Genomic DNA, 48,575 nt, shown 5'->3' with positions numbered 1-48,575 from the left:
TACCACGCCAAACACCTTGTATACCTAGCTTTTGCATCAATCGAGCAACTGTACAACGTGCAATAACATAACCCTCACGTTTCAATTTTTGCCAAACTTTACGTACACCATATCGACCTGAACTTTCTTTCCAAATACGTTTGATTTGCTCTGCATGATGTAAATCATGCAGAGCACGTTTCGCTCGATGTTCTGGGTTATCAACGAGATCTAAAGCCCGATAATAGGTCGAAGCTGCAATCGGTAAAATTCTACAAATCGCTTCAACACCATATCGATCTTTATTGTTATGGATAAAATCCACCATTATTTGTGTGGGCGGTCGAGCTCCGCCTGGGCGAAAAAAGCGGCTGCTTTGCGTAGAATCTCATTGGCACGTTTTAATTCTTTAATTTCACGTTCCATTTGCTTCATTTTTTCTTGGTCAGATATCTGTTGTACTTTAATAGGATTTTGCTGATCTAAATGCTTTTGATGCCAGGCACGAAGTGTTTCAGGAGTACAACCAATCTTAGGCGCAATTGCTGTGATTGCAGCCCAAGTAGAAGGATAATCTTTTTCAGATTCAATCAATAATTGAACCGCTCTTTCTCTGATTTCAGGGGTATATTTTAATTTTGTCATCGGGATAGTCTCTCAGAATATTGACTCTCCGACAAACCCGGTACGGTTCAATTAACTCATCCTAGTGCTCTGCACAGATTGGAAAAATTCATTTAAGACTTTGTTTTATATTTTATTTCCAATTATACCTGTGCTTGCACAAAAGACACATTCTTTTATACTTCAGCTCAATTTGACAGCAACAATAAATACTACATCGTTATACCGATAATACTTTTAATCACACCGTTTTTACTTGGGGAAATTTCGATGGAAATACACAGCAACTTATATTACAAGCACGCAGATGCTCAAATCATGTCAAAATTAGACCGATTATTTCAAGAACATCGCGGCGATGCGAGTCAATTTACGGCTTTAGTCTGTGACATCAATCCAGAACATGGCGCTGAACTGGCCGAAGATATTTTAAATACCGTCGATAATATCGAGTTTGACTTAGGTCCTGAATCACTATACTCCCTCGCGGGTTATTCCATCGCACACTTTGTCCATGGTTCATCAGGTGATGAGTTCATGGAAGCGATTTTATTCTTCCTGAAAGCCTTGCTTCCAGACATCCATGCGCAAGCATGGGGTTGCGGTGATGATGATCCTTGGGAGTTTTGGTTCAAATTTGAAGGTGATGAACTGATTCGTGAAGATGATGAACCTCTAAATGACCCTGAAGAAGATGAAGAAATTAAAGCCAGTATTTATGCATGGTGGCACGCAGATCTGCCTAAAGAAATTAAAGAAGGCTTTTTAAACGAAGAGTCATAACATCCTAAGTAGCATGACTAGAGTACAAGTCTTATCACTTTGAGTCATGCTGCCAGATTCATAGGCGATTTCACTATCAACTTTTGAGCTACCAAATCGGCAGTTCTGTGGTTTGTTTGATATTTTGCAATGGAATTTCTGTTTTAATACTTTGTATATTGGGGATTTTATTTAGACGATGGATTTGAAACTGTCGATAGGCGTCTAAGTCTGCAACCACAATACGTAAAAAGAAATCACAATCCCCTGCCATTAAATGACACTCGACCACTTCAGGAACTTCACGAATCGATTCAACAAATTGGTTCACCGTTTGCGGATCCTGACTCTTTAGCCAAATGCGTGCAAACACGGTCAATCGCAGATTCACTTTAGCAGGATCTACCAAAGCCACATAAGCCCGAATAATCCCGTCTTCTTCTAGTTGTCTTACTCGTCTTAAACACGGTGAGGCAGACAGTCCAATGCGCTGAGCCAACTCATTATTTTGAAGTTTTCCGTCGGTTTGTAGTACTTGCAATATCCGCTTATCTGTTTGATCCATAAATTCCATCCTTAAAGCATAATTTTGCTCAGACTTAACCAATCACAGCATATTATTCCAAACAATCTCTATATTAAGCTAAATAAAGCAAAAAATATCTCATAAAAAACATAAACTTATTCACCTACTGCACCAAAACCTAGCACGCATAGGCGATTTAAAATGTTCTCCCTTAGAAATACGACTCAAGAACTCAATGACTCCACCGATTACGTCGAGTTTAAACGTGGTATTAAAACATCTATCCCCATGCTGCTGGGCATTATTCCTTTTGCTTTGGTCTTAGGGACACAAGCCACTCAAAAAGGCTTTAGCCATTTAGAAGTTCCATTATTTACTGGCCTGAATTTTGCGGGCGGTTCCGAGTTTGCTGTGCTCGAAGTATGGACCAATCCACCAAATTTTGTCGTTTTAATTTTCATTACGTTCCTAGTCAATAGCCGTCACTTACTCATGGGCGCAAGTCTAGTGCCCTATTTACGCCATTTGCCTAATCGACAGGTTTTCCCTGCCCTGTTTTTCATGTGTGATGAAAGTTGGGCAGCAGCCCTTGCCGATGCAGAAAAGAAGAAAAAATTCGGGTTGCAACAGGCCTTTAGCATGTCCTACTACGCAGGTATCTGTTTTGCCCTGTACTTGATGTGGGTCAGTTTTACCAGCTTAGGGGCCATTCTTGGTCCTTTGCTAGGGGATGTTCACCGTTATGGGTTTGATATGGCCTTTGCTGCAGTATTTCTGGTTTTACTACGTGGCATGTGGAAAGGATTCAGTACAGCACGCCCTTGGCTTATCAGTCTAATTAGTGCGGTCATTGCTTATTTATATTTACCGACAGGTTGGTATGTGCCAATTGGTGCGCTCTGTGGCATCGCCTCTGCTTTCTTATTTATTCAGGAGGATGAGCTATGATCCACAGCACAACACTTATCGCGATTTTATTGGTCGCAGCAACCACTTATCTGACGCGTATATTGGGCTATGTTTTGCTGAAGAATAAAACTTTAAGCAACAAACAACGAAAGATTTTGGAAGTTGTTCCAGGCTGCGTGCTGATTTCAGTGATTGCACCTTATTTTGTGAAGGACAATGTCGCAGACCTACTCGCCATTGCCATCACATTGATTGCAGCTTCACGCTTTTCACTTTTACCAACCGTTGTGATTAGTATGCTGAGCGCGGCATTATTACGTACCGTGCTCATCTAAACTGAATTTTTAGCGTTCAGGCTGTACAGCTTTAGCGAGAATATTCACCAATTCAGCGTTTTGTAGCTCAACTTTTTGTAACTTAGACGTGGTCTGCTCGATCACTTCCTGTTGCACATGCATCTTTTTTGCAAGATCTTGCATAATTTCCAAGGTCTTTTTTAAATTTTCTTCAAGTTGATGTACTTTTTCTTGCAGTTGATTCTGCTCTACGCTTGGATCGGTTTTATCTGCCTGATTTTTAAATTGAAACCAAATTAAAAATACGACAGCGACCGCCAACAGCAAAATAAATCCCCAAATTAAGATCAACATAAGCACCACTCTACATTATTTTTCATTTATAGATTCATGATAACCACAAGTCTGTATTCGGTCTATGCCTATCATCTTGTTTTCAGAGTAAAAATGCTTAAAAATAAAGACCTTTAGGTAGTTGACGCACTAAAAGATTCACACAAATCTAATAAGCGGTTTGCATAGCCCCACTCATTGTCATACCACGCAAAGACTTTGGCTTGATGCCCGACCACCATGGTTTGCGTTAAATCAACAATGAGTGAATAGGGTGAATGATTAAAATCCGAAGACACCAAAGGTTCATCCGTCACATCCATAATTTCATGATAATCTGACTTTGCCGCCTGAATCAGTACTTCATTAATTTTATGGTCGGTAATTGGTGTTTGCGAAATAAAAGTCAAATCAATTGCAGCCACGTTAATGGTTGGCACACGAATCGAATAACCATCAATACGATCAGCCATCTTAGGCATCACTTGTTTTAAAGCACCAAGGGCTGACGATGTCGTTGGGATAATGTTTTGACCTGAAGCACGGGCACGCCTTAGGTCACGATGCGCATGATCCAATACAGACTGATCGGCAGTCACTGCATGAATTTCGGTCATGAGCGCAGTATCAATTCCAAAAGCATCATCAATGACTTTAACCAAAGGCACTAAAGCCTGCGTAGTACATGACACACTGGAAATGATTTGGTCACTGACTTTAACCTCATGGTGATTCACCCCATACACAATTGCGGCATCAACTGAGTCAAAAGGTGCCGCGCCAATAATGACCCGCTTTGCACCTGCGCTGATATGCCCTGTTGCTGCTTCACGCGAGCGAAATAAACCTGTGCACTCTAGAACCACGTCTACATGAAGACTTTCCCAAGGTAAATCTTGCGGGTTTGCCTGACACAATACTTCAACTTTGAGCTGCGCTTGATCTTTAGAAAGATGTAAATAAATTCTTTCATTTTCATAACTTAAATCGACTTTTCCCGGAAAGCGCCCATGCGTGGTGTCATATTTAAATAAATGCAATAAGGTTTCTACATCTGCTACATCATTCACCGCGACGATTTCAAACTGAAAGTTCTTTGGATTTTCAAACCAAGCGCGTAGTACATTACGTCCGATTCGACCAAATCCATTTATCGCCACTCGTTGCATGACTTGCCCTTATTTATAAAATGATGAAAGATAAAGCTGGCCTATATTAATGGATTTATACAGATTTGGTTAAGCTTTCTTTTTCTATCATCCATCAGCGAAGATGATGAATATGAACCCTTAAGTCATAAATTGATCTACCTAACCACCTCGGACCAATCAACTCATTTCCACGAAATGATATAAATATCCAACAAAAACAAGCAAAATCTTAGAACTATCGAATACATAGAAATGTCATCAATTCGCCTTAAAGTGATTGGTACAACATCCTTTTTCCGTTATAATTTGGCGTTTTAAAATTTTTAAGCCAGTATCTGAAGTCAGCGTATTTAGAATAAGACTTTCTTCAGCTACTATTAGCCAAATCGAAATTATGGAGTGACTTGGTTGTGAGTACTCGTTTTATGACATCAGCTGAAATTCGCGAAGCTTTTTTAAGCTACTTTGAATCGCAAGGGCATACACGTGTCGCGTCGAGTTCTCTAGTTCCCGCCAACGACCCTACTTTGTTGTTTACCAACGCGGGTATGAACCAATTTAAAGATTGTTTCTTAGGCCTAGAAAAACGTGATTATGTACGTGCAGTGTCTTCACAAAAGTGTGTCCGTGCAGGTGGTAAACACAACGACTTAGACAATGTCGGTTATACCGCACGTCACCACACCTTCTTTGAAATGTTAGGTAACTTCTCATTTGGCGACTACTTCAAACGTGATGCAATCAAATTTGCATGGGATTTTCTCACTGGTGAAGCTTGGTTAGCACTGCCTAAAGACAAACTCTATGCAACGGTTTACCACACTGACGACGAAGCATTTGACATCTGGAACAAAGAAATTGGTTTAGATGCATCTCGTATTATTCGTATTGGCGACAACAAAGGCGGCCAATACGCATCAGATAACTTCTGGGCAATGGGTGATACAGGTCCTTGTGGTCCATGTTCTGAAATTTTCTTTGACCATGGCGACCATATTTGGGGTGGCTTACCAGGCACACCTGAAGAAGATGGCGACCGTTTCATTGAAATTTGGAACAACGTTTTCATGCAGTTTAACCGTACTGCGGATGGCGTATTACACCCTCTTCCGGCGCCTTCTGTTGATACAGGTATGGGCTTAGAGCGTATTTCTGCTGTTTTACAACACGTTAACTCAAACTACGAAATTGACCTGTTCCAACACTTACTCAAAGCAGCCGCTGAAATTATTGGTTTAGATACCGCTGCACTTGAAGCAGAAGCTAGCGAAAAAGGTACACTAATTCAATATCCTGCATCACTTAAAGTGGTTGCGGATCACGCACGTTCATGTTCATTCCTAATTGCTGATGGTGTAAACCCATCAAATGAAGGCCGTGGTTATGTACTTCGCCGTATTATTCGTCGTGCAGTACGTCATGGTAATAAGCTGGGTGCAACAGGTTCATTCTTCCATAAAATGTTGCAACCTTTAATTGAAGTGATGGGTCAAGCTTACCCAGAACTTGAAGCACAAAAGGCACGTATTGAAGCGCAATTACTGAAAGAAGAAGAGCAATTTGCTAAAACCTTAGAGCAAGGTTTGAAATTGCTTGAAGGTGAATTGGCTCAACTGAAAGGTTCAGTGATTCCCGGTGAAGTGGTGTTTAAACTGTATGATACTTACGGTTTCCCAACTGACCTGACTGCTGACATCGCTCGTGAACGTGATTTAACGATTGATGAAGCAGGCTTTGAAGTTGAAATGGCAGCTCAACGTCAACGTGCACGTGATGCAGGTAAATTCGCAATTGACTACAACTCTGTTGTTAAAGTTGAAGGCGAAACTCAGTTTGACGGCTATGACGCAACAGTTGGCGAAGGTCAAATTATCGCGATCTATAAAGATGGCGAACAAGTTGATGAAGTCGTTGAAGGTGACGAAGCCCTCATCGTACTGAACCAAACCCCGTTCTATGCAGAAAGCGGCGGTCAAATTGGTGACACGGGTATTTTCAAAAACGACACGGGTATTTTTGAAGTCCAAGACACCAAGAAATCGGGCGGCGCTTTTGTACACCAAGGTATCGTGACTGTAGGTAGCATTAAGCTTGCTCAAAATGTTGAAGCAACTGTCAAAGCAGATATCCGTGCTGCAACTGCGCGCAACCACTCTGCAACTCACCTTTTGCATGCTGCACTACGTCAAATTCTAGGTGAACACGTACAACAAAAAGGCTCACTGGTTGCGTCAGACATCTTACGTTTTGACTTTGCCAACGATCAGCCCGTTTCATTTGAACAACTTCAAGAAATTGAACGCTTAGTCAATGCTGAAGTGATTGCAAATACAGCAGTAAGTACTGAACTTCTAGACATCGAATCTGCGAAAGCAAAAGGTGCGATGATGTTGTTCGGTGAAAAGTATGGCGAAGAAGTTCGTGTACTTTCAATGGGTTCAATCATTGAAGAGAAAAACTTCTCAATCGAGCTGTGCGGTGGTATTCACGTTAAACGCACAGGCGACATTGGCTTGTTTAAAATCACTTCTGAAGGTGGTGTAGCTGCGGGTGTACGTCGTATTGAAGCGGTAACAGGTACCAAAGCCATTGAAATTACTCAAAAAGCCGACCGTGATATCAATACTATCAATGGTTTATTGAAAGCTCAAAAGGACCAAACTTTAGAAAAAGTTGAAGCCTTAGTCGACACAACATCAAGCTTGCAAAAACAGATTGAGCAACTCAATCAAAAACTTGCCAGCTTCCAAGCTGCTGAACTGCTTAGCCAAGTTCAAACGCTTGCGGGTCGTCAAACGCTGATCACGACTGTTCAAAACATGGATGCGAAATCACTTCGCAACCTACATGACGGTGTGAAATCAAAATTAGAAAATGCAGTCATCGTACTTGCTGGTGTTGAAGGTGACAAAGTTAGCCTGATCGCATCTGTAGCAAAAGACTTTACTGCTTCTATTAAAGCAGGTGACATCATCAAACATCTAGCAACTGAGCTCGGTGGTAAAGGTGGTGGCAAACCTGACTTAGCACAAGGTGGCGCGCCACTAAACGAGAAGTTTGCAACAGTGATGGCAGATTTAACTGCTTGGCTTGAAGCGAAATAAAACTTCACCTTTTGTGTAACTGACCCTGAATGATGCATTCAGGGTCATGGTTTATATGGAACAACTATGGCATTAATCGTTCAAAAATATGGCGGTACCTCTATGGGTACTCCAGAGCGCATTTTAAATGTTGCTCGTCGTGTAAAGCGTTGGCATGACCACGGCCACAAGGTTGTAGTGGTTGTATCAGCAATGAGTGGCGAAACCAATCGTCTACTTGCTTTAGCGAAAGCCATTACCGAAACCCCTGACCCACGAGAATTAGACCAAATGGTTTCTACGGGTGAACAGGTAACGATTTCAATGTTAGCAATGGCGCTCAATTCTATTGGCGTTGAAGCTAAGTCACTTACGGGTCGCCAAGTCGGTATCAAAACAGACAATGCGTTTACCAAAGCACGTATCGAGTCGATTGATACTGACACCATGACTGCGCATTTAGATGCTGGTCGTGTGATCGTGGTTGCTGGTTTCCAAGGCTTTGATGCCGATGGTAACACCACCACGCTTGGCCGTGGCGGTTCAGATACTTCGGGTGTAGCACTTGCTGCGGCATTAAAAGCAGATGAATGCCAAATTTATACAGATGTAGATGGCGTTTATACGACTGACCCACGCGTTGCACCAAAAGCGAAAAAAGTAGACCGTATTTCATTTGAAGAAATGCTGGAAATGGCATCACTTGGTTCAAAAGTTCTACAAATTCGCTCGGTCGAATTTGCAGGAAAATACCAAGTGCCTTTACGCGTATTATCAAGTTTTGATAATGACGATGATGGCGCATTCGACGAAGAATTTAAAAAGAACGTCGGAACACTAATCACCACTGAGGCGGAAGACAACATGGAACAACCAATTATCTCTGGTATCGCATTTAACCGTGACGAAGCTAAACTTACGATTCTAGGTGTTCCTGATGAACCAGGTATTGCATCTAAAATTTTATCGCCAATTGGTAATGCCAACATTGAAGTGGATATGATTATCCAAAATGTTGAAGAAGATGGTACAACTGACTTCACCTTCACGGTAAACCGCGGCGAACTTGCAAAAGCAACAAAAATTCTTCAAGAAACTGCTCAAGCCATTGGTGCGCGCGAAGTTGCTACACGTGACGACATTGTTAAAGTGTCAATCGTAGGTGTTGGTATGCGTTCACACGCAGGTGTTGCAAGTAAAATGTTCACTGCCTTGGCTGATGAAGGCATCAACATTTTGATGATCTCAACTTCAGAAATCAAAATTTCTGTGATTATTGAAGAAAACTACCTAGAACTTGCTGTACGTTCTCTACACACTGCTTTCGGTTTAGACCGTGAACACGGTGAATCAAGCGCACGTGCTTAAGCAATCTTGCGAAAAACTTGTCATTGTCTGACAGTTTTTGCAAAAGACTACAAAAATCAGGAGCCACTATAGTTTTTTCTATAGTGGCTCTGTTATATTAAGCCCGAGGCTTTCTTAAATTTAGATGAATGTTATACCTAATGTCACTAGATATCTAAAAATTCAAGTGTCATGCGGTTGTATTAAACATTTGTTTAAATTTTTTTAAATACAAAAAATTATGTATTTTACTTTAGTACAACTGCAGGTTTAGCGTTTTGCAAGGAGATAAACATGCTGATTTTGACCCGACGCGTCGGTGAAACATTAATGATTGGGGATCAAGTAAGTGTTACTGTACTTGGTGTCAAAGGCAACCAAGTTCGTATTGGTGTCAATGCTCCCAAAGAAGTATCTGTACATCGTGAAGAGATTTATCAACGCATTCAGCATGAACGTGCAATGCATGAACATCTTCAACATCTTGATCAGGATTACCAGCCTGCATTTGAAGATGAAGGTTCACAGCAGAATAATTTCAATCGTTAAGATTGAAACATTCAGATATAAAGCGGCCCGATTGGCCGCTTTAAATTTTTACCCAGTCTATTTTTGCTCAAGTACCTCGATCACTTTCTTTACAGGCCCAAAACTACGACGATGCTCGTCAATGACCCCATGTTCAGCAATCGCCTCAAAATGCGCTTTGGTTGGATAACCTTTGTGTTTGGCAAAACCAAACTGAGGATATTTTCGATCCATCTCAATCATTTGATGGTCACGTGTCACTTTGGCCAAAATACTTGCTGCTGAGATTTCAGCATGTAAAGCATCCCCACCCACAATTGCCTCACAACTCATACTCAAGCCTTGTGGAATTTTATTACCATCAACCAAGACATGTTCGGGCTGTATTGCAAGCTGTTCAACCGCGCGGCGCATCGCAAGCAAAGATGCTTGTAAAATATTGATCTCATCAATTTCAGCAGCACTCGCCTCAGCAATCGCCCATGCCAATGCTTTTTCCTGAATTTCGACAAAAAGTTTTTCACGTTTTTTTTCGGTCAGTTTTTTGGAATCATTTAACCCTTGTATCGGGTTATTCGGGTCTAGAATTACCGCAGCAGCGACCACTGAACCCACTAAAGGGCCGCGCCCTGCCTCATCTGCACCTGCAATTTGCATTTTCTACTCTCATAAAAAATGGCTGATCAACAGCCATTTTAAAAACTTAACAATTTATTCGGCTTAGTTTAGCATTTCAGAGGCGCATGTGGCTGTTGTTTTTGTTGCTGCTAAAGCGCCATAGGTTGCCTTTGCTTTGGGATCAATTGCCGCCAAAGCCAACTGCTCTTTAGACAACACTTTGGGTGAGTTATCACCCACACAGCTACATACTTCACGTTTTTTCTTTTGTTTTTGGTCTTCTGATAACAGCTTACTGCCCATGATCCATGTCGGATTAGTTTCGATTTCATCCATACATTTTGCATGTGAGGCCATTTTAATAGCCGAGATTCCATCATCTGAGCTAGATAAAGGATTCGACACACACGCGGAAAGCATAAGCGAGCCAAACAAACAGAGAATTAACTTATCATTTTTCATACAGATACACCCTTTGTTGTAAAAGAAATCAGGCTTCAATTGTTATTATTCACATCAATATAAAAGATAAACGCCAAAAAGTACAAAAAAACTGCAAAGAAGCCAGGCATGTCCCCGCTTCTTTGATATATCACAACTTAATTCACCGCTTCAGCCACACATGCATTGATGGTTTTGGTTACTGCATTGCTAATAATAGTTGTACGTGCCGCAGGGTCAATGGCCGCTGTTGCCACATCGACAGCGGTAATATTTTGTGGGGCTTTTTCACTTACGCAACCACAAATTTCAGCCTGAATATCGGTTTTTTGATCAGCCGTCATAAATTTGGTTGCTGTTTTCCATGCTGGTAGATTATTCAACTCAGTCGTACATTTTGCATTAATGGCAATTTTAAGCGCTGCTGTACCCAGTTGTTGCGTGGTGGTCGTCGTATTGGTCGTTGCCATATCAGTCGTTGTACAAGCCGAAAGGATCAAAGCCAAAGGAGCAAGCACTGCAATCATTTTTTTCACGGATATATCCATTTATAACAGTTAAAGTGCGCGTATTTTGCCAAATCTTTGCTAGTTACGGAAACACTATTTCCATGCCATTTTAATATCTTTCGCTTATTGCACAGTTTTAGATCAGTCATGCGTCACTGGTCTGTACAGCGTTGCAGAATATCAACGCTATATTGCATCTACTACATTTTTGACCTATCTATAGTTCTATAAAATAGCGCAACATAAAAATGGATGTGAATCTAATGAACTCGGCAAATACCCATTACACGCGTACCGCTCAAATTCTGCATTGGCTCATGGCAATTATCTTTATTGCTGCTTGGCTGATTGGGTTTTATAGCGGAAACTTCCTCAGTTATGATGCTGATGGTAGCTTTAAAGGGGATGTCATTACCTTACATAAGAACATTGCAACCACGATTATCTTTCTGGTGGTGATTCGTATCTTTTGGCGTTATACCCACCCCGCACCCAAACTTCCAGACAGCATGTCACCGTTAATGCAAAAAATGGCCCACCTCGGTCATTTGGCTTTATATTTCATTTTGTTGGCTTTGCCCATTACTGGCTGTTTATTTAGCTGGAGTGCTGGGCATCCTGCACCAGTGTTGTACCTTTTTGAAATTCCTCGTTTAGTACAAGACAATCCTGAATTACTCGCGATTGTGAAACCTTTACATATCTGGATTTCATGGGCAGCAGGATTGCTCTTGGTCGGTCATATTGCCGCAGCTTTGAAACACCACTTTATCGATAAAGATAATGTGTTAAATAGCATGACCAAACAAGCAAAGTAAGACCAAGTTGAATCAGCCTAAAAGCATCAATGTGTTCCTTTTAGGACTTCATCTACCACACATCCTTTCAGCGTATTCAACACACCCTGTTGTACCACTTGTTTTTTGACTTGTTCATCAACCACTGCACGTAACAAGGTTGTCGCAGGAATATCCTTTAGTGCATTTTCACCCACGCAACCACAGATTTGCGTTTGCAGCTGATTCTTTTTATCTTCACCAATCAATGCTGTACTGACTTTCCACAGCCTTGTCGCTTCAAGCTCAATACCGCACTGATACACCACCACTGGCTTTAATAGCTTTTGAGTTAACTCAGTATCCGTTTTGAGCAAATAAACTGCAAAAAGTGCAAAAATAACCACAAGCAATCCAATGATTTTTTTCATATCGACCTCACATAAAAAAGACAGAGCGAACTCTGTCTTTAAAAGGACATCAGATTAAGCAATGGCTGCAATTTCAGCCGCCCATTTTTGCTTGTCTTCTGCCGAAATAAACGACGCTTCAAAAGAGTTTAACGCCAATTGTTTTAGCTCAGCTGCTGTTAAATCTAACGCATCTGTAATAGCAATAAAGTTATCATTCATATAACCACCAAAGTACGATGGATCATCTGAATTTACCGTCACTTGCACACCTTGTTGCAACAAACGGCGGATATTGTGCTGTGCCATATCTTCAACGACACATAACTTTAAGTTACTGAGTGGACAAACTGTCAGTGGCATTTTCTCCGCGATCAAACGCTGCATTAATACAGGATCTTCTTCAGAACGCACACCGTGGTCAATACGATTCACTTTAAGCAAATCTAAAGCTTCCCACACATATTCTGCTGGACCTTCTTCACCCGCATGCGCAACCACTAAAAAGCCTGCTTCACGTGCTTTAGCAAAGACACGTTCAAACTTTGAAGGAGGATGTCCAACTTCGCTTGAGTCCAAGCCTACACCAATGATTTGATCTTTATACGGCAATGCCTGTGCTAAAGTTTCAAGGGCTGCTTCTTCACTTAAATGACGCAAGAAACACATAATCAAATGCGAACTAATGCCAAATTTTGCCTTGGCATCATCACATGCACGTTGCAGACCATTAATCACTGTTTCAAAAGCAATACCGCGGTCTGTATGCGTTTGTGGATCAAAAAACATTTCGGTATGCACTACACGGTCTTCGGCACATTTTTCAAAATACGCCCAAGCCAAGTCGTAGAAATCTTGCTCATGAATCAGTACATTTGCACCTGCATAATAGATGTCTAAAAATGATTGCAAATTGTGAAAATTATAAGCCTGTTTTACTTCTTCAACCGACTTATAAGGAATGTCTATTTGATTACGCTGTGCGATTGCAAACATGAGTTCTGGCTCAAATGTCCCTTCAATATGCACATGCAATTCAGCTTTTGGTAAAGCACGAATGAGCTCCAATTGACTCATATCTTTTCCTCTTTAAAAATAAAAAAGGGCGTAAACTGAGTTTACACCCTTATCACTATTTGATGAATTAGCCACCAAATAACGCGAATTTTAATGCCCAAAGCACAGCTACAATCCACACCATGTACGGTACAGTCGCCGCTTTACCGGTGAACAATTTAACCAATGCATAGCTAATAAAGCCCATCGCAATACCATCTGCAATTGAGTAGGTAAATGGCATAAATACAATGGTTAAGAACGCAGGAACGGCTTCAGTAATATCATCCCAATCAATATGGGTAATCCCCTGAATCATCAACACGCCAACAAATAACAATGCTGGAGCTGTTGCAAAACCAGGTACAGATTGAGCTAAGGGTGCTAAAAACAAACATAAGATAAATAACACACCGACCACAACTGCGGTTAAACCTGTACGGCCACCAGCAGCAACACCCGCAGACGACTCAATATATGGTGTCGTCGAAGATGTACCTAATGCTGCACCTGCAACAATTGCGGTTGAGTCTGCAAATAATGCTTTTTTCAAACGTGGAAGCTTGCCATCTTTCAGTAAGCCTGCACGGTGTGACACGCCAACCAATGTACCTGTTGAGTCAAATAAATCGACCAAGAAAAATACAAAGATGACACCCACTAAGCTTGCCGTAAATAGACCTTCAAAGTCCATTTGCATGAATGTTGGAGCAATTGATGGAATCTCACCAACAACACCTTTGAACTCGCTTAAGCCCATTGCTGTTGAAATTGCAGTTAAAGCCAAGATGCTGATAATGATGGCACCACGCACTTTAAAGTGATGCAGTACAACCACCATCAAGAAGCCAAATAAAGCCAAAAGAACCGTCGGTTGCTTTAAGTCGCCCAATCCAACCAAAGTCGCTGGATTGTCCACAATAACGCCTGCATTTTTTAAAGCAATCAACGCAAGGAATAAACCAATTCCACCGCCAATCGCAAGCTTAAGCGACATTGGGATTGCATTCACAATGGCTTCACGGATCTTAAACATACTGATCGCAATGAACACCAAACCTGATACAAACACTGCAGCTAAAGCAGTCTGCCAAGGCACACCCATACCCATACACACCGAATAGGTAAAGTAAGCGTTTAAGCCCATACCCGGTGCTAATGCAATTGGATAATTTGCAACAATACCCATAACCAAACAGCCAATTGCGGCTGCAAGACAAGTCGCTACAAAGACAGCACCATGATCCATCCCCGTTTCGGATAAAATCATTGGATTCACAATAATGATGTAACACATGGTTAAGAATGTGGTTACACCTGCAAGAAGCTCTGTACGAAAACTGGTTTTATTTTCACTCAGTTTGAACATACGCTCGAGCATATTTTCTGAAGATGGATTAGGAGTCGTCATGACCTAGCCCCTGTAAATAAACTTTTAAAACTGTATAACTGCCAAAAAATTTCGACACTCAGTACGATGAAAATCTGATTAAATTTCTGGAAGTTAAAGCAATGAATATGCCAAATTTCCTCAATTCAGGAAAAGTTTATTTAGCCATGAATGGTTCAAACGCAGGGTCGAACCATATATACCTAAACAAAAAAGCCGCATAAACCGTATGCAGCTTTCAACAAAAACGTCATTTTAGACTCAAAATCTAAAATTCAATATATCTTGGCGCGAATTATAACACACTGATTTTTAATTGTTTTAAATTTATTTTTAATTAAAATTCAACATGATAAGTCATTTACACATGATTTTATTCTATCTTAAGCGTCAAAGTACTTTAATAGAGACCTGCTCGATTATTGCTTCAGCATCACTTTGAAGCGGGCTACTGACTTTTTCAGGCACGACCTTTGCCTTTGAGAGAGGACTCAACTTTTGCACTTTAGGCTCAACACTGTTCATGAGTTGATTCAACTGTTGCTGTTTTTTCGTTTCTGTATCCTGAAAAACAGCAAACCCAAGCAAACAAACAGCAGCTACAAAAATAGGGATTAGAATTTTTTTCATGACATTCACAATATCCACAACTGCACTAGCATGATTACAAATCATAACAAATAATACAAAGTGCAACACATTTATCAGATAAAAAGCATCTTCACACTTTATAGTTTTTTCTGATTTAATTATTTCAATAACATAAGATTAAGTTAAACGAGTGAGAAAAGAATATGATTAAAGTGCTCAATTTTGTAATATTTTATATTTCAAAAAATTACAGTTGATTAACCTTTTATGAACATAATTTGGTTTAGACAAGATCTTCGCATACACGACCATGCTGCACTTTGGCATGCAAGCCAACATGGACCTATGCTAGCTTTAGTAATCCTATCCCCACAACAGTGGCTATTACATCATGACGCGGCTGTAAAAATTGATTTATATGTCAGACAATTGCACGATTTAAAACAAAACCTTGCTAACCTGAATATTCCTTTGCTCATTCTAAATATTCCACTGTGGCAAGATATTCCACTTCAGCTTTCATCTTTGTGTCATACACTGCAAGTACAAAAAATCTTTGCAAATATCGAAATGGGCGTGAATGAGCTTAAGCGGGATGCCGAAGTTCAACAATGCTTAAATCAGCAACACATTGAATTTACGCTCTTCCAAGATCGAACCCTCTTTCCCTTAAACAGTATTCGTAACCAATCTGGTAAGCCCTATCAAGTCTTTGGCGCTTTTAAAAAAACCTGTTATGAGCGCTTAAATATTGGCTTACCGCAGTGTTACCCTCTCCCTTCTGCACAGCAACCTATACAGCTTCCTGCCGATTTAAATACAGCCATTCCACACATTGAATCACTGATTGATGTGAATACGAATGAGTTAAATCAAATTAAAGCCTATTGGCCTGAAACGGAAATATATGCGCTTTCAGTGCTCGATGATTTTATTGATCACAAAGTTAGTGACTATCAAAAAGAGAGAGACTTTCCATTTTTAAATAGCACCAGTCAACTTTCAACTTATTTAAATCTCGGGATCGTATCGATTCGACAGTGTCTCAATGCCCTGTTTCGTGCTCAACACTGCCAATTTATGATTGATAACACAGGTCAGCAGACTTGGTTAGATGAATTACTTTGGCGAGAGTTTTATCAGCATATTTTATTTGATTTTCCGCATGTCTCTAAACACCTGCCATTTAAAACCAACACACAGCGTATTGTTTGGCGAGATTCGCCTGAAGATTTAAACGCGTGGCAACAAGGTCGTACTGGTATTCCAATTGTGGATGCAGGCATGCGACAACTACTTGCGACAGGCTGGATGCATAATCGAGTTCGTATGATTGTCGCAATGTTCTTAACTAAAAACTTGTTGATTGATTGGCGTCTGGGCGAGCAATGGTTTATGCAACATTTGGCTGATGGTGACTTAGCTGCCAATAATGGCGGATGGCAGTGGTGTGCCTCCACGGGCACCGATGCTGTGCCTTATTTCCGAGTCTTTAACCCTGTGAGCCAATCTCAGAAATTTGATAGCAATGGTGACTATATTCGACAGTGGCTACCAGAGCTTGCACATTTAAATGCCAAAAGCATTCATGAGCCTTATGCGAAGCAGCAGAATATGGAATTGGACTATCCCCGACCAATCGTCGATTTAAAATCGAGTCGTATTCGTGCCATTGAAGCATTTAAAGGGCTTTAATCACCCAAAGCTTGGGCTAAGTTCTGCTTAGCCAGACGCTCATAGCGCTTTTGGAAAAATGGCGTCTGGTACAGTAGCTGCTTTTCTAAAAAGTGCTTTAACACTTGCTGACGCTTCTTCACATAAAGTGAGGGCTCAACCCAAGCATATTCTTGCTGAATTTGGCGTTCATATTCAGCAAAACGCATAGGATCGCTGGCTAAAATAGCTAGATCAATATCCAATAGATAAGCCAAATCAGTGTCAGCTGTCGGTGCATGTGCTTTGGTTGCCAAAATCCATGCATAGATCTTTGCAATTTGCTCAGCTCCAAGCACATTTTCAAGCATCCGTTGCATATAATCGGCGCTTTGCTGCTCATTGTCATGTGCTTGCGGGTTATAAATGACATCATGAAACCAAATGGCCAACTCAACAGATATAGTATCGTCTAAGTAGGTTTTGATCTGATGAAAATGCTCTAAACATTCAACAATATGTTGAATGCTATGATAATGCCGCTGTACTTCACTGTAGGCGTCATACAGCGAGGCATGGAACTTTTGAGTAGTATCGTCGTCCAAACTCAATTGCTTTGCGGTGAGCGCCCAATAGTCCTGAAACTGTTTTGTATACTGCACCATTGGAATGACCATGCATTATGCTGCCTGTTCATCTCGTTTAAAGACCAACTCACCTTTTAATGAGCTGTTGGTATCAAAGTAATAACCATCTGTTTGAAATGATTTTAACCCTTCAATTTGATCAATTTGGTTTTCAATCATATAACGCGCCATCAAACCACGTGCTTTTTTGGCATAGAAACTAATGACTTTATATTTGCCATTTTTCTGATCTAAAAACACAGGCTTAATAATTTCTGCTTGAATTTTGCTTTCTTTTACAGATTTATAGTATTCATCCGAAGCAATATTCAGCAAAATTTTAGAACCTGCCTGTTCTAAATCTTGGTTAATTAAATCGGTAATGTGATTGCCCCAAAACTCATACAGATTATGTCCGTGTGGGTTAGCCAGCTTGGTTCCCATCTCTAAACGATACGGCATCATCAAGTCCAGTGGACGTAGCAAACCATATAACCCAGAGAGCATTCTTAAATGTTGCTGTGCATATTCAATGTTCGACTCTGACAAATGATAAGCATCTAAACCAGTATAAACATCGCCCTTAAAAGCAAACATAGCTTGTCGCGCATTGGCAAAGCTGAATTCTGGCTGCCAATCGCGAAAACGATCGACGTTTAAGGTGGCAATTTTTTCACTGACACTCATTAAGCTTGCAATTTCACTTGCCGACAGTTTGCGACTAACTTCGATCAATTCTTGGGAATGTTGCAGCAATCTGGGTTGTGTATACGCATCGGTAGGTAAAGCAGTTTGGTAATCTAAAGTTTTGGCAGGAGAAACAAGGGCAAGCATAGATAACCTGATTAAAAAACAATTAAACAGACTATATCAGTAGACTTATTTTATTGCCAATCTGTGTTTTTAATAAGCATAAACGGTTAAACTAGCCCATTCTCCTGTTATATGTATCGATTCTCTATGTCTGAGCAGATGTTCATTCAAGGTCCAGTTGGGCAAATTGAAGTTTTTGTAGATTATCCACAGGGTGAAGTGAAAGGATTCGCGGTAGTTACTCACCCCCATCCACTCCAAGGTGGTACGCCTCAACACAAGGTTCCTGCATTGCTTGCGCAAATGTTCTTAGAACGTGGTTGCATTGTGTACCGTCCAAGTTTCCGTGGCTCAGGTCAAAGTGTTGGTCTACACGACGAAGGTCATGGCGAAACTGATGATGTTCTTGAAGTGATTAAGCATGCTCGTGCAGCACATACAACTTTACCCTTCTATGCAGGTGGTTTTAGTTTTGGTGCGCATGTCATGGCAAAATGCTATGACGCTTTACAAGAAGAAATTCGACCAAAACAAACCATTTTATGTGGTCTACCAACGGCAACGGTCGCAGGTGTACGCCACTATGTAACGCCACAACTTAAAGGTGACATCTTATTCATCCATGGCGAAGCCGATGAAGTTACCTTACTGTCTGACATGATTACATGGGCTAAACCGCAGCGCCATTTAGTGACTGTACTACCTGGTGCAAACCATTTCTTTACCGGTTACTTAAAACAGTTACGTATTGCGATTACACGTTTCTTGTGGATTTAACGCATCACTCAGTTCAAGAAAGAAATGGCTGTCTAACATTAGCCCCTTTCTTTCTTGAACTTTTTATTTTTAATCTAGATGTATCTCTTTTTCTATTCCAACGCTTAATAAGCCATTTCCAGCAGCTTCATTAGTCGTCCCTTATATCTCTTCTGTTCCCAAAATAATTTTAAGCTTCCTTTTGAGCGCCAAACTCAATCGGCACTATCTCTCTCAAATGTCTGTTTTAAAAATAAGTGAGAGTTGAATCCTGCTAATGGTACTTTATGCAACAATCTACGCTTGAACTTGATATATTCTGCACATCATTATTCAAATAATAAACTATACAATCAACATCTTAGCTCGAGAGAGCTATTCATTTAAATAATTTTTAAAATATTCAGGGATTTTATGAAAACAATTCTCGGGGCAGTTTTAGTCACTATAGCCACCACATCAGCCTGTGCTCAGGACATTATAGGAACTTGGCGTTATATCGATGATAAAACTGGAGAACCCAAAGGTCTGGTGAAAATTGAAAAGCAAGCCAATGGGACTTATGCTGGAACTGCACTGAAAGCAACACCTCGTCCAGGTTATACAGCAAAAGAGTTCTGTACCAACTGCCCTGCACCCTACACCGATAAGCCTATTATTGGCATGCAAGTGATTACAGGTTTAAAAACTGAGAATAATATTAATTATACGCATGGCAAAATCATTGATCCCGTTTCAGGCAAGCTGTATAGCCTAAAAGGCAAAATTAGCCCAAATGGGAAAAAACTATTCTTAAGAGGATATTTAGGCGTTTCTGCTGTGGGACGTAGCCAAACTTGGTTACGTGTGGAATAAGTTTACAGTACGTCCTGTTATAGGCGCGTTGACCCATCAAAATATTAAACGTGTTCTGTCCTAAAAAATGCTGAATTGTGAAAAACCAATTCAGCATTTTTTATCTATTCAATTAGCCTTTCCATTCAAACTCAGTAAAACTTTTATCAGTTTTTAGTGTATTTTCAACTGCTTGTGCAAGTTGGTTCAACAAGCTTCGTTCAACAATTCGGTCTAACCAGTCTTGCTCTTCATCTGGATAAGAGGCAATTTCGCACACCAGATTTCCTTCACCGTCATGACCTTGGCACGTAATAGACAGTGGCAAAGTATGATTATCGACACTCACAGCCACCTGATCACCACTTTGTGGCAAAGTTTCAAAACCAAATTGACCTAACTTTTGAACCAGTAGGTCTTGTACCTGCTTCTGTACCACACCGCTTTCATTTACATCCTGCTGCTGTCCATGCTGTGCTGTAAATTGTAATTTTCTCATTGATCATCCCAAAGGCTTTTTTGTTATATGGGTTTAGCATAATGGCTTAACACAAAACAGCCAAGCAAAAGCTTGGCTGTTCTCACACAAAATATCTAAGCTTTAGTCTTATTCAGTGACTTGAATCGCTAAACCAGCTTGATTGCTTAATTGCGTAAAGGTCGGGAAACTGGTTGCAACCGTTTCAGTACCAATGATTTTAATTTCACCAGAGGTGCGTAAGCCGGCCATTGAGAAACTCATTGCAATACGGTGATCATGATGTGATTCAATTTCGCCACCAGTGAAAATCGCACCCCACTCGCCCGAATGACCTTTACCTTCGATGATGATGCCATCGTCAGTCGGTGTACAATCGATACCCATGGTTTTTAAACCATCTGCCATCACTTGAATACGGTCTGACTCTTTTACTCTCAGTTCAGCAGCACCCGTTAATACGGTTTGCCCTTCTGCACAGGCAGCCGCAATAAATAATGCAGGAAATTCATCAATCGCCAATGGCACTTGATCTTCAGGCATATGAATACCTTTGAGTGTACGTGTACCTTGAATACGAATGTCTGCAATCGGCTCTCCGCCTGCAATACGTTCATTTTCAACGGTAATGTTCGCACCCATTTGCTTCAAAATCTCGATCACACCTGTACGCGTTGGGTTAATGCCCACTGCTTCTAAAGTCACGTCTGAACCTTCAGTAATCGCAGCACCCACCATAAAGAAAGCAGCCGATGAAATATCTGATGGCACTTGAATCTCTGTACCGACTAACTTACCGCCACCTTGCAGTGAAATACGGTTGCCCTCTGTTTTCACATCATAACCAAATGCACGTAGCATACGTTCAGTATGGTCACGCGTAGGTTCTGGTTCTGTGACTGATGTTTCACCTGCTGCCCACAAACCTGCCAATAAAATCCCAGATTTCACCTGCGCAGATGCCATTGGCAAGTCATAGTGAATGCCTTGTAAAGCTTGGTTTCCAGTGATCGAAACAGGAGGTGTACCACGCTCACCTGTGGTTTGAATCTGTGCACCCATTTCACGTAACGGTTTAGCAATACGTTCCATTGGACGCTTCGACAGTGATGCATCACCCGTCATGACAGAGTCAAATTTTTGTGCAGAAAGCATCCCTGAAAGCAGACGCATTGAAGTCCCTGAGTTACCCATGTAAAGCGCACTTGCTGGCGCTTTTAGGCCATTTACGCCCACACCATGAATCGTCACTTCACCATTTTTAGGACCTTCAATGCTCACGCCCATATCACGGAAGGCTTGTAAGGTTGCTAACGCATCTTCACCTTCCAAGAAACCTGTCACATGCGTCGTTCCTTCCGCAATTGCACCAAACATGATTGAACGGTGTGACACAGATTTATCGCCTGGCACGCTAAACTTACCTTGGAAACTTTTTTTACCCGGTAATATGGTGAATTGCTGTGTCGTCACTTTATTGTTCTCCATGAAAGGTTTTTGAGCGAGCATATGATTAAAATGCTGGCGTGCTGCTTGCGCATGTCCAAGCAAGCCCATTAAAGCATGTGAATCTTCATCTTCAATGAGTTTACGAATCGTTGCCAGTTGGTTTTCAAAACCATCTACGGCATTTAAAATGGCTTTTTTATTGGCAAAAAAGATGTCATGCCACATTTGTGGGTCACTTGCCGCAATTCGAGAAAAATCGCGGAATCCCCCCGCAGCATAGCGGAAAATGTCTAAATTATCTTCACGGTTTGCCAGTTGTTCAACTAAGTTAAAAGCCATCAAATGCGGAAGATGACTGGTATGCGCCAAGACTTCATCATGCTTGGCCACATCCATACAAATCACTTCTGCTTTCGCAGCTTGCCACAGTTGGATCAGTTTCTCTACGGCCCAATCAGCACTGGTCGGTAACGGTGTCAAAATCACTTTATGATTTGCAAATAAATCGACCTTACCCGCATGCACACCCGTGTGTTCTGCACCCGCAATGGGATGCCCCGGTACAAAGCCAGCAGGCAATGCTTCACCATACACAGCTTTGGCCGCATCGACCACATTACCTTTGGTACTACCCACATCGGTAATAATCGTATGTTCTTGCAAATATGGTTTGATGGTTTCCAAGACTTTTTGCGTTGCACGAACAGGCAAGGCTAAAACCACCAAGTCCGCACCTTGAACCGCCTGCACAGGATCGCTATACCCCTGTTGGATTAAGCCCAAAGCTTTGGCATCCTGTAAGGTTTTTTCCGAACGTGTAGAGGCTACAATGTTTTGGGTTAAACCTTCAGCAATCATCACCCGTGCGAGACTCGAACCAATCAGTCCAAGACCAATAAATGCAACTTTTTCAAACAGTGGCGCAGACATAATTTAAGCGTTCGCCTCTAAACCTAGTACGTTGGCCAAAGCCGTTAAAAATTTCGTATTTTCAGCTTCAGTTCCAATCGATACTCGTAAATGATTGGCGATGCCCACAGGACGAACAATCACCCCTTCTTTTAATAAAGCATTAAAAGTTTGTGCAGGATCGGCTTGTATATCGACCAAAATAAAGTTGGCACGAGAAGGCTCATAGTTTAGGCCTAGCGCTTTAAACCCTGTTTCAAGTTGCACCATGCCCGCTTTATTGACCACACGTGATTTCTTAATAAAATCTTCATCTTTCAGTGCAGCAACTGCTGCCACCATGGCTAAATGGTTGACGTTAAACGGCTGACGAATACGATTTAAGAAGTCTGTCACTTCTACCGATGCCAAAGCAAAGCCAACACGTAATGCCGCTAAACCAAAGCACTTCGACATGGTACGGCTAACAATCAGGTTTGAATACTGTGCTAAAAACTTTAAGCTATTAAAGTTTTCTGGGAAATATTCCACATAAGCTTCATCTAAAACCACGATCACATGACTCGGTACTTTTTGCATGAAGCGCTCAAATTCGGCCTCTTCAAACCAAGTTCCTGTCGGATTATTGGGATTTGCAATAAACACCAATTTGGTATTGTCTTTAATTGCCGCCGCCATCGCGTCAAGGTCATGCGAAAAACCTTGAGCAGGTACCTCAATCGCTTCAGCATTGATGGCTTGCGTGACCAAAGCATAAACTGCAAATGCGGGTTGGCTATACACTACCGAGTCTTTATCTGAAACAAATGCACGGGCAAAAATTTCAAGTAGATCGTTTGAGCCATTGCCTAAAGTAATACAATCATGTGCTACACCAAACTGCGTATGAACTTGATCCTTCAAGATAAAACCACCACCGTCTGGATATCGTCCAATTTCCGCCAATTCAGCAGCAACTGCTTCTTTTACTTTGTCCGAACAACCCAAAGGGTTTTCATTTGAAGCAAGCTTAACAATATCGGTCATTCCCAATTCACGCTCTAATTCGCTGATTGGCTTACCTGGTTGATATGGTTTTAACTTCGCAATACCTTCATTGGCTGGAGCAAACGACATGTGACCTTTCCATTCTTACAAGTGGTGTACATGGTTGAGTTTGGAGTAAACCCAACCACCTTAGAGATTACAGTACTGCAATCGGGTATGAACCCAATACTCGAACTTCTTTCACAAGTGGACGAATCTCTTCAATCGCCGCTTTAACATTGTCTTGTTCCACATGACCTTCTAAGTCGATGAAGAAAACATAAGCCCATTTTTCAGGCAGTGCTGGACGCGTTTCGATACTGGTCAAACTAATGTTGTGCTTTGCAAATGGTGCAAGGATTTCCAATAATGCACCTGCACGATCATGTGCAGAAATCAGCAATGACGTTTTATCATTACCGCTTTGCGGGATTCTTTCACGACCAATCACCAAGAAACGTGTAGTGTTCTCAGGATTATCTTCAATATTGCTGTGTAAAATTTCTAAGTCATAAATACTTGCTGCAACATCAGATGCAATAGCAGCCGAATGCCATTCAGTACGAATACGACGTGCCGCTTCAGCATTCGAGCTTAAAGCAACACGTTCCACACCTGGATAGTGTGCGTCCAACCATGCACGGCACTGCGCCAAAGTTTGCTGATGCGCATAAATTTGTTTAATGCTGTCTTTACGCGTGTTTTCAGACACAAGAAACTGGTGATGAATACGCAATTCAACTTCACCAATCACATTTAAGTGTGAGGCTTTAAAACAATCCAAAGTATGATTGACCACACCTTCTGATGAATTTTCTACCGGCACCAAACCATAGTGGGCACTGCCTGCTTCCACTTCACGGAACACTTCATCAATCGTCGGTAAGGGACGAACCACAGCATCATGTCCAAAGTGCTTCAACACCGCAGAGTGCGTATACGTACCGACAGGGCCTAAGAATGCAATACTTTGCGGTGCTTCTAGAGCCAAACATGCAGACATGATTTCACGGAACAAACGTGCCATGGTCACATCAGACAAAGGGCCTTCATTACGCTCCATAACATTCCGTAAAACTTGCGCTTCACGTTCTGGACGGTAAAACATTGGATTCTCTTCAGAAGCAAATTTTGCTTTTGCAACAGCTTCCGCCAGTTTCGCTCGACGGTTAATAAGCTGTTGAATCTGTTGATCAACAGAGTCGATATCCTGACGGATTTGATTAAGGTCAAGAGAAGTCGTTGTGTTTTGATCGTCTTGGATCATTGTTATGTCGCCCTTCATATACATTGTGCAAACAGTATAACAATAGTTAGCTTTGAAATCTTGCGCAATAAGACTTTGCATGTTTCAGTGCTAAAAACATACAGTTGATTTAATCATCAAGTTTATCAATAAACTGCCCCAATAATAGACATCAATAAAACCACTGAGCCCGACCCATTTCCTTCTCGCCGTTATGCATATAACATCGCTCAACAAAAACACTAAGACGATGCTATTTGGGTCTTAACTCAGCACTTTTAAAGCTGCGTCTAGGCTTTGAAAAATTTTGCTACACCTTCACAAAAATCACCATTCATCCGTATTTCAGTGCGTTAGAATATCTTTTAAAATATGCTTTACTTAAGTTGACGTATTCATAACAAAGAGAGTATGCAGCAGTAGCGATTGCTCTATAGTCTCAATAAAACAAAACAATAATGAACTGTAGGTACTGTCATGCACAAAAAAATTGCAGTCTTGGTCACCTATGACTTTGAGGATGCCGAATATGCTGAACCCGTAGAAGCATTTCGAGCAGCTCGGCATAGTATTATTAACCTTGAAAGTCAGGCTGGAAAAATCATTTATGGCAAAAAGCGTAAAGCCTTTGTCACCATCGACCAAAGTATCGATGATGCCTCCGTGCATGATTTCGATGCCTTACTCATCCCGGGCGGTTTTTCGCCAGACAACCTGTGCCAAGATGAACGCTATATCTTATTTGTCAGGCACTTTGCAAACACGCAAAAACCCATTTTATGCAGTGCAGACGCTCCGCAAATTTTAATGCATGCTGGCGTTGTGAAAGGTAGACGCATGACGTGTATCCATCACCTTCATCAGGACTTAAAAGATGCAGGTGCCGTGCTATATGACACAGGTGTTGTGAATGACAATAATTTATACATTTCATCACAAACCCAATATGATCTCCCCGCCTTTATACAAGAAAGTTTATTGGTACTGAACCGATAAAAAAAGAGCCTACTTGAGGCTCTTTTTAGACACATGTTTATATCAACATCTAAGGCTTAGCGGCCAAGTAAGCTACGTGCGACAATTTCTTTCATAATTTCATTGGTCCCGCCGTAGATGCGTTGAATACGTGCATCGACAAAGAAACGTGAAATTGGATATTCACTCATATAGCCATAGCCACCAAAGAGCTGCAATAAATTATCTGCCACCTTCATTTGCATATCTGTTGAAAAGCTTTTTAGCGCAGCTGCGGTTTCGACATCCAGCTTACCTTGCATATAAAGCTCAACGTTTTGATTATAAAAAGCAGCTGTGGCTTGTTCATCAATCTTGGCTTGAGCCAAAACAAAACGTGTATTTTGGAACTGCGAAATATGTTGACCAAAGGCTTGACGCTCTTTGACGTATTGGATAGTGACATCTATCGAACCACGAATTGCCCCTATAGCCGTTGCTGCAATTGCTGTACGCTCTCGTGGTAGCTCTTGCATCAAATAAGCAAAACCTTGACCTGCTTGTCCCAATAACTGGTCTTTTGGCACTTTAACATTGTCATAAAACAGCTCAGAAGTGTCTTGCGAATGTAGCCCAATTTTGTCGAGGTTGGTGCCTTTTTTAAACCCGTCTAAGTGGGTATCGACCAACATCAATGAAACACCTTTTGCGCGGGCTTGCGGATCAGTTTTCACCGCTAATACCACAAGGTCGGCATGCTGCCCATTGGAAATAAAGGTTTTAGAGCCATTTAAAATATAATGCTCCCCTTGCAAAATGGCATTACTTCGCATGGCTTGTAAGTCTGAACCCGCACCTGGTTCCGTCATTCCAATTGCACCGACCACTTCACCTGACACCATTTTCGGTAACCAGTACTGCTTCTGCGCTTCCGTTCCAATGTGCAAAATATAAGGCGCAGCAATTTCGGAGTGACAAGAAATCCCTGTCGATAAAGCACTAAAACCTGCACGTGCCGACTCTTCCACCAACATCAGTGAATAATGCGTTGGAACACCGTAACCACCGTATTCCTCTGGAACATCGACACATAAGAAGCCATTTTCACCCAAGGCATTCCAGACTGAGCGCGGCATTAATCCTTCTCGTTCCCACTGTTCATAGTTTGGTGCAATGTGTTCATTCATAAAACGGCGAAAGTTATCGCGAAATAGTTCTAAGTCTGCATCGTAATTCAACATGTTTCTTCCTTGTAGTGACGTTGTTTTATTATTCAGTTCACATGCTAGCCATTTTTAACGCAACTGTCATGACCGCATCAGGCCATTTTTTTATGCCAAAAAAAGGAAGCCCTTAGGCTTCCTGTTTAAGATGAACTGAAATTATGCGTGAGCATTTTCTTCAACAGCCATTTGGCGATCTACTTCTTCTGGATTTGCAAGTGCGAAGTTTAATTTTTCTTGGTCTAACTGACCCACCCATTTCGCAACAACAATCGTTGCCAATGAGTTACCCACCAAGTTGGTTAAGGCACGTGCTTCAGACATGAAACGGTCAATACCTAAGATGAGTGCAAGACCCGCCACTGGAATATGACCAACGGCTGACAAAGTCGCTGCCATCACAATAAAGCCCGAACCTGTTACACCCGCAGCACCTTTCGATGAAATCAATAACACACCCAATAAAGTCACTTGGTGCATAAGATCCAGCTGAGTATTGGTCGCTTGTGCAATGAAGATCGCTGCCATTGTCAGGTAGATTGAGGTACCGTCTAAGTTAAATGAATAACCTGTTGGAATAACCAAACCAACCACTGACTTTTCACAACCTGCAATTTCAAGCTTTTTCAGCATACGCGGTAGAACCGACTCTGAAGATGAGGTACCCAGTACGATCAACAACTCTTCGCGAATCATACGAATCATTTTCAAAATACTGAAGCCACAAAGACGTGAAATAGTACCTAGAACCAAGAAAATGAAAAGTAAACAAGTAATGTAGAAACAGATAATCAACTGAGCCAGTTGCGCCAAGCTACCAATACCATATTTACCGATGGTATATGCCATTGCACCAAAAGCACCAATTGGAGCAAGTTTCATGATCATGTTTACAATGTTAAAGAACACATGCGAAATTTGATCGATGAACTTCAGTACAGGTTTACCTGCATCACCCAACTTGTGTAATGCAAAACCAAACATCAAGGCAAAGAGCAGCACTTGCAGGATTTCACCTTCAGCAAATGCACCAACCACAGTGTTTGGAATAATATGCATAAAGAAGTCGACAGTCGATTGCTGCTGACCAGATTCAACAAACTTTGAGATACCAGAAGTATCTAATGTTGAAGGGTCAACGTTCATGCCCACACCTGGCTTCCAGATGTTAATGACCAGTAAACCGATCAATAGTGCAATAGTCGATACAATTTCAAAGTAAAGTAGCGCAACACCGCCTGTTTTACCCACAGACTTCATACTTTCCATACCCGCGATACCACTCACGACAGTACAGAAAATTACTGGCGCAATAATCATCTTGATCAGCTTAATAAAGCCTTGACCTAGAGGATAAAAAAGCTCGCCCCAGCCGGGTACATATTTTTCAACGCCATTGATAACTTGCGTACCACTAGGGAAAAAATGTCCTACTAAGATACCCGCAATAATCGCGACAATAACTTGAAAATATAGTGACTTATAGATTGGTTTCTTAGTCATAACGAATACTTCTGTAAATCAAAAGACTGAAAAAATCGGTATACCTATACTTCCTCATAGGTAGTTGGCTTTCTGATAAACACAAAAAAGCCCACAGTTTGGACCGCATCCAAACACCGGGTAAAAAAATCATGGTGTACAAACAACAGCACTGTGACAAAAATCACAGTTCATTCACATTTACTGCAATGGGAGAGACTAAAAACTAGCGAGTCACAATTATTGGGTAAATTTTACCTAACATTCTTTAATCAAAGTAAACTGATTTTAATCATAATGTATAAAATCTAAACAATATTACTCATACTTTAGTCTAATGGTGGAAAATTTATTTAAAATTAAAAGTGCTGTTTTTTTTGATTGTTCCACTAAAATAACACAACACAGCCTTCACTTACTTTGGTTTTTTCATGAACAACAAAAGAAATATTTATAAAGATGCTGAGCACCCTTTTGCTCAGTTTGTTCGCATTATTGGCAAAGGAAAAAATGGTGCACGCTCACTCAGTTATGAAGAAGCTTACCAAGCCTTTGATATGATCCTGAAAAATCAAGTGTTGGATGTACAACTCGGTGCATTTCTGATGCTACTTCGGGTTAAGGAAGAGTCTGTAGATGAACTGGCAGGCTTTGTTCAAGCCACACGAGATCAACTGCCGTTCACGCCTTTAGAGGTCGATTTAGACTGGTCGTCTTATGCAGGCAAACGTAAACACTATCCATGGTTTCTTTTAGCGGCGCTGACTTTAGCCAAAGCAGGTTATAAGGTCGTGATGCACGGTGCATCAGGTCATACCATTAACCGTATTTATACTGAACAGGTATTAGAGTATCTCGATTTTAATATTTGCCAAACTCAAGCAGATGTGGAACAGGAATTAGCGTCGCGTAATTTTGCATATTTACCGCTGCACGCCATCTCCCCGATTTTAAGTGACTTAATTTCCCTACGAAATGTTATGGGCCTTCGCTCACCCATTCATACCCTTGCGCGCCTGATCAATCCTTTTAATGCCAAAGCAACCCTGCAAGCTATTTTCCACCCTGCCTATCGTGGTTCGCATCAGCAAGCAGCATTTAAACTGGGCTATAAAAATAGCGCTGTCATTAAAGGTGAAGGCGGCGAATTTGAACGTAACCCAGATGCCAAAACACTGATCTGCGGCATCAAAAATGGTGAACTCTACGAACATGAGCTACCTAAACTCACCGACAACCGAAGCCCAATTGAAGAAGAGTTAGATTTGGCTGAGTTTAAAGCAGTTTGGCTGGGTGAAAAACAGCATGAATATGGTGAAATGGCAGTGACTGAAACCATTGGCATTGCGCTCTATACCATGGGAGTGTGCGATACATATAGCGATGCCATGCAACAGGCCAACCAGCTTTGGCACACTCGTTTCTAAGCAGAGGGGACGAACAAAAGCGTGAACGTTATTCGTCACGCTTTTCGATCCAATAAAAGTCAGCCCAGTAAGGATAACGCTTTCCTGAAGAATGAATATTTCTGAGAATCAACTGATCACCAATATGAATGTCGATTTTTTGAGATTCATGAGGACCAGATAAATAAACATCTTTTTGTTGTCCAATTAGGTTTGAACAATAGATTTGATGGCTTTTTATCTTTTTCGATGCTTCACCTGCATGGGTGTTATGGATCTTTATTCCAATCAATAACATCGGATAACCATCATTTTTCATTGATGTGTATTGTGTGACGGGATTTTGAAAATTTTGACTCGGTAACACAGAAACATCTAATAAACATTCAATTTTTCTTGCATCACTTGTTCGCTCAGCAAATACATTGGTCGAAATTACAGTAATGAAGAATAAACCGAGTCGAGTGAGCTTTATTATTTTTATAAGCATAATGATTGAAACAGTTTGAAGGTATTCTTGTTAGATTGAGTTGTTGAATCACCAAGCATCTATTGCTAAGCGATTCAACGCATTTTTAATCAATTAAATAAAACGAATAGGTTTAAATTCTGGTTCAGGCACATGAGAATCACACTCCTCACCTTCTTCTTTATGCCCTTTATCGATATAACCCGTACGTTCTTTTTCAGGCGTATTCTGATGCTCCCAAGCAATAACGGCTTGCATACAGGTTTGACGTTGTTCAGCAGTCAACGCAATGCCATTTGGCCATTTACCAATTTCTACAGCTGTTTTTAAACGCTCAACAATATCGGCATCTAAAATAGAAAGCATCTGTTCAATATTCATGATTTAATCCTGTTGAAAAGAGTCAAAATCTTGGTTCCACCCAAGTTTAGTTCGGCATGACATATAAAAATCATAACCCGGTGGATGTAATAAATTCAGTTTAAAGGGGTGCTTACGAATATGTAAGCTATCACCCACATTGAGCGAAACACTGTGTTGACCATCGGCACTGACCATCGGCAAGACACGGTTTTCACGAATCAGAAGCTTAATTTCACTGTGTCCACCCACCACAATCGGGCGTGAAGACAAGGTATGCGGATGCATCGGTACCAAAGCAATCGCATCCATCCCCGGATGCACGATTGGGCCACCACCTGACAACGAATAGGCTGTTGAACCCGTGGGCGTCGATACAATCAAACCATCACTGTGTTGACGGTAGACATATTGACCATCGATATTCAGTTCGAAGTCAATCATATGCACCGACTTACCCGAGTGTAATACCACATCGTTTAGCGCAATCGCATCATAAATCGTCTCGCCCTTTGAGCGAATTTCCATTTCCAATAAGAAACGACGATCTAACTGAAACTCACCTTTTAAGACTTGATCGAGCTTAAAAATCACTTCAGTCGGCTTGATGTCGGTTAAAAAACCCAAACGCCCTCGGTTTACGCCCATTACAGGGGTATTAAATTTAACCAAGGCACGTGCAGCATGCAGAAGTGAGCCATCCCCACCCACCACAATCACCAAATCGACCACTTCACCCAGAAGCGCACGACTCACCGTTTGCGTGTTTTTATAAGGAACCAGTTCAGCGGTTTGCGCATCAAAAACGGGATGTAACCCTAAGCTGAGTAGATGATCATGAATAAGACATAAGGTTTCGACAACTGAAGACTTATCTGGACGTCCAATTAAGCCTATGTTTCGAAATGTTTTATGTGAAATTTGCACCTGCAACATCGCTCCGCTACGATTCTCGCCTATCATAACATTATTTATTTAAATTGATTCAAAAACTAAAGTGACTGCTGCTACACGCGGAATTGTCTATATTTCAGTTTGTTCACAGTTTAATTATTGCAAATTAGCGAAAAGCTTCGCATGATTAGCACAATTTCTCAGGATCTTATTCGTATTTATGAAGTCAGAACGTGGCATAGGTTTAATTGCACTGATCTTTTGCATCTTAGTCATTGCAGCATTCTTGGTGTTTAGTATTTATTTAATAAGACTCGACTCCGTTGTACGTGACAAGTTTGAAGGCAAGCGCTGGGATATTCCTGCGAAGGTATTCGCACGCCCGCTCGAAGTGTATACCAATGCCCCTGTCAGTCAGGCTGACTTCACTCAAGAGTTAAAACTTTTGGGCTATAAGTCCTCGGAAAACTATACCAAATCAGGGAACTTTGTCAGTTCTGGCAATGAGCTATATGTACACACTCGTGGCTTTGACTTCGGTGATAGTGTCGAGCCTGAACAAGTGCTTAAAGTCACCTTTGCCAATGAGCAAGTGGCTGAAGTCAGTGCAACTAAACCCTCATCTACAGGGATTGCACGTTTAGAGCCGATGCTGATTGGCGGGATTTATCCGCAGCATAATGAAGACCGTGTCCTGATTAAACTCGACAAAGTACCTAAGCCTTTAATTGAGGCTTTAATTGCAACAGAAGATCGTAATTTCTATAGTCACCACGGCGTTTCAATTCGTGGTACGGCACGTGCGATTGTGAGTAATGTCACGGGTGGAAAACGTCAAGGTGGTTCAACACTGACCCAACAGTTGGTGAAAAACTTCTACCTCACCCCTGAAAAAACCATTAAGCGTAAAGTCAATGAAGCATTTATGGCATTATTGGTTGAGTTTCACTATGACAAAGATGAAATTTTAGAAGCCTATCTCAATGAAGTGAACCTCGGGCAAAACGGCAACTATTCTATTAATGGTTATGGTTTGGCTTCACAGTTTTACTTCGGCATGCCTTTGCGTGAGCTAAATATTGCGCAACAAGCTTATTTGGTGGGTTTGGTACAAGGTCCAACCTTATATAACCCTTGGCGTAACCCAGAAGCTGCGAAAAAGCGCCGTAATATTGTTTTAAACAATATGTTGGTCATGGGCTATCTGACCCAAGAACAATATGAAACTGAAACAGCTCGCCCTTTAAATGTGATTGCCAAACCGACTCTCGGCCCTTCACGTTTCCCAGATTTCTTAGACATTGTACGCCGTCAGTTACGTACCGAATACCAAGAAGGTGATTTGACCAACCAAGGTCTACGCATCTTTACAACGCTCGATCCAATTGCACAAACCAAAATTCAAGATGCGTTTAAATCGACTGTTGGTCGCTTAAGCCGTGGCTCAAGCCGTCTGAAAGAGCTGCAAGGTGCGGTATTGGTTGCGCATCCTGAAAATGGTGAATTGGTTGCAGCGGTTGGTTCAACCCAAGACTTTACGGGTTTTAACCGTGCACTCGATGCCAAACGTCAAGTCGGCTCACTGCTTAAACCAGTGATTTACCTCAGTGCGATTCAGTCGGGACGTTACAACTGGGCCAGCCCAATTGAAGATAGCAGCATTAGTATTCAAGCCAATGGTAAAGCATGGACACCTAAGAACTATAGCGGTGGCGAACACGGCGTTGTACCAATGGTACAGGCACTGTCTAATTCATATAACTTGTCAGCAGTTCGCCTTGGTCAAGAGTTTGGTTTATCGACGTTTAGTAACCACCTAAAACGTTTTGGTGTGACCAGTAACATCCCAACCTATCCATCCATTTTCTTGGGTGCGGTAGACATGTCTCCGATGGAAATGCTCAGCATTTATGGCAACTTTGCCACAGGCGGTTTTAAGTATCCGACTAAATCCATTCGTACTGTTGTCGATCAAAACGGCCGCTTGCTGACCCGTTATGGTTTAAATGTCCAACAAACTATTGACCCTGCTTCGGCCTATGTCCTGAATTATGGTCTACAACAAGTGATGACCTCAGGTACAGGTCGTTCGGCTTATAACACTCTGCCGAACTCGCTTCAGCTTGCAGGCAAATCTGGAACCACCAATGACACCCGTGACTCATGGTTTGCAGGTTACTCGGGAAATTATGTTTCTGTGGTTTGGCTAGGTTTAGATGACAACAAACAAACTGGCTTAACAGGTTCTTCAGGCGCGTTGCCAGTGTGGACCAATGTGATGAGCCAGCTACGTCAAAAACCAGTCAACTTACGCCAACCGGATGATGTGCAATGGCATTGGATTGATCGTGGCACGGGTTATCTTGCTGCTCAAGGTTGTGAGGGCGCAATGTATATTCCTCTCTTGCGAAACACCGTACCACGCAAAGCAACCGCATGTGGCTTACCGCATTATCAAGTTGAACCCACTTACAATCCTGAAACAGATGGTTACCAAGCTACACCTGAACAAGGCGACAGCATAGACAACTATATTCGTGAAAGTGAATCAAACATGCAGCGTAACTTAGAAGATGAGACGCAAGTCATTTCGAGTGGTAGCTATCAACCTGAATAAATAGGACGGATTTAAATTTTGATGTGGTTTAAACGTTTAAGTATCTTAGCAACCATCGTGACTGTGGCAGGCTGTCAAAGCCTCCCACAGCCATCTGAAAAAAAGATACCTGAAAAGCCGACACAGGCGGATAAAGAGCAGAAAACACCCTCAGGGGTCACAATTCATCCTTATGACCGTGAAGAAATTCAACGTCAGAAGATTGTGATTCCTGAACAGAAAAGCAAACAACAGTTTGATGATGGGCGACAGCTTCCTGCTTTTAAAAGTCTGATGCAAAAAACACAAACGGCCTATCGCCAAGGCCAGTGGAGTCAAGCACAAAGCTACGCCATGCAAGCACAGCGTTTAGCACCACAGTCGAGTGAGACCTTTTTGTATTTGGCTTTAATTGCCAATCAACAAAAACAACCTGCAAATGCGGAATCGCTTGCACGTCGCGGCTTGAGTTATGCCCAAAGCAATGCCATGAAAAAGCAGCTTTGGAGCGTTATCTTAAAAGCAGGTCAAATCCAGAAGAATCAGAAAACCATTCAACAAGCCCAAACAGCAATCAAAAGTCTGTCTTAAAAGCACGCTCCGTTAGATGGAGCGCTGCCCTGCTATACCATAAGCGCCATAACTTTGCGCTTTGGCTAAATCGGCTAACTGTAAGCCGCCGAGAGCAAAAATCGGGATATGAATCTCTTCTGCAATCAAACTGAACTGCTCCCAACCCAAAGTTTCACTATTTGGGTGGCTGAGTGTTTCAAGTACAGGGCTAAGTAAAAGAGCATCACAGCCAATTTCTTGTGCATGTTCAGCACTGCTACGGTCATGACAGGCCGCTATATAACGCTGCCCAACATTTAGCTCCCCTTTACTCAATTGCATCAGTTGAGATTGTTTCAGATGTATGGCCGCAACTGCCTGCTGTTGTAGTGGATTTAAACCTTTCCATAGTTCTATATTTACAATCACCTGTGCCAATTGTTCTACACTCAGTTCTGCAATTTTTAAAATATGTTCAGGACTGGCAGGCACTCGCCAATACAGCACTTGTTGTTCAGGCAAATCCTTCAACACATCGATTTGATCTGAAATTTTAATCACGGGTGCAGCATAAAGTCGCTTCAAAATGGCCTGATTGGCTTTTGGAAAGTTAAGATCTTGTAATTCAGTACGCTTGAACCACGCCCATGGTGAGTGAATGTCTGCCAATAGACGCTTTGATACTGTGGCATGAAATAAATGCAAATTGACAATCACATCATCATATTCAAACTGAATACAGTCAAAAGCATGCCAATCGGGTATATCAACTCCAACTTCCTCTAACACCTCACGGCGACAGGCTTGCTCAGGCGTTTCACCTGCTTCCACCTTCCCTCCAGGAAATTCGTGCTTATTGCCCTGATGCTGTTCCGCCTGCCGCCAACCCACCAACACTTTGCCTTGATGTAAAAGGATGGCTATAGCGACTTGAACCAAAGGTTTTGACATAATCAGATTCCATTTCAGATGTGTGGTGTATTGAGTGACTGCATGTAACGATATTGAAGTTTTTTATATTTTCAGCGAGAAAATGTTGACAGCCCCATTCGATAATGATTATCATTTAAATCGTTCAACATATACCACGGAGTCGCCAGAATGAACGCACCATTTAGCTTATTTACTCGTAACGAAACAGCCCATTCACTACCAATGCTACACTCAAACAACTTATTTGCCCTAGGCCGTGAAATTCGCATTATGCATGCTGGAGAAGAGTATCGTCTACGACTCACTCGCAATAATCGACTCATTCTTACCAAATAAGAACTATAAAAACCCAATAACAATAATCGTGGAAACAAGCAGTATGTCAGCGCGTACTGCTTTTTAATGTCTTTAAGTTTGATCATTTATGCTGTTTTTATCACAGATCACAATCTGCATATCTAAGTCTCAAGCGTATTTAACAGCAGTTCCACTTTTAAACCGCCTAAGTCGGATGGACTAAATAACAACTGCCCTGCGTGTAAATCGACAATTTTCTGACAAATCGATAAGCCCAAGCCCGAACCTTGTGTTTTTGTACCTAAAGCCCGATAGAAGCGTTCACCCAAGCGCTGGATAACCGCAGAATCGACCCCATGTCCACTATTTTTAATCCTCAGTCTGAGCTGCTCTTCTTCGATCGTGAGATTGACAAAGACTTGTGCCTGCTCGGGGCTATAGCGAATGGCATTGTCGAGCAAATTGCGAAGTGCGCTAAATAAGAGCTGCTCATTGGCCAATACATAAACCTGCTCTGCAAGCACCACGTTAATTTTAATCTGTTTTGAGTCCGCAAACGGCTGTAAAGCTTTAATCACATCCCGCATTAGCAGACTTAAGTCAAACTTAGTCTTCGCCAAACTTTCCTTTTGCTCAGGGTCTAGACGCGCCAGCAATAACAAATTATCCAACACCTGTACCCCACGACTGACATCTTGTTGGATCGGTTTTAACTCACTTTCAAGTTTAGGGAACTTGCGCTTGAGCACCTGAAGTCGCATTTGTATCGCCGACAGTGGAGAACGTAACTCATGTGAAGCATCTGCGGTAAAACGTTGCTCTGCCACTAAAGCTTGCTCTAAACGCGCCAATAAAGCATTCAGCTGAGACAACATCGGTTGCAACTCAATCAGCTCAGGTTCTGGCATAGAAATAGGTGCTAAATCATTGACCGATTTATTTGAAATTTGCTCTGAAACTTGATGTATCACCCGAAATTTACGTCGAATGGCAAAATGCATCAACAACCACTGTACACACCACACTAAAAACAACATACCACTGAAAACTAGGATGCTTTGCCAAAAGGCATGGAAACGTTCGGACATCGACTGGGTCACTTGAACCTGTAAACCGTGATTATCCTGTGCAGTATAAATACGCCACAGTTTCTGCTCTGACCAATAAAAACCATAAGGTTCATCGGAAACCAAACTCAAATGATCCACAGTTATTTTTTCAGGTACATCTTCGGATGCAGTCAAAAGTTGCTGCGCATTATCGAGTCGATAGCGAATATCAAACTCATCACTAAGCTCTGTCAAGGCTTGACCATTGCTGACCGTTAAATCATCTGCCAGCAACATATCGGCCATTTCATCCATGATTTCATCTTGCATAGTCATGGTCTGATAAACCGACACCCCAATAAACATCAGCAATGCCAAAAGCCCCGCCAGTATCGAACTGAGGAGCGAACTTTTAACAAGCTGACGCTGCAGTGAAATTGGCTGAGCCATTATGTGTCCTGATTCATTCTGTAGCCCAAACCACGTATGGTTTTAATACAATGACTACCGAGTTTTTTTCGTAATTGATAAATAAAGACCTCAATCGCATTACTTTCGATTTCATCGCCCCATGCATAAAGACTTTCCTCAAGTTGTTCCCGCGTAACAACATATTCGGGCTTGAGCATCAATTTATGCAAAATTTGAAACTCTTTGGCAGTTAAATTAACAGCTTGACCATTTTGAGTCACACTTTTGGCTTGTGGGTCGAGTTGGATATTGGCATAACTCAATACCTGCGAGCTGCTATGCTGTTGCTGTCGAAGTTGTAAGCGAATTCGAGCAGATAATTCCTCTAGACTAAAAGGTTTGACCAAATAATCATTGGCGCCCAAGTCTAGACCTTCGACTCGATCTCGAATACTGTCACGCGCTGTGAGAAAAATCACAGGAGTCGAGAGGTTCTTGCCACGGACTTTCAGCAAAATGTCATCGCCTGTGGCATGCGGCAAACCACGATCTAAAAGCACACAGTCATAGTGATGCTGTTCAATGGCTAAAATGGCATGGTCACCCCGTTCCACCCAATCGACACTGTAGCCATCCATTTCAAGCCAAGTTTTAATACTCTCAGCTTGAGAGGCATCATCTTCTGCCAATAATATCCGCACTGCTTAACCTGCCTTATTACGATTGTTTAGATCATGCCGTGAAATGGCTCAAAATACAAAAACCACAGGGCTAAGATCCAATCGAAGCCCTGTGGGTTTTTAAGAAAGTCCAATCAAAATTGAATTGAGCTTGAACTTGCGTATTTAGAATTTCACTTGATCTACATCAATTTCAACGCGTTTTGCTGGTTTGTAGTCAATATCCACTTCACCGATAATGGTTACAGGTGTTTTAGCTGAAATCGCTTTGCCACCCCATAATTCATCATCAATGTCGACAGTAATTGAACCCGTTTGGTCACGGAATTCATACTTCTCATCCCCGATGGCTTTGACCACATAGCCTTTTAACTGGACGTGATTGTCATCTTTTAATGTTAAGGCATGCTTAACCGTAGTTGGCGTTGAAGCAGCAACAGCCGCTTGGTTCACTGCCGTGTTTGCTACAGCTACAGTGGTTGAACCAATAACACCAGCAACCAATAACGCTTTCATCATCATATTCATATCCAGTACCTCTATTTAGTTGTTCACCTATTCGATGAAGTCATTAAACCAAAGCTAGATGAGCTGAATCTTAAGAAAGCTTTTATTAAAGCATTAAAGGTTTAGTTAAGTGGGACAACACGTAACACTTCTTCTAGTGTCGTGACGCCTTCTAAAACTTTACGAGCACCCGCAATTCTTAAAGGCTCAATGCCTTCTTTTTTGGCTTGTTGACGCAGTGCAGTCAAGTCACCATTGGCACCAATCAGTTGCTTTGCCTCTAAACTCACGGGCATAAACTCATAGATGCCGACTCGTCCTTTGTAGCCCGTTTGACGACACTCTTCACATCCCACTGCGGTAAAGACTTTTTCAGGCATCTCCATAATGTAATCAAAAGTCAGATGCTCCCATTCTTGGCTATTGATTTGCTTTTCAACTTTACAATGTGGACATAAACGACGTACGAGACGCTGTGCCAACACCCCTAAAATGGTTGCCGCGGTTAAGAACGGTTGTACGCCTAAATCATGCAAACGCGTCAGACTGGAAGGTGCATCATTAGTATGCAGAGTTGAAAGCACCAAATGCCCTGTAAGTGCGGCCTGAATCGCCATATTGGCCGTATCATGGTCACGAATCTCACCGACCATAATAATGTCAGGGTCTTGACGCATCAGTGCGCGAACACCATCAGCAAACCCAAGATCAATGCCTGTATTCACCTGCATTTGGTTAAAACTCGGCTCTAACATCTCAATTGGGTCTTCAATGGTACAGACGTTCACCTGTTCGGTAGCCAATTGTTTCAAAGAAGAATAAAGCGTGGTGGTTTTACCTGAACCCGTTGGCCCTGTCACTAAAATAATGCCGTGACTATGCGAAGTCAGCGCTTGCCAATCACTGAGCAAATGCCCTTCAAAACCCAACTGCTGAAAGCTACGCACTAAAACTTCAGGGTCAAAAATACGCATCACCAACTTTTCACCAAAAGCAGTCGGTAAAGTCGAAAGACGCAGTTCTGTTTCTTGTCCTTTCGGTGTCCGTGTTTTTAACCGTCCATCTTGTGGTTTACGTTTTTCCGCCACATTCATTCGACCTAAAATTTTAATCCGCGAAATCACTGCGGTTAAAGTATTGGCAGGCATGTTATAAATCGTATGCAGCACTCCATCAATACGGAAACGAACTTTGCCGTTGTCTTTACGTGGTTCTAAGTGAATATCACTGGCACCTTGCTCAAAAGCAAACTGTAGAACCCAGTCGACTAATTTAACAATGTGTTGGTCATTGGCATCAGGGTTTTGACTATCACCCAACTGTAAAAGTGCTTCTACGCCTTTATTATCACGGTCATAACTCCCAGACTTCTGGGAGTTACTGACGGCGCGACTCACCTGATAATACTCGACCATATAGCGCTGTAATTGTTCAGGGCTGAGTAATACACGCTGGATTTTTTTCGGTGCAACATTCTGCTCCAAATTTGCAATCCAATCTTTCATATACGGCTGATCTGTTGCAATCAAAACTTGATTAGCCTGAACTTCTACTGCCAAGATTTTATTGCGGAAGGCGAATTCTTGAGACATCACCGAAGTCAAAGCTTGCACATCGGCTTTGAGTGGATCAATCACATAAAACGGTAATTGGGTCTTTTCGGCTAGCCACTGACACAGCCGATTTAATGTCAGTCTCGACTGTGGATGCGACTGATCCACCAGATTAAAATGAGCAATCCACTGTAAAGGATGCCACTTCAATTGATCGCGTTGACGGTGCGAGGTTTGTACTAGATTTTTTTCTTTTTCAGTAATTCGCCCATCTTTAAACAGTTGATCTAAGCACCAAGTGGTATCAATTTCAAAATTAAAATTCATTGTTATACGTCCCCAAACATAACCCCACTATAGCAAGATTTTCTGTATTCATTCACACAAAGCATAAGCAAATCCCACAAATATCGAGGAGTAGCCAAGCTCATCAATAGAATCACGAATTTACTCACAAATCTTGCTCTTTTAACTTGAATCCACCTTCAGCATTCGCCTATATTTTAGACAGGTCATTAAATTTAGTGAGATAGGCTTGGACTTCAGCATAGTTTCCATCAACAACTTGGCTTTATCTGATGTCCTCATTACCTTGGCTTCAGCATTAGGCTGTGGACTGTTGATTGGTCTAGAGCGCGAACGAAGCAAACAACGTGAAAACCAACAGAGCTTTGCAGGACTACGCTCCTTTGCCATTTGTGCCCTTCTCGGTGCCATTTGTTTTTTATTTGGTGTCAATATTGGCATTGTTGGTGCGCTGATCATCGGCGGCATAGTTATATTCTCAATGAAAAACCAAACAGAAGATTTGGGTTCAACCACTGAACTTGCCTTTGTCATGACCTATTTTATTGGCGCAATGTGCCTGTGGAATACCCCTTTAGCGGCAGGTTTAGCCGTGCTCCTGACCATTATTTTAATGACCAAACATTCTATGCACAGCATTGCTGGAAAATGGATTACTGAAGCTGAATTTAAAGACGGTATCTTTCTTCTAGCACTGATTCTAATTGCTTTGCCCTTAACGCCGAATACGCCTTTATGGGGTGCTGTGCTGAATCCCTATATTATTTTAAAATTAGTCACACTCATTCTTGCTGTTCAAGCGCTTGCGCATATCGCCAAACGACTGCTGAGCACTAAAAATGCCATGATTTTATCGGCAATCGCCTCAGGTTTTGTATCCAGTACAGCGACTGTTGCCAGCTTAGGCATGGAAGTACGTGCAGGTCGAGCACTTGCCAAACCCAATGCAGGTGCAGCGCTAATGTCCTGTATTGCCACTTTGTTGCAACTACTAATTATAGTCGCAGGTGTGAGTATACTTTGGCTCAAAACTATACTGCTTCCGACTCTTGTAGCAAGTGTCCTTTTAGGGATCTGTGCTTATGCGTTGGTACGATCTGCCCCTGCACAAGAACAACATCAACCCACTGATTCACGCATGTTTAGCTTAAAAGAGGCTGGCATTATTGCCCTGACTTTGACGTTCATCCAAGCGGGTGTGTATGGACTTAACCTTTGGCTGGGAGATGCAGGTTTAATCGCTGGGACTTTGCTGGCTTCTTTATTTGAAATCCATGCAGCGATGGCAACAGTCGTGATGCAAGGAACACCGACAGACACGGCAGCAATGTCAGCATTTATCTTAGGTTTGACTGCACACGCTGTTGCTAAATCCGTTAATGCCGCCTTAACAGGTGGTAAGCAATACTTTATTGCTTTTGCCCCGATTCAGATTTTGCATATGGTGGTTTTGATTGGGCTACTTTGGTGGACGATTTATTAATTCGATTTAAATAATTAATTTTTTATTTTCATCATATTAATCTATAATCAGCCCGCTTCATTTTTAAACAATAACTTTATTAATAATATATTTTTGAATCGGGATCTTTATGAAATTTAAAATATTATCGCTTGCAGTTTTTAGTGCATTAATGCTTAGCGCGTGTGGTGGCGGAAGTTCTGAGAGTTCTAACAATACCAGTACTAGCAATAACTCAACATCCAGTAATTCTTCAAATAATAACTCTAATAATACAAATACAGCCCAACAATGGGAAACTGTTCGTATTGATTATTGGTATGACTCACATACTCAAGCTGTTGATTTTGGCGTGCTAAATACAAAAATTACGCTGGCTGATGGCAAAGCTTATGCTACTTTCGATGCAGATGATGATACAAATGAAATTTACTTAACTGAACAAGGCGAGTATCAAACATTCGGCCCTACCAATAGCTATGGCGCTTTAATTGGCCAAATGACCTTCATCAATAATCAAATCAAACTTCGGCCTTATTCCGCAATCGGATCTACAGGTTTAGAATTCACCACAACTGTGGCTCAGCGTAATATTGCTGGTGAAAGCGTACTTTCAACTGTAGACCCTGACCTGAATTGGAACTTGGACTATCCTCAATATAGCGTGAAGTATCCAGATGAAATCAATACAAAATTAAAAGCATACCAAGCATTAAAATTCCCAGCGGGTTCAACCTGTTTACAGGAAACAGAATACTCCAATAATCAGGAATATTTACTCTTATCTGAAGCAGAAGATGTATATCAACAGGACTTTAATGAATACGCAACGGCTTTTGCCAGCCAAACTGGGCAGAAATATTTTAAATACACAAAATTTAATAATGCGCTTGCCTATCATTACAGCCACGATGAAACCGAAGCACACGCTTTTAGTGGATACACTCAATATAAAGGCGCCTACTATACAAGTTCAAAAGAAACTGCTGGCGTAGAGTCCAATCTTGCAAATGATATTCAATCAGAGAAAGAGCGAATAAATCAAATGAATGTGTCTGTCGACGAGAAAACCGCTCGTTTAACTAAGGCAGATGGGTTAAATAAAGGTTGTGATTTATACAATTCAGTTGCAGCAAATTATTTAAAACAAAACCTGAAGTTTTAAATCTATTCCGAATAACTCAGTGGGTTTAAGTTTGAATCGATACAGGAGCTTATAGCTCCTGTATTTCTATACACGTTTCATTCACTTTAAATTTCACATCTAAATTTGCAAATTTCATCCCATAAATTCGCGCTTCATCATCCTGATACGCCGGTCTGGGATCTAAAGATAAAACGGCTTCAAGCTCTTGTACGGTCTGTAGTGAAAGTTTTTCACTCATCAAAAGCTGCTGCTTCTGTTCGATCGCCCGATCCGACCATATCACCGATTTACGTTTAGGTTCATCTTGCGCATAGCCACTTTCCGCATCTATAACTGCATCTGAGTAGTGAATATAAGGTTTAATATCAACAATTGGGGTGCCATCTAGTAAATCACTTCCTGTGACATACACTCGAACTGACTTCCCCTCTTTTTTGACGCACTTGAGCCTCACCACCGATAGACCAATCGGTGAAGGACGATACATGCTGCGCGTAGCAAATACCCCTATTTTTTTATTGCCCCCTAAGCGTGGCGGACGAACTTGTGTACGAAACTGGGTTTTTTCTGGATTTTTATTGTCATGAAACTGCCACACCAACCATAAATGACTAAATGCCACAATTCCTTCAAAGGCTAGAACATCATTATAGGGTGCTAGCATTTCAATATACGATTCCACTTGAACCAAATTAGGCTGACGAGGAATACCAAACTTTTCCTTATAAGAAGAGTGCATATAGCCAATAATCGGCAAGGTTAACTCAGTCATCATCACTTTTTCTAATAAGCTCAATTAAATATATTCAGTTTATCGAGAATGATTTTAGATTAGAATAGCAACCTGTTCTAATTTGATAATTTATTGAGACCTTTAATGGCTGCTTTCAACGTCGAAAAGATTACTCACGTCCACCATTGGAATGATACTTTATTCTCTTTTAAAACGACGCGCGACACTGCTCTACGTTTTAAAAACGGTCAATTTGTGATGATCGGTCTTGAAGTAAATGGCAAACCGTTAATGCGTGCTTATTCTATCGCTAGCGCAAACTACGAAGAAGAACTTGAGTTTTTCTCAATTAAAGTTCCTGATGGCCCTTTAACCTCTATTTTACAAAAAGTTAAAGTGGGCGACGAAATTTTGGTATCTAAAAAACCAACTGGAACTTTAGTACTTGATGACTTAAACCCAGGTAAAAACCTATACCTACTTTCTTCTGGTACAGGTCTTGCGCCGTTCTTAGCAACCATTCGTGACCCTGAAACCTATGAACGTTTTGAAAAAGTGATTGTGGTTCATGGTACACGCTTCATTTCTGAGTTGGCGTACCAAGACCTTATTTTAGACGAACTTCCGAACAATGAGTTCTTTGAAGAATTAGGCATTAAAGACAAATTGGTTTACTACCCAACGGTTACTCGTGAAGACTATCCAAACCAAGGTCGTGTCACAACTGTGATTGAAACTGGCGAGATTTTTGAGAAGATCGGTTTACCACGTTTCAACCCAGAAACGGATCGTGCAATGCTTTGCGGTAGCCCTGCATTCCTCGATGACGTTGCTGCACTTCTAGACCAACATGGTTTAAAAGAATCGCCACGTATGGGTGTACTTGGTGACTACGTGATTGAACGTGCATTCGTTGAAAAATAAGATCGTATAAAGATATTAAAAAACCGAAGCTTAGGCTTCGGTTTTTTATTTACTCTTTGCATAGTTTTATCTAATATTAAAAAAAATAACAAATCTAGAATTTAAACCAATGACCTTTCCAGAACTCAAATTTAAAGACTATTTACATCCGAAACCCAAGCCCAGCGGCCTCGATATACAGTGCAAACTCCAGCATTTTGCCCTCATTACTTATGCCGTTGACCCTACTCGTTTTAAAGAAATCATTCCAGCACGGTTTAAGCTAGACACGGTACACTACCAAGGCAAACAACATGCACTGATGTCGGTAGTGCCCTTCATCGATGTAGATTTCAGCTCTGCGGTTTACCCTTTTCCAAAATTCACTATGGGGCAAACCAATTATCGGGTCTACGTGATTGATCAGGAAACACAGGAACGTTGTGTTTGGTTTTTAGGAACGACTTTGGACTCTTGGACGCTAATCGTTCCTCGTTATGTCTGGCAACTACCGTGGCATCCTGCACAGATTGAGTTTGATTGTCAGCAAGATGCAGAGGGTCGATATACACAATATAAAATGCGGACTCAATCGGCATGGGCCACTTCAGATGTGCATTTGTCTCAGTCCGAACATGACCCATGGCTTTTTGAAGGCTTTCCCAATTTAGAAAGTTATCAGGTCTTCTTGACTCATCCTTTGGCAGGATTTTACCATCGCCGCGATGGAAAACTCGGCAGCTATCGTGTGTGGCATGGTTGCTTAAATCCAAAACCTGCAACGCTGCATTATGCTCGCTTTGAACTTTTAGCAAGGCTCAATCTTGTATGCTATGAAGATCAGCTCAAACCCTATAGTGTTCTGATTGAACCAATCAATGAATTTACCATTTATTTACCCCCAAGGTGCCTTAATCATTCGGCTGAATAACACAATAAATAATGAATACCCTACATATTTTAAGGGATATTAAGCATGATGAATAAATTTCAGCCAAAATAATGAGAGATTGGTTGTTTTTCTCCACAAAGTCTCTATAATTCAACAAAACAGACAAGTCTGTCTATTTTTGCTGAAATACTGAATGACCGAAAACATTCAGAGGGTACAAAAAATATAAGAAGGCACATTAAGTTGCTCATATTCATATCATGCATTATTGTCAAATAATGTGCGATATGGAACATAATCATTATCAGCAAAGCGCGATAACTTAACCGTTATCGCGCTTATTTATTTGTACGTGATTTATTTTAAGCGCATTTAAGCCAGCAATATAATGAGTGTATTAGGTTAACCTTAAAATCAAAATTTATATATTAGGCAGCTGAAAGTTCCATTTGAATTAAAGTATTCACACGCTTCCAATAATCTTCCAAATGCACTTGCTTCGGATCGATTTGCGCTTGTATGGTCATGCCATCCAAAATACTCGATAAAAAAGCCGCCAACTGTTCATCCTGCTTCACACCTAGACGATTCAAAGCCTGACATAACTTGCCTTTTAACCATTCTTTATAATCAATTGCGGGCTGTAGTGAAGAAGGATAAATTTTTGAAATTTCTTCAACTGCCTTTTGGAACATACAACCATTAAAATCCGCGCTATGAAACCAAGCATGGTACCATTCAAAAATTGCACGAATATGGGAGAGATAATCACTTGGGTCACATGCAGCAATCGTCGCTTCAAGCGACTGCTGTAAATTTTGGTTTCTTGTCACTAAGCATTCTTCAATTAATTTAGCTTTAGATGGGAAGTATTTGTAAAACGTCATTTTAGCAACGCCAGACTCGCTAATAATCCGATCCACACCGATAGAATTATAACTATGTGAGTTAAAGAGATTAAGCGCTGTGTTAATGATGTCTTCTTTTTTTGACATTTATTTTACCTGATGCACAAAACTTTAAAATTAAGCCATTAACCCAAAAGAACAGCACATGAAAACGAAATACATCGATTGAAGACGATATTATATATCAAATTTAGATCAACGCCGTTTTTTTATAAAAAACAATACCAATATTAAAATAACCATTTGAAATATATAGTTTTTAAAATAAATAAAACACTAGAAGAATCGAGTCTTTTTCACTATGATAAAAATGATGACAATTAAAATTTACTTCGTATATGAATGCTCTCTCCTTCACCCAGTCTGAACATACCCGCGCAGAAGTTTTGCGCTTTATTGAACGATCCTTAAGCTCAGCGTCATGGGCAACCAATACTCAAGCGATCATCCGCTTGAAACAAACGACAGCCGAACATATTTTATTTCAACATCCGATACTGACACGGCTGCATCAATGCCAACTGAGCCTTGAACAGCTGAAATTTATTCATCTGAATTATTTTACCGCCATTGTCAAAATTTTCACTGATGCTTTGAGTATGGCTATGTATCAAGCACTGCAACTTGAGCACGACAGTAATATCGTGGAGCAAGACCGCATTACAGCCAAGATATATGCACGTTATTTGTTGTCACTAAATCTTCTAGATGAATTGGGTTTTAATACCCATCAACTTGAGAAAAGCTCACCCTCTAAATCGCATTTGGTCTATTTCCTTCAACTGATGCAGCAACTTGAACTCAATGTCACCGATCAAAAACAGACCGAGCCTGAAGCATTTGCAATCGCACAATTTATTCAAGAACATATTCATTCTTATGCAGACTTGCTGCTCATTTTGGCTTGTACTGAACTACAAGTGATTAAGTTTAGTGAAGCACTCAGAACTAATCTCGCAGCCTATGATCCTTTATTTACTCAAGGCTACTATGCATGTCATGGCCTTGCAGAAACATGTGATACGACCCTTGCTAACGATGACAATCATGAAGACGATATTTGGGTGCTATTCACACAATGCTATAAACCTGAACAAGCTCTGTATTTCCAGCAACTTCAAACTGAATATTTAAGTTTATGGAATAATTTTTGGAGCAAGATGAATTTGGTATTAAGCTAAACTTTAATCTAAATTTCGTCCAACATGACATATTAAAGCTTGGAAAAATCATTCAATTCATACATGAAAAGTCATGCTGGAATAAGTATTGAAGTCAATAACATTGTGTGAAAAGTCTTCTCAACGCTTAATTTAAAGTTTCAACCGCACTTTTTTTATCAAAATAATCTTCTGGATAAGGGTCTTGACCTTTTAACTTATTACGATATTTCATTACACTAATCTGAACACCTTCATCCGTTAAAAATTCATTATAAAAATCCTGTTCTTTTGGATATTCAAAACCTAGTTTTTCAAATATCTGCTCTGATAATTCTCCAAAATTTTCATATGACTTCCTATAGCCAAAATAATTAACAAAACCAGAAATTGCTAGAGAAACAAATAAAGAAATTCCCACAATCTCTAGAAAGTATAAAATGGTATTCATAAGATGTCTTTCATAAATCATTTTTTACTCAGCTCCAAGTTGTAGATTCCAGCGATTAAATTGAATCTCAAACCAAGCCTTTTACCTCTATTTCGATAACGCTCAGCAAGAATTTTGAAGGTTTTCAG

48 protein-coding genes, 3 pseudogenes and 1 other annotated feature are annotated in these 48,575 nt (G+C 41.1%); of the genes and pseudogenes, 20 read left to right on the top strand and 31 right to left on the bottom strand.

Features of this window, described 5'->3' with window-relative positions; genetic code table 11:
- Positions 1-624 (bottom strand): annotated as a pseudogene (locus tag MF4642_RS12095) (IS3 family transposase); the annotation flags it as partial.
- Positions 233-349: a sequence feature (AL1L pseudoknot), on the bottom strand. (Overlaps the previous pseudogene by 117 nt.)
- A 249-nt stretch (positions 625-873) precedes the next feature.
- Here MF4642_RS12095 and MF4642_RS12085 point away from each other — a divergent pair.
- On the top strand, positions 874-1,386 hold the full coding sequence (locus MF4642_RS12085; protein ID WP_078426374.1) for a hypothetical protein: 513 nt from the start codon (positions 874-876) through the stop codon (positions 1,384-1,386).
- 88 nt (positions 1,387-1,474) lie between these two features.
- Here the strand turns inward: MF4642_RS12085 and MF4642_RS12080 are convergent, their stop codons facing one another.
- A complete protein-coding gene (locus MF4642_RS12080) occupies positions 1,475-1,930 on the bottom strand; it encodes an Lrp/AsnC family transcriptional regulator (RefSeq protein ID WP_078426373.1) in 456 nt (151 codons plus the stop codon).
- A 162-nt stretch (positions 1,931-2,092) separates the two neighbouring features.
- On the opposite strand from MF4642_RS12080, the gene MF4642_RS12075 reads away from it, so the two are divergent.
- Together MF4642_RS12075 and MF4642_RS12070 are read left to right on the top strand one after the other, a co-directional pair.
- Positions 2,093-2,839, top strand: coding sequence for an AzlC family ABC transporter permease (locus MF4642_RS12075; RefSeq protein WP_078426372.1), 747 nt, complete (start codon positions 2,093-2,095; stop codon positions 2,837-2,839).
- Positions 2,836-3,135: an AzlD family protein gene (locus MF4642_RS12070; RefSeq protein WP_005400577.1), complete on the top strand. Its 300-nt coding sequence runs from the start codon at positions 2,836-2,838 to the stop codon at positions 3,133-3,135. The genes MF4642_RS12075 and MF4642_RS12070 overlap by 4 nt, the downstream gene beginning before the upstream one ends.
- Positions 3,136-3,144: 9 nt before the next feature.
- Here MF4642_RS12070 and MF4642_RS12065 read toward each other — a convergent pair whose 3' ends face one another.
- Both MF4642_RS12065 and gap read right to left on the bottom strand, forming a co-directional pair.
- Positions 3,145-3,450, bottom strand: a complete 306-nt coding sequence (locus MF4642_RS12065) for a hypothetical protein (protein ID WP_078388963.1) — start codon at positions 3,448-3,450, stop codon at positions 3,145-3,147.
- Between the two features lie 113 nt (positions 3,451-3,563).
- A complete protein-coding gene (gene gap / locus MF4642_RS12060) occupies positions 3,564-4,598 on the bottom strand; it encodes a type I glyceraldehyde-3-phosphate dehydrogenase (protein WP_078426371.1) in 1,035 nt (344 codons plus the stop codon).
- A 392-nt stretch (positions 4,599-4,990) separates the two neighbouring features.
- Here gap and alaS point away from each other — a divergent pair, with 392 nt between their 5' ends.
- The 3 genes from alaS (at position 4,991) to csrA (ending at position 9,559) form a co-directional block, all read left to right on the top strand.
- Positions 4,991-7,684, top strand: coding sequence for an alanine--tRNA ligase (gene alaS, locus MF4642_RS12055; RefSeq protein WP_171262522.1), 2,694 nt, complete (start codon positions 4,991-4,993; stop codon positions 7,682-7,684).
- A gap of 66 nt (positions 7,685-7,750) precedes the next feature.
- On the top strand, positions 7,751-9,031 hold the full coding sequence (locus tag MF4642_RS12050) for an aspartate kinase (protein ID WP_005400573.1): 1,281 nt from the start codon (positions 7,751-7,753) through the stop codon (positions 9,029-9,031).
- 273 nt (positions 9,032-9,304) lie between these two features.
- Positions 9,305-9,559: a carbon storage regulator CsrA gene (gene csrA, locus MF4642_RS12045; protein WP_004696158.1), complete on the top strand. Its 255-nt coding sequence runs from the start codon at positions 9,305-9,307 to the stop codon at positions 9,557-9,559.
- Positions 9,560-9,616: 57 nt separating this feature from the next.
- Here the strand turns inward: csrA and rnhB are convergent, their stop codons facing one another.
- The 3 genes from rnhB to MF4642_RS12030 form a co-directional block, all read right to left on the bottom strand.
- Complete coding sequence (rnhB, locus tag MF4642_RS12040; protein ID WP_004696156.1) at positions 9,617-10,195, bottom strand: ribonuclease HII; 579 nt, start codon at positions 10,193-10,195, stop codon at positions 9,617-9,619.
- Positions 10,196-10,258: 63 nt separating this feature from the next.
- Positions 10,259-10,618, bottom strand: coding sequence for a hypothetical protein (locus MF4642_RS12035; RefSeq protein WP_078426369.1), 360 nt, complete (start codon positions 10,616-10,618; stop codon positions 10,259-10,261).
- Between the two features lie 137 nt (positions 10,619-10,755).
- Entirely contained in the window at positions 10,756-11,133 is a 378-nt protein-coding gene (locus tag MF4642_RS12030) for a hypothetical protein (protein WP_017396847.1), read from the bottom strand.
- Positions 11,134-11,369: 236 nt separating this feature from the next.
- On the opposite strand from MF4642_RS12030, the gene MF4642_RS12025 reads away from it, so the two are divergent.
- A complete protein-coding gene (locus MF4642_RS12025; protein WP_004696150.1) occupies positions 11,370-11,924 on the top strand; it encodes a cytochrome b in 555 nt (184 codons plus the stop codon).
- Between the two features lie 26 nt (positions 11,925-11,950).
- Here MF4642_RS12025 and MF4642_RS12020 read toward each other — a convergent pair whose 3' ends face one another.
- The 4 genes from MF4642_RS12020 to MF4642_RS12005 all read right to left on the bottom strand — a co-directional run bounded on the left by MF4642_RS12020 (position 11,951) and on the right by MF4642_RS12005 (position 15,434).
- Positions 11,951-12,313, bottom strand: coding sequence for a hypothetical protein (locus tag MF4642_RS12020; RefSeq protein ID WP_078426368.1), 363 nt, complete (start codon positions 12,311-12,313; stop codon positions 11,951-11,953).
- A gap of 54 nt (positions 12,314-12,367) precedes the next feature.
- The gene (locus MF4642_RS12015; RefSeq protein ID WP_078426367.1) at positions 12,368-13,369 is read right to left on the bottom strand and encodes an adenosine deaminase; all 1,002 of its coding nucleotides are present in this window, start codon (positions 13,367-13,369) and stop codon (positions 12,368-12,370) included.
- A 67-nt stretch (positions 13,370-13,436) separates the two neighbouring features.
- Positions 13,437-14,759 carry an NCS2 family permease gene (locus MF4642_RS12010; RefSeq protein WP_004696144.1) on the bottom strand — a complete coding sequence of 441 codons (1,323 nt, stop codon included), beginning with the start codon at positions 14,757-14,759 and terminating at the stop codon, positions 13,437-13,439.
- A gap of 369 nt (positions 14,760-15,128) precedes the next feature.
- Positions 15,129-15,434, bottom strand: a complete 306-nt coding sequence (locus tag MF4642_RS12005; RefSeq protein WP_227518546.1) for a hypothetical protein — start codon at positions 15,432-15,434, stop codon at positions 15,129-15,131.
- 162 nt (positions 15,435-15,596) lie between these two features.
- On the opposite strand from MF4642_RS12005, the gene MF4642_RS12000 reads away from it, so the two are divergent.
- Entirely contained in the window at positions 15,597-17,024 is a 1,428-nt protein-coding gene (locus tag MF4642_RS12000; protein WP_078426365.1) for a cryptochrome/photolyase family protein, read from the top strand.
- Here the strand turns inward: MF4642_RS12000 and MF4642_RS11995 are convergent.
- Together MF4642_RS11995 and yaaA are read right to left on the bottom strand one after the other, a co-directional pair.
- Positions 17,021-17,647, bottom strand: coding sequence for a metal-dependent hydrolase (locus tag MF4642_RS11995; RefSeq protein ID WP_078426376.1), 627 nt, complete (start codon positions 17,645-17,647; stop codon positions 17,021-17,023). The genes MF4642_RS12000 and MF4642_RS11995 overlap by 4 nt on opposite strands.
- A 15-nt stretch (positions 17,648-17,662) precedes the next feature.
- On the bottom strand, positions 17,663-18,442 hold the full coding sequence (yaaA, locus tag MF4642_RS11990) for a peroxide stress protein YaaA (RefSeq protein ID WP_078426364.1): 780 nt from the start codon (positions 18,440-18,442) through the stop codon (positions 17,663-17,665).
- 126 nt (positions 18,443-18,568) lie between these two features.
- Here yaaA and MF4642_RS11985 point away from each other — a divergent pair, with 126 nt between their 5' ends.
- Both MF4642_RS11985 and MF4642_RS11980 read left to right on the top strand, forming a co-directional pair.
- A complete protein-coding gene (locus MF4642_RS11985) occupies positions 18,569-19,198 on the top strand; it encodes an alpha/beta hydrolase (protein WP_010327145.1) in 630 nt (209 codons plus the stop codon).
- A 393-nt stretch (positions 19,199-19,591) separates the two neighbouring features.
- Positions 19,592-20,032, top strand: coding sequence for a DUF2147 domain-containing protein (locus tag MF4642_RS11980; protein WP_010327146.1), 441 nt, complete (start codon positions 19,592-19,594; stop codon positions 20,030-20,032).
- Between the two features lie 112 nt (positions 20,033-20,144).
- Here the strand turns inward: MF4642_RS11980 and MF4642_RS11975 are convergent, their stop codons facing one another.
- The 4 genes from MF4642_RS11975 to pheA all read right to left on the bottom strand — a co-directional run bounded on the left by MF4642_RS11975 (position 20,145) and on the right by pheA (position 25,140).
- A complete protein-coding gene (locus MF4642_RS11975; protein ID WP_078426363.1) occupies positions 20,145-20,510 on the bottom strand; it encodes a hypothetical protein in 366 nt (121 codons plus the stop codon).
- Between the two features lie 108 nt (positions 20,511-20,618).
- A complete protein-coding gene (locus MF4642_RS11970) occupies positions 20,619-22,868 on the bottom strand; it encodes a bifunctional prephenate dehydrogenase/3-phosphoshikimate 1-carboxyvinyltransferase (protein ID WP_078426362.1) in 2,250 nt (749 codons plus the stop codon).
- Between the two features lie 3 nt (positions 22,869-22,871).
- Positions 22,872-23,963 (bottom strand): histidinol-phosphate transaminase, encoded by a 1,092-nt coding sequence (gene hisC, locus MF4642_RS11965; RefSeq protein ID WP_078426361.1) that lies wholly within the window; start codon positions 23,961-23,963, stop codon positions 22,872-22,874.
- A gap of 67 nt (positions 23,964-24,030) precedes the next feature.
- Positions 24,031-25,140 (bottom strand): prephenate dehydratase, encoded by a 1,110-nt coding sequence (gene pheA, locus MF4642_RS11960; RefSeq protein ID WP_004696123.1) that lies wholly within the window; start codon positions 25,138-25,140, stop codon positions 24,031-24,033.
- 456 nt (positions 25,141-25,596) lie between these two features.
- Between pheA and MF4642_RS11955 the strand changes: the two genes are divergently transcribed.
- Complete coding sequence (locus MF4642_RS11955; RefSeq protein WP_078426360.1) at positions 25,597-26,115, top strand: DJ-1/PfpI family protein; 519 nt, start codon at positions 25,597-25,599, stop codon at positions 26,113-26,115.
- 56 nt (positions 26,116-26,171) lie between these two features.
- Here the strand turns inward: MF4642_RS11955 and MF4642_RS11950 are convergent, their stop codons facing one another.
- Both MF4642_RS11950 and MF4642_RS11945 read right to left on the bottom strand, forming a co-directional pair.
- Positions 26,172-27,314, bottom strand: a complete 1,143-nt coding sequence (locus MF4642_RS11950; RefSeq protein ID WP_078426359.1) for an acyl-CoA dehydrogenase family protein — start codon at positions 27,312-27,314, stop codon at positions 26,172-26,174.
- 141 nt (positions 27,315-27,455) lie between these two features.
- Positions 27,456-28,799: a dicarboxylate/amino acid:cation symporter gene (locus MF4642_RS11945; protein ID WP_078426358.1), complete on the bottom strand. Its 1,344-nt coding sequence runs from the start codon at positions 28,797-28,799 to the stop codon at positions 27,456-27,458.
- 410 nt (positions 28,800-29,209) lie between these two features.
- Between MF4642_RS11945 and MF4642_RS11940 the strand changes: the two genes are divergently transcribed.
- On the top strand, positions 29,210-30,205 hold the full coding sequence (locus tag MF4642_RS11940; protein WP_078426357.1) for a glycosyl transferase family protein: 996 nt from the start codon (positions 29,210-29,212) through the stop codon (positions 30,203-30,205).
- Between the two features lie 28 nt (positions 30,206-30,233).
- On the opposite strand, the gene MF4642_RS11935 is transcribed toward MF4642_RS11940, so the two are convergent.
- The 3 genes from MF4642_RS11935 to MF4642_RS11925 form a co-directional block, all read right to left on the bottom strand.
- Entirely contained in the window at positions 30,234-30,674 is a 441-nt protein-coding gene (locus tag MF4642_RS11935; protein WP_078426356.1) for a hypothetical protein, read from the bottom strand.
- Between the two features lie 93 nt (positions 30,675-30,767).
- Entirely contained in the window at positions 30,768-31,034 is a 267-nt protein-coding gene (locus tag MF4642_RS11930; protein WP_005400556.1) for a YeaC family protein, read from the bottom strand.
- A 3-nt stretch (positions 31,035-31,037) separates the two neighbouring features.
- A complete protein-coding gene (locus MF4642_RS11925; RefSeq protein WP_078426355.1) occupies positions 31,038-31,976 on the bottom strand; it encodes an NAD(+) kinase in 939 nt (312 codons plus the stop codon).
- 151 nt (positions 31,977-32,127) lie between these two features.
- On the opposite strand from MF4642_RS11925, the gene mrcB reads away from it, so the two are divergent.
- Together mrcB and MF4642_RS11915 are read left to right on the top strand one after the other, a co-directional pair.
- Complete coding sequence (mrcB, locus tag MF4642_RS11920; RefSeq protein ID WP_078426354.1) at positions 32,128-34,524, top strand: penicillin-binding protein 1B; 2,397 nt, start codon at positions 32,128-32,130, stop codon at positions 34,522-34,524.
- 21 nt (positions 34,525-34,545) lie between these two features.
- Positions 34,546-35,094: a tetratricopeptide repeat protein gene (locus MF4642_RS11915; protein WP_078426353.1), complete on the top strand. Its 549-nt coding sequence runs from the start codon at positions 34,546-34,548 to the stop codon at positions 35,092-35,094.
- 12 nt (positions 35,095-35,106) lie between these two features.
- On the opposite strand, the gene MF4642_RS11910 is transcribed toward MF4642_RS11915, so the two are convergent.
- Positions 35,107-36,006, bottom strand: a complete 900-nt coding sequence (locus tag MF4642_RS11910; protein ID WP_078426352.1) for an NUDIX domain-containing protein — start codon at positions 36,004-36,006, stop codon at positions 35,107-35,109.
- Positions 36,007-36,156: 150 nt separating this feature from the next.
- Here MF4642_RS11910 and hemP point away from each other — a divergent pair, with 150 nt between their 5' ends.
- The gene (gene hemP, locus MF4642_RS11905; protein ID WP_004696105.1) at positions 36,157-36,324 is read left to right on the top strand and encodes a hemin uptake protein HemP; all 168 of its coding nucleotides are present in this window, start codon (positions 36,157-36,159) and stop codon (positions 36,322-36,324) included.
- Between the two features lie 122 nt (positions 36,325-36,446).
- Here hemP and MF4642_RS11900 read toward each other — a convergent pair whose 3' ends face one another.
- The 4 genes from MF4642_RS11900 to MF4642_RS11885 all read right to left on the bottom strand — a co-directional run bounded on the left by MF4642_RS11900 (position 36,447) and on the right by MF4642_RS11885 (position 40,812).
- Positions 36,447-37,784, bottom strand: coding sequence for a sensor histidine kinase (locus tag MF4642_RS11900; protein ID WP_078426351.1), 1,338 nt, complete (start codon positions 37,782-37,784; stop codon positions 36,447-36,449).
- Positions 37,784-38,446, bottom strand: coding sequence for a response regulator transcription factor (locus tag MF4642_RS11895; protein ID WP_005400550.1), 663 nt, complete (start codon positions 38,444-38,446; stop codon positions 37,784-37,786). Before MF4642_RS11895 ends, MF4642_RS11900 begins: the two co-directional genes overlap by 1 nt.
- A gap of 144 nt (positions 38,447-38,590) precedes the next feature.
- Entirely contained in the window at positions 38,591-38,953 is a 363-nt protein-coding gene (locus tag MF4642_RS11890) for a NirD/YgiW/YdeI family stress tolerance protein (protein WP_039890062.1), read from the bottom strand.
- A 101-nt stretch (positions 38,954-39,054) separates the two neighbouring features.
- Positions 39,055-40,812, bottom strand: a complete 1,758-nt coding sequence (locus MF4642_RS11885; RefSeq protein ID WP_078389484.1) for a GspE/PulE family protein — start codon at positions 40,810-40,812, stop codon at positions 39,055-39,057.
- A 208-nt stretch (positions 40,813-41,020) separates the two neighbouring features.
- Between MF4642_RS11885 and MF4642_RS11880 the strand changes: the two genes are divergently transcribed.
- On the top strand, positions 41,021-42,274 hold the full coding sequence (locus MF4642_RS11880; protein WP_078426350.1) for an MgtC/SapB family protein: 1,254 nt from the start codon (positions 41,021-41,023) through the stop codon (positions 42,272-42,274).
- A 109-nt stretch (positions 42,275-42,383) separates the two neighbouring features.
- Positions 42,384-43,418 carry a hypothetical protein gene (locus MF4642_RS11875; RefSeq protein ID WP_227518545.1) on the top strand — a complete coding sequence of 345 codons (1,035 nt, stop codon included), beginning with the start codon at positions 42,384-42,386 and terminating at the stop codon, positions 43,416-43,418.
- 49 nt (positions 43,419-43,467) lie between these two features.
- Here MF4642_RS11875 and tsaA read toward each other — a convergent pair whose 3' ends face one another.
- Entirely contained in the window at positions 43,468-44,175 is a 708-nt protein-coding gene (gene tsaA / locus MF4642_RS11865; protein WP_078389482.1) for a tRNA (N6-threonylcarbamoyladenosine(37)-N6)-methyltransferase TrmO, read from the bottom strand.
- 102 nt (positions 44,176-44,277) lie between these two features.
- On the opposite strand from tsaA, the gene MF4642_RS11860 reads away from it, so the two are divergent.
- Entirely contained in the window at positions 44,278-45,057 is a 780-nt protein-coding gene (locus MF4642_RS11860) for a ferredoxin--NADP reductase (RefSeq protein ID WP_004982408.1), read from the top strand.
- A 109-nt stretch (positions 45,058-45,166) separates the two neighbouring features.
- Positions 45,167-45,967 (top strand): DUF2071 domain-containing protein, encoded by an 801-nt coding sequence (locus tag MF4642_RS11855; protein WP_078426349.1) that lies wholly within the window; start codon positions 45,167-45,169, stop codon positions 45,965-45,967.
- Positions 45,968-46,356: 389 nt separating this feature from the next.
- On the opposite strand, the gene MF4642_RS11850 is transcribed toward MF4642_RS11855, so the two are convergent.
- On the bottom strand, positions 46,357-46,923 hold the full coding sequence (locus MF4642_RS11850; RefSeq protein ID WP_005400544.1) for a TetR/AcrR family transcriptional regulator: 567 nt from the start codon (positions 46,921-46,923) through the stop codon (positions 46,357-46,359).
- A 251-nt stretch (positions 46,924-47,174) separates the two neighbouring features.
- On the opposite strand from MF4642_RS11850, the gene MF4642_RS11845 reads away from it, so the two are divergent.
- A complete protein-coding gene (locus MF4642_RS11845; RefSeq protein WP_078426348.1) occupies positions 47,175-48,017 on the top strand; it encodes a hypothetical protein in 843 nt (280 codons plus the stop codon).
- A gap of 127 nt (positions 48,018-48,144) precedes the next feature.
- Here the strand turns inward: MF4642_RS11845 and MF4642_RS11840 are convergent.
- Both MF4642_RS11840 and MF4642_RS11835 read right to left on the bottom strand, forming a co-directional pair.
- Positions 48,145-48,441, bottom strand: a pseudogene (locus MF4642_RS11840) (ABC transporter ATP-binding protein); the annotation flags it as partial.
- A 23-nt stretch (positions 48,442-48,464) separates the two neighbouring features.
- Positions 48,465-48,575: pseudogene (locus tag MF4642_RS11835) on the bottom strand (IS5/IS1182 family transposase); the annotation flags it as partial.

Origin of the sequence: Acinetobacter sp. MF4642 (genome assembly GCF_002018925.1) — a bacterium.
GTDB classification, from domain to species: Bacteria; Pseudomonadota; Gammaproteobacteria; order Pseudomonadales; family Moraxellaceae; genus Acinetobacter; species Acinetobacter johnsonii.
The sequence above is the reverse complement of the archived record's forward strand: the minus strand, read 5'-3'. Positions and strand labels throughout refer to the sequence as shown.

What these genes read in the sequence shown, in the direction of transcription:
- MF4642_RS12085 (WP_078426374.1), top strand. Translation starts at nt 874, where the DNA reads ATGGAAATACACAGCAACTTATATTACAAGCACGCAGATGCTCAAATC.
- MF4642_RS12080 (WP_078426373.1), bottom strand. Translation starts at nt 1,930, where the DNA reads ATGGATCAAACAGATAAGCGGATATTGCAAGTACTACAAACCGACGGA.
- MF4642_RS12075 (WP_078426372.1), top strand. Translation starts at nt 2,093, where the DNA reads ATGTTCTCCCTTAGAAATACGACTCAAGAACTCAATGACTCCACCGAT.
- MF4642_RS12070 (WP_005400577.1), top strand. Translation starts at nt 2,836, where the DNA reads ATGATCCACAGCACAACACTTATCGCGATTTTATTGGTCGCAGCAACC.
- MF4642_RS12065 (WP_078388963.1), bottom strand. Translation starts at nt 3,450, where the DNA reads ATGTTGATCTTAATTTGGGGATTTATTTTGCTGTTGGCGGTCGCTGTC.
- gap (WP_078426371.1), bottom strand. Translation starts at nt 4,598, where the DNA reads ATGCAACGAGTGGCGATAAATGGATTTGGTCGAATCGGACGTAATGTA.
- MF4642_RS12050 (WP_005400573.1), top strand. Translation starts at nt 7,751, where the DNA reads ATGGCATTAATCGTTCAAAAATATGGCGGTACCTCTATGGGTACTCCA.
- csrA (WP_004696158.1), top strand. Translation starts at nt 9,305, where the DNA reads ATGCTGATTTTGACCCGACGCGTCGGTGAAACATTAATGATTGGGGAT.
- rnhB (WP_004696156.1), bottom strand. Translation starts at nt 10,195, where the DNA reads ATGCAAATTGCAGGTGCAGATGAGGCAGGGCGCGGCCCTTTAGTGGGT.
- MF4642_RS12035 (WP_078426369.1), bottom strand. Translation starts at nt 10,618, where the DNA reads ATGAAAAATGATAAGTTAATTCTCTGTTTGTTTGGCTCGCTTATGCTT.
- MF4642_RS12025 (WP_004696150.1), top strand. Translation starts at nt 11,370, where the DNA reads ATGAACTCGGCAAATACCCATTACACGCGTACCGCTCAAATTCTGCAT.
- MF4642_RS12020 (WP_078426368.1), bottom strand. Translation starts at nt 12,313, where the DNA reads ATGAAAAAAATCATTGGATTGCTTGTGGTTATTTTTGCACTTTTTGCA.
- MF4642_RS12015 (WP_078426367.1), bottom strand. Translation starts at nt 13,369, where the DNA reads ATGAGTCAATTGGAGCTCATTCGTGCTTTACCAAAAGCTGAATTGCAT.
- MF4642_RS12010 (WP_004696144.1), bottom strand. Translation starts at nt 14,759, where the DNA reads ATGACGACTCCTAATCCATCTTCAGAAAATATGCTCGAGCGTATGTTC.
- MF4642_RS12000 (WP_078426365.1), top strand. Translation starts at nt 15,597, where the DNA reads ATGAACATAATTTGGTTTAGACAAGATCTTCGCATACACGACCATGCT.
- MF4642_RS11995 (WP_078426376.1), bottom strand. Translation starts at nt 17,647, where the DNA reads ATGGTGCAGTATACAAAACAGTTTCAGGACTATTGGGCGCTCACCGCA.
- yaaA (WP_078426364.1), bottom strand. Translation starts at nt 18,442, where the DNA reads ATGCTTGCCCTTGTTTCTCCTGCCAAAACTTTAGATTACCAAACTGCT.
- MF4642_RS11985 (WP_010327145.1), top strand. Translation starts at nt 18,569, where the DNA reads ATGTCTGAGCAGATGTTCATTCAAGGTCCAGTTGGGCAAATTGAAGTT.
- MF4642_RS11980 (WP_010327146.1), top strand. Translation starts at nt 19,592, where the DNA reads ATGAAAACAATTCTCGGGGCAGTTTTAGTCACTATAGCCACCACATCA.
- MF4642_RS11975 (WP_078426363.1), bottom strand. Translation starts at nt 20,510, where the DNA reads ATGAGAAAATTACAATTTACAGCACAGCATGGACAGCAGCAGGATGTA.
- MF4642_RS11970 (WP_078426362.1), bottom strand. Translation starts at nt 22,868, where the DNA reads ATGTCTGCGCCACTGTTTGAAAAAGTTGCATTTATTGGTCTTGGACTG.
- hisC (WP_078426361.1), bottom strand. Translation starts at nt 23,963, where the DNA reads ATGTCGTTTGCTCCAGCCAATGAAGGTATTGCGAAGTTAAAACCATAT.
- pheA (WP_004696123.1), bottom strand. Translation starts at nt 25,140, where the DNA reads ATGATCCAAGACGATCAAAACACAACGACTTCTCTTGACCTTAATCAA.
- MF4642_RS11955 (WP_078426360.1), top strand. Translation starts at nt 25,597, where the DNA reads ATGCACAAAAAAATTGCAGTCTTGGTCACCTATGACTTTGAGGATGCC.
- MF4642_RS11950 (WP_078426359.1), bottom strand. Translation starts at nt 27,314, where the DNA reads ATGTTGAATTACGATGCAGACTTAGAACTATTTCGCGATAACTTTCGC.
- MF4642_RS11945 (WP_078426358.1), bottom strand. Translation starts at nt 28,799, where the DNA reads ATGACTAAGAAACCAATCTATAAGTCACTATATTTTCAAGTTATTGTC.
- MF4642_RS11940 (WP_078426357.1), top strand. Translation starts at nt 29,210, where the DNA reads ATGAACAACAAAAGAAATATTTATAAAGATGCTGAGCACCCTTTTGCT.
- MF4642_RS11935 (WP_078426356.1), bottom strand. Translation starts at nt 30,674, where the DNA reads ATGCTTATAAAAATAATAAAGCTCACTCGACTCGGTTTATTCTTCATT.
- MF4642_RS11930 (WP_005400556.1), bottom strand. Translation starts at nt 31,034, where the DNA reads ATGAATATTGAACAGATGCTTTCTATTTTAGATGCCGATATTGTTGAG.
- MF4642_RS11925 (WP_078426355.1), bottom strand. Translation starts at nt 31,976, where the DNA reads ATGATAGGCGAGAATCGTAGCGGAGCGATGTTGCAGGTGCAAATTTCA.
- mrcB (WP_078426354.1), top strand. Translation starts at nt 32,128, where the DNA reads ATGAAGTCAGAACGTGGCATAGGTTTAATTGCACTGATCTTTTGCATC.
- MF4642_RS11915 (WP_078426353.1), top strand. Translation starts at nt 34,546, where the DNA reads ATGTGGTTTAAACGTTTAAGTATCTTAGCAACCATCGTGACTGTGGCA.
- MF4642_RS11910 (WP_078426352.1), bottom strand. Translation starts at nt 36,006, where the DNA reads ATGTCAAAACCTTTGGTTCAAGTCGCTATAGCCATCCTTTTACATCAA.
- hemP (WP_004696105.1), top strand. Translation starts at nt 36,157, where the DNA reads ATGAACGCACCATTTAGCTTATTTACTCGTAACGAAACAGCCCATTCA.
- MF4642_RS11900 (WP_078426351.1), bottom strand. Translation starts at nt 37,784, where the DNA reads ATGGCTCAGCCAATTTCACTGCAGCGTCAGCTTGTTAAAAGTTCGCTC.
- MF4642_RS11890 (WP_039890062.1), bottom strand. Translation starts at nt 38,953, where the DNA reads ATGAATATGATGATGAAAGCGTTATTGGTTGCTGGTGTTATTGGTTCA.
- MF4642_RS11885 (WP_078389484.1), bottom strand. Translation starts at nt 40,812, where the DNA reads ATGAATTTTAATTTTGAAATTGATACCACTTGGTGCTTAGATCAACTG.
- MF4642_RS11875 (WP_227518545.1), top strand. Translation starts at nt 42,384, where the DNA reads ATGAAATTTAAAATATTATCGCTTGCAGTTTTTAGTGCATTAATGCTT.
- tsaA (WP_078389482.1), bottom strand. Translation starts at nt 44,175, where the DNA reads ATGATGACTGAGTTAACCTTGCCGATTATTGGCTATATGCACTCTTCT.
- MF4642_RS11860 (WP_004982408.1), top strand. Translation starts at nt 44,278, where the DNA reads ATGGCTGCTTTCAACGTCGAAAAGATTACTCACGTCCACCATTGGAAT.
- MF4642_RS11855 (WP_078426349.1), top strand. Translation starts at nt 45,167, where the DNA reads ATGACCTTTCCAGAACTCAAATTTAAAGACTATTTACATCCGAAACCC.
- MF4642_RS11850 (WP_005400544.1), bottom strand. Translation starts at nt 46,923, where the DNA reads ATGTCAAAAAAAGAAGACATCATTAACACAGCGCTTAATCTCTTTAAC.
- MF4642_RS11845 (WP_078426348.1), top strand. Translation starts at nt 47,175, where the DNA reads ATGAATGCTCTCTCCTTCACCCAGTCTGAACATACCCGCGCAGAAGTT.